Raw genomic sequence first — 57,671 nt, 5'->3', positions numbered from 1 at the left:
GTGCTTAAGTCGCCATCCATAATTTGAGCGTGGTAAAGGTCGAGTTGCAGTTTTACGTTTGGACGAGCCACTTGCTTAATCAGCTCGACCGCTTCGCGTTGATGGGCGACAAAGTAGTTCGGCACGTCGCGATTGTTGAGTGGCTCAATCATCAACTCAACACCTTGCTCGGCAAACTTATCCGCTGCATAACGGATGTTTGAGATGAAAGTTTCAATATGCTGGTCACGAGAGAAGCGTGAATCAACAATGCCAGACATAGCGTGAACCTTTTTACACTTCAGTGCCTTGGCGTACATCAGTGCAGTCTCAACGCTCGCCTTAAACTCATCCTCACGGCCCGGAATCGCGGCGAAGCCACGTTCGCCAGCATCCCAATCACCCGGAGGCATATTGAAAAGCGCTTGTTCAAATCTGAACTGTTCCATCTTGTTGGCCAGCTCTTGCGCCTCGAATGCGTATGGGAAGAGGTACTCTACCGCTTTGAATCCCGCTTGATGCGCTTTCTCAAAACGCTCTAAAAACGGCACTTCTGTGAATAACATGGTTAGGTTTGCTGCGAACTTAGCCATTATTTACCTCTCCCTTTTAGGTCTTGAACCTCGGCATCCGTTAGGTAACGAATGTTGCTGTCTTTAAGAATGAACGCCAATTTTGCGGTTTCTTCCAGCTCTTCAGCATTGTCTACTGCATCTTCAAAGTCTGTGCCTGTAATGACCGGACCATGGTTAGCCAGTAAGAAAGCACGATAGTCACCAGCACGTTGTGCGAGTTCTTCTGCAATTTGTGGATCCCCCGGACGCAGGTAAGGGATCACTGGTAGCTCACCAATACGCATCACAAAGTAAGGTGTGAATGCTTTGATGGCATTGGTGCGGTCTAACTCTTCAAGGCAAGACAACGCCGTTAGGTACGTTGAATGCAAGTGCACGATGGCGTTGCATTGCGAATTATTGCGGTAAATGGCTAAGTGAAATGCCACTTCTTTCGACGGCTTTTTACCCGAGATATGGTTGCCATTGATATCCACTACAGACAGCTCTTCTGCCACTAAGCGCCCAAACGAAGAGCCTGTCGGCGTTGCCAAAAAATGACCGTTAGGTAATTTCACAGACAAGTTACCAGCACCGCCCGTCGCATAGCCGCGCTCAAACATAGAACGAGCCATGGTCACCATTTGATCTCGCAGTTGATGCTCTGTCATTAAGTCTTTATTCATCACAACTCCTGTTATTCAAAAAGCGACTGAGCTTTGGCAAAGAAATGCTCATCACCAAAGTTGCCAGATTTCAGCGCCAGTGAAAGTTCGCCATCAACGGATTTCACCCAAGGCACGCCCGGCGCAATTTGAGGGCCGATATGGAACCCTGTTACCGCGAGGCTTTGCGTAACAACGCCAGATGTTTCACCACCAGCAACGATGAAGTTCTTCACACCGTGTTGCTGTAGTTTGATAGCCAACTTACTGAAGAATTGCTCAACGGCATGGCTAGAGGCTTGTGCGCCAAACTCTTCTTGAATGGCTTTTAGAGCCGTTGCCTCTGCGGTTGCGTAAACCAGCGGAGCAAATTCACTGTCGATATTGGTCATCACCCAATCGAACACGTGATTTGAGTATGCTTCATCGGTGAGGCACGCTTTCACATCAATCGCGAAATGCGGTGCTTGTTGTTTGTAAACGGCGACTTGTTGATTAGTCATCACCGAACATGAGCCAGAGAACACCACCGTCGACGCCTTGGTTGGGTTGCCCGCTTTCTTAGTGTCACTTTGATCGGTCAGATGTTCTGCCCAGTTCTTAGCAATCCCCGCCGCTAGACCAGAACCACCGGTAACCAGCTTAAGAGATTTCGCTGCCTGACCGAGTGTCACAAGATGAGCGGCATTGAATGCATCCACAACGGCATAACGAACACCTTGTTGTTTAAGGGATTCAAATCGCTCAGACACCGCTTGGGAGCCTTGCTCAATCACTTGGAAATTCACCAAACCAGATGAGCCTTGTGACTGCGCATCCATCATGCGAATCAAGCTAGAATCTGTCATTGGCGTCACTGGGTGGTTACGCATACCAGAATCACTGAGCAAATCTTGGAAAACAAACAGGTGGCCGTTGTAAACCGTGCGGCCATTAACCGGCAATGCAGGGCAAACAATGGTGAAATCCTCTTTTAACTCGGCAAGCAACGCATCAGTAACAGGACCAATATTACCTTCAGCGGTACTGTCGAAGGTTGAACAGTATTTGAAATAGAACTGCTGACAGCCATTGTCTTGCAGCCATTTCAACGCAGCCACCGAATCGTTGATTGCTTCATCGACAGGGCAAGAGCGAGATTTAAGACTGATCACAACCGCGTCGGCATTGATATCAACCTGTTGCTTCGGAATGCCGTTAAGCTGCACGGTGCGCATGCCATTTTCTACAAGGAATCCGGCAATATCAGTCGCGCCAGTAAAGTCGTCTGCAATAACACCTAATAACATAATTACTTCTCCACTTTACTTGCGCTTATTGGTCTTTGCTTTCCACACCAGGAAGCTCAATACCGTTAAAGATTTTGATAACGGCACTGTCGTCTTCCTGACCAAAGCCTGCATTGCTTGCGCTTACAAACATGTTTAGAGCGGCACTGGAAAGTGGCAGAGGGAATTTCAGATCTTTCGCGGTATCTGACACAAGGTTTAGGTCTTTAACGAAGATATCGACCATTGATTTCGGTGAGTAGTCACCGTCGACGACATGCTTCATGCGGTTCTCAAACATCCAAGAATTACCCGCGGCATTGGTCACCACGTCGTACATCAAATCCAATGGAATGTTTGCACGAGCGGCAAGCGCCATCGCTTCTGCACCTGCTGCAATGTGAACACCCGCAAGCAGTTGGTGAATGATTTTCACTGTCGCACCAAGGCCTACAGCTTCACCAATGTTGTATACCTTGGCAGCCGTTGCGCTCAATACAGGCTCCAGCGCATCAAATGTGCTTTGTGCACCCGACGCCATAATAGTCATCTCGCCAGCTTCTGCTTTTACTGCGCCGCCAGATACCGGAGCATCAAGCATCACAAGATCGTGCTCAGCCAATTTGGCTTCAATTTGCTTGGCGTCTTCTGCCGAGATAGTTGCCGATACCATGACAGGCGTGTTTGGCTTGAGCGCAGCCGCAAGGCCTGTTTTGAACAATACGGTGTTAACTTGCGCCGCATTCACAACCAAAACCAACACAGAATCAAGTTGATCGGCAAACTCGACTGCATTGGTAGAAACGGCTTTCGCGCCAAATGCACCCAGCTCTTCTAAAGCACTAGGATTCAGGTCGAAACCATATACATCAAGGCCTGCACGCACACATGACTTCGCCGCGCCCATTCCCATAGAGCCTAAACCGATAACACCGACAGATTGAACTTCGCTCATAACAACACCTTCTTGGTAAATTGAATTTTGTTAATTCTTGTTTAGTTGGTGTGATTATATGTGAAGCACAAACCCAAGACTTCGCTTTGAATCACATTTTTTCACACAAATTAACAACGCTGTGATATTTACCCCTTTATGGGCAGAGATAACCAGACCAGTTAACACAAGGGAGGGCAAGGCTTATTAGGTTGAGAACATATATTCACAGATATTCACAAAGAGCAAAAAGGTTGGTAGGATACTGAAAAACAAGAATATAGAAGTGAAATCATGATCCCAGCAGAACGTCAAAGAACCATCTTGTCCCTGTTATCACACCAAGAAGTGTTAAGCATTTCAGATTTAACCGACCACCTTGGCGTATCACATATGACCATTCGCCGTGACATCGTGAAACTGGAATCCTCAGGTAAAGTCGTTTCTGTTTCTGGTGGAGTGCAACTGGCTCAGGCTTTACATTCTGAGCTTTCCCATGACGCTAAAGTCGAGCAACAAGCGGATGAGAAGGTTCAAATCGGCAAACTTGCAGCCACGTTAATTGGCAAAGACGCTACGATTTACTTGGATGCGGGAACTACTTCTCTAGAGATCGCCCATCAAATAGCGGATCGTGACGATCTATTAGTGATCACCAATGACTTTTCTATCGCCGCTTTCCTAATGACGCACAGTCAATGTGAGCTTTACCATACAGGGGGCAAAATTGATCGTGAGAACCAATCCACAGTTGGTGGAAAAGTCGCAGAGTTCTTGAACGGATTGAACATTGATATTGCCTTTATCTCGACGTCTTCTTGGAGCTTAAAAGGCTTATCAACACCAAACGAAAACAAAGTCCTTGTGAAAAAGGCCATCGTCAAAGCGGCACAAACCAACTACCTTGTTTCTGACTCCACCAAATACGGCCAAATTGCCAGCTTTCATGCATTAAATATCGAGCAATTAGACGGCATCATTACCGATTCCAATCTGTCTGACGTAGTAACACAAGAGCTGATGGATAAAGGGTTAAGTGTTATTAAAGAAGCGCATCAGTAAGCCTCAAATACAAGAAATAACAGGGCCTATCAGATTTAGGTAGGCTCTATCGACCTACCCAACACACACCATAAACCATGCTCAATTAGAGCTCATTCACTGTTCATTTCATAAGTCGTTACACAACTCGGGGCTTTAAGGCTTTACATCTGGCGCAAGGAGTAGAACACTTCCCCCAAAGTAAAATTCAGCCGACATAGTAGAGTCAGTAAAGTTATGAGTAACACCACGGCGAAAAAGTCGAATCCATTATTCGAGATCCTGTTTAACGTCATCATTCCTTCATTCATTTTGATGAAGTTCAGTGGTGAAGAGCACCTAGGTACAGCATTGGCACTGGTTGTCGCTTTGATGTTCCCTTTGGTGTACGGCGGCATGGATCTTATCCGCAACAAGAAGTTTAACTTCATCTCTGCACTTGGTTTTATCAGCGTGCTATTAACCGGCGGTATCGGTTTGTTAGAACTAGACACGCGCTGGTTGGCATTGAAAGAAGCCTTAATCCCAGGTTTGATTGGTCTTGCTGTGTTGGGCTCAACCTTCACTCGCTACCCGCTTATGCAGAAGATGCTGTTGAATGACACGATTTTGAACCTACCGCTGATTAACGAGCGTTTGGTACAAAACGGAAAAACTCAAGCGTTCGAGCGCTGCTTGATGTCTTCAAACTACCTGTTCGCCAGCACATTCGCATTCTCATCAGCAATGAACTATTTCTTAGCAACGTGGATTGTAACCAGCCCAGCAGGTACAGCAGCGTTCAATGAAGAGTTAGGTAAACTAACGCTGTACAGCTACCCAATGATTGCGATCCCGAGCATGTTGATGATGTTTGGTATTTTCTACTACATCTGGCGCCAAGTTCGCGCAATGACATCGCTAGAGACTGAGCAGATTTTTCATACCAAATAATGCTCGTTCCGCCTTGATAGGCAAAGTGAGATAAAAAGAACCCCGATTGTTGATCACCAATTATCGGGGTTTTGTTTTTTTGGAGTGATTTAGTTAAGCGTGATTAGAAGCTGTAAGCCACAGACGCTTTAAAGTTACGACCCACTTCGTAGCTGGTGTATTTCACTGAACCCCAAGAGATACCAAAACCTGTGTGCTCTGAGTATAGCTTGTTGAACACGTTGTCGACCGCTAGGTTAACTGACAGGTCTTTCGCAAAGTCTGGTACGTACACTGCCCATAGGTTATGCGTTGCGAAACCAGGGCGTTCAACTTTCTCGCCATCTTCGTCTGTGTAGTCGTTACCCGGAACGAAGCGTGAATCCCAACCGAACACCACTTCACTGGTTACGTCGTACTTAAAGCCCGCCTTGATATTGTGAATACCCGTCTTGTTCATGTGGCTCGTCTTGCCGCTTTCTAGACTGGTTTGCTCACCATCAGAGTATGAGTGGTTTGCGTACAGGTCGAAATCTTCAATGCTGTAAGTAAATACGGTTTCTACACCCCAAACTTCTACATCATTTTGGTTAGCCAAGGTTCTGTTGTTCTTGGTCGGGTGCATTTGGTTATCCAGATCGTACTGGTATGCAGTGAAGCCAAGAATCGCATTATCCGCCACTAGCAAACCAGACATGTCGTAATCGAAACCCGCTTCGTAGTTGTTACCTGTCATGGCTTTGGTGTCTGCCTGAGTTACGTCAGCCGCCGCTTTCATAGTCAGTGTTTCAGGTAGTGAAGCGCCTTTAAATAGACGACCGTAACCAACACGCAGTCTTAGGTTATCTGTAGTTTGGTATTCACCTTGGAACTTAGGTGACAGCTGGTCGTATTTACCTTTAAATACACCACCCAGCTCATGTACGTCATAACGAAGACCGGTCACAAAACGGAAGTCATTAATTTCGAATGCGTCTTGAGCGTAGATTCCGTAAGCCGTTACTGTACCGCCGTCGATGTCGTAGTTCTTCGTCTGACCGAGTTTCGAACCCGACGTGTAATGGCCAAGGCCAGAATCAACCCACTGCTCTGATTTGTAACCCTCGAAACCATAAGTCAACTCATGCTCGCCAACCCAAGAGATGTTGCGGATATCACCACCAATTGTCGTCACGTTGTACTCACGAGAAGGAATTGATAGGTCACCGTCTTTGGTGAATTCCCAAGCGCCATTCACTTGGTTCCAATCACCATACTCTTCAGTTAGCGCATCGCGATCCATGTACTGACGGTTGTAGTATAGATTCGTCTTTAGGTTCACCAAGTCACTGCCATTGTCGTAGCGATGCATAAACGTCACAGTATCTCGGTTAATCGAGTGGTAGTTGTGCTCATCATGTGCGTACAGTGCACCCGCTTTCTCACCCGATAGCTGACGTTTACCACCGTCTTGGTACGTGTCGTAAGACAGTTTGAACTCGTTCGCGTCGTTTGGTACGAACACCACTTTCACCAAGCCAGACTTCAGCTTACCTTGCTTAGAAGTCACATCATCTTTACCCGGAATGTACAACTCACCGTCATCTGAGTAGTTCGCAATACCCATCAGTTGGAGTTCATCGTTCAGTTTCGCGTAAACCGCAACGTTCGTCGTGAAGCGTTCGTAAGCCGTTTGATACCCCGTTTTAACGCGAGCACCGATGCTTTCGTCTTCTGCAAGGAGGTCACTGGGATCTTTCGTTTCGTAGCTGAATGAGCCGTTAATCGCGCCCGCCCCCGACAGTACCGAGTTACCGCCTAAGGTGATTTCAGCTGATTTAAGCATGGCTGGGTCAAACGTCTGGTCGCCAGAGTGGTGGAATAACTGACCTTCTTGGCGTGCACCATCAATGGTGACAACCGAGTATTTGTCTTCCATACCGCGAATGTAAACCTTGCGAGAATAACGTGCGTTACCGTCAACCGTGACACTCGGCATGGTGTTCAGTATGTCTTTAATATCAGACGCTTGTTTTTGTTCTAATGTCTCTGAGTTGATTTCAGTTTGAACAAGTTGATCAAGAGCAGAACCGACAACGACGATGTTTTCGTCAGAAGCGTGAGCAGCAAAAGAGGCAATCGCAAAGGTGATGGCTGCGGAAAGTGACTTCAGTTTCATAATACTACTTATATTTTATAAACAATAACGAGGGAGCGCAGCATAATACATAAGCTTAATGATAATTAATCTCATTTACATTCTTTACGTTAATGAGTGATTTATTTTTAATCAGATCGAGCGCATCACCACCAAATAATCCACATTTAGGAAGAAGGTTGGGATGAGGTATGAAAGGTATTTCGCGCAAGGTCGAGCACTTAACTCACTCGTTTATTCAATCTTGCCGAAGCAGTGTTAGACTCAATACGATGCTTTCAGAATGTGGAAATACGATGTCATCTCGCCCAAAGACCTTCTATGAACAAGAAATTGACCGCGTATACAGCGAGATGCCGTTGAGTCCAAAGCAGTTTCTCCTGATCAGGCAATCGAAAGCATTTATGGAAAAGCATCACTCAGAAAACATCGAATTAAACGACTTAGCCAAAGCCGCCTTTATGTCGCGCTTCCACTATGTACGGATTTTCAAACAGATGTATGGCGTGACGCCACGAAACTATTTGAGAGATATGCGGATTAAGAAAGCCAAAGCGCTACTCAAGGAAGGTAACTCGATCACGGATACTTGTTTTCAGGTTGGCTATGAGAGCTTAACCACATTTTCGAGTGTCTTTAGAAAGAGCACAGGTTACTCACCCAAAGCGTTTCAAAAAATGCAGAAAAGCAATCTAGAATAAGTTTTTGAGCCTCACTTTCAGTATCTTTTCCTCATCCAAACCTAGCAAAGGTAAATACCCGTGATCAGAATTTCCCTAACCAGCGTACCTGTGGACGATCAGGACAAAGCCCTCGATTTCTACACCAATGTTCTTGGCTTCATCAAAAAAACCGAAGTACCTATCGGTGAACATAAATGGTTAACAGTGGTTTCTCCGATTGAACAATCTGGGGTTGAATTGTTGTTAGAACCGATGGCGTTTGGACCAGCAAAAGTGTACCAAAATGCCCTCAAAGAAGCGGGGATTCCTTGGACTTCCTTTGCGGTCGATGATCTGCAGAAAGAATACGTGAGACTCTCTGAACTCGGCGTGGCTTTCTCTATAGAGCCAAGAGAAGCTGGCCCTGTAATGATTGCCGTACTCGATGATACCTGTGGGAATTACATTCAACTTATGCAGGAATTATAACGGCTTAAATTCGCGCCGTTTTTTAACAGAGAAGCCAAGCTCAACATCGTTTGACCTTGGCTTTTGTTGTTTAAATAAACCTTACTGAAAAAGTGTGATTCGGCTAAGCAAATATATGAATGTGATCGTGTATTCGATACTCAACTCGATTAGCATGCAATTTTTAACATCATGTTACATTTATAAAACTTATGTTTGGATTAAAACGAATCAAAGCCGACAATGAGGCGCTAAAGCAAGAGTTAGCAGACCTCAAACAAAAGTACCAAACTGACGTTGCTGCTCTGGAAAATCAGCTCCAAGAGACGCAACAACTTGTTCGCTCCGCTCAGCAAGAACACCACAATAGCGATGAGTTGATGTCGAGCAGTTTGAAAGGTGGAGACATGCTCCAAACCATTCGAACTGAGATGGTGGAGAGTGCGCAATCTATGGCGCACGAGAACCAAGAACTGCAACAACTGGATGAGATGTTTAAGCAAACACACCAAGCTCTCGCTCGTCTGGACAACCGAGCAGTGAAGATCAGCACTCAAGCTTCTCAAAGCATTGAATCAGTTCAAATATTAGATAAAACCGCCACTTCTATTTCCCTTCTTGTATCTACTATTCAAGAAATTTCTGACCAAACTAACTTGCTTGCTCTAAATGCCGCTATTGAGGCCGCACGAGCCGGTGAAGCAGGACGCGGATTTGCGGTGGTAGCCGACGAGGTAAGAAACCTTGCGGGCAAAGCGAGTGAAGCCAGTGAACAGATTGACTCGCTTGTGAATCAAGTACTCACGCAAGTAAATGCAATTAAAAGCTCGATTGATGAAAACCAAACGTGTGCAGAAGAAGTTTCAGCATCTTCAGCACAGATTGGCTCTATCGTGAACGAAGTCGTCGTGAAATCAGAGCACATGCAGCAAGTGATCCATATTGCTTCCACACGCGCTTTCTTGGATACCGTCAAGCTCGACCACGCAATTTGGAAGAACAACATCTATCGCTTACTGCAAAAAGGCTCGTTTGGAGAAACCGTTAATAGCCATTCAGAATGCAGGCTAGGCCAATGGTACTATCGAGGTGACGGTAAAGCGTATAGCCACCTAAGAAGCTATGCGTTACTTGAAGAACCACACAAAGGCGTGCATGACAGCGGACGTGAAGCGATGAGCCAAGCCAAATCAGGCAACATGGCTGGCATGGTGACCGCCATTAACGCCATGGAAGACGCCAGCGAACAAGTAGTCGTTCAGATAGACCGCTTGATGGATGAGATTATCGCGAGTTAATTTCAAGACTTATTCTTCCTCCCTTCTCATCGAGTAAAGGGAGGAAGTTAAGCTTACCTACCCTATCATCCCCTATTCATTCTTTGGTAATTGCGTCTCAAGCCATTCAATAAATGCAGCATTCTTTGGTCTGTGTTGCTGACCGTTTAAACAAATCAAATCGTAGCCTCGCTCTGCACTTACGCGCTCAAAAGGTGCCACTAGTTCACCGTTTTCTAGGCTGCTTTTCACTAACGATTCACGAGCGACTCCCAACCCCATTCCGTTCTTAGCCGCTGTCATTGCCATATCGGCGTGATTAAACAAGTAAGTTCTGTCCATCACGTTAAGTGTGTTGAGTAGCGAGTTAGATTGTTTGTCCAGCCACATCGCCCATTCTTGATTGGGTTCACTCGCCTCTAATGATTCAGAGCAATGAATAAAAGTCACGCCGGCCAACTGCTCAAGCAATGGCGCTGGCTCAGTAAAATGGTCGTTAAAGTATTTGGGGCTACAAACCGGCAACAGCACTTCATCAAATAAACGCTGATGGTAAAAGCCCGGATGTTCGCTATCGCTGTAGTAAATCGCGATATCGACGGGCTCATGCTGAAAGTCCAAACGGCTCGCTTTCACCCTCAGTTTTATATTGAGATGCGGATACAAACGTTGGAAATCTGGCAACCTTGGCAAAAGCCAACTCTGGGCGAACGTCGGCGCTGCTCCAATATATAATTCACCACGCAGTTCATTGAACTTGATGTCTTCGAGCTCAGAGAAAATAACGTCGAACGATTGGTTTAATGCATGCAGTAATCGCTCACCTTCTTTGGTCAGTTCTAATCGTCTCGTCATGCGCACAAACAAACTGAAACCCAGTTGCTCTTCTAACGATTTGATTCGCTGACTCACCGCCCCTTGGGTAATGAAGAGCTCTTCCGCTGCTTTGGTAAAGCTAAGAAACTTACCTGCAATCGCAAAAGTGTACATATTGGAGAGCATCTGCTGCTTTCTGTCCATCACTCGACCTTCTATAAATTAGCTGCACTAATCCATAGCAAGATTTGTTTGGTTTGTGAAGCTCATCAGGATGCTTTTTAATCAACTTGTCTTATCCATAACGAGAACATCACGATGAAAAAGAATCTTAAAATTACCATCATTGGCGCAGGCTCTAGCTATACACCAGAGCTGATCGAAGGTCTGATCAAACGCAATCATGAACTGCCAATCGGCGAACTGTGGTTGGTTGATATTGAAGATGGTGCAGAGAAAGTCAGCATCATTGGCGATTTGACACGTCGCATGCTGGCTAAAAACGACATGTCGCATATTGATGTGCACGTCACCTTGGATCGCAAACCTGCTTTGAAAAACGCAGACTTTGTATGTTCTCAATTTCGAGCTGGCTGCTTGGAAGGTCGAATCCGTGATGAACGTATCTCACTGAAGTACGGCATGATCGGTCAGGAGACCAATGGGTTAGGCGGTTTTGCCAATGCCTGTCGCACCATTCCTATCGCGCTGGAAATCTGTAAAGAGATGGAAGTGTTGTGTCCAGATGCTTGGTTGCTAAACTTTACCAACCCATCAGGCATGGTGACAGAAGCGATTCTCAAACACACCAAAGTGAAAGCGGTCGGTTTATGTAACGTGCCAGTGATCATGCAAAAAGGCATCGCCCAAATGCTCGGTGCTAACGAGCAAGAGTTTGTGCTGCAAGTTGCGGGTTTGAACCACTTTATCTGGGCACGCCAGATCCTGCACGAAGGTCGTGACAAACTGCAAGAAGTGGTCGAAGAGATCCTATCCGGCAACGATCCTTTGGTGCCGCAAAATATTCCTCCATTCGACTGGCCACAAGAGTTGCTGCGTAATATGGGGATGATCCCGTGTGCTTACCTGCGCTATTACTACACCAGCGAAGACATCATGAGCCAAGAGATTGAAGAAGCGAACGGCGAAGGCACACGCGGTGAAGTGGTCAAAGCCATGGAGAAACGACTGTTCGATATCTACCGCAATCCAGAACTAAACGAGAAACCAAAAGAGCTCGAAAAGCGTGGTGGTCAATACTACTCAGAAGCTGCCTGCGAGCTGATGAGCTCTATCTACAACGATAAGCGCACCATTATGCACGTAAACACCCGTAACAACGGTGCCATTGCAGGCTTACCTGACGATTGCGCGGTGGAAGTCAGCTGCATGATCACAAAATCGGGACCTGTGGCTTTAAACGTCGCGCCATTCCCAAGCGATACGCTGCGCTTGATTCAATTGATGAAAGACTTTGAATCACTCACGGTAGAAGCGGCTGTCACAGGCGACCGCAATGCCGCGCATCGAGCATTGATTTTAAACCCGTTAGTAACCACCGGGACGATTCTAGAAAAGGCTCTAGAAGAGACGATTAAAGCTAACCTCGACTACATGCCACAGTTCCGTTAATCCTAACGAGAACGCAAAAAGGGATGGTGAATGCCATCCTTTTTTTGTTTTTCAATTTACCCAGCAACCTCTGCGTGAATATCGTCACTGCATGGTCAGAATGATTTTGCCTTGCAGCGTGACCGACTCATCTTCTATCAGCTCGAAGGCGCGCTGGAACTGTTCTAACGGAAGGTAGCGATCCACATCGAGTTGTATCTGGTGTTCCACAAAGTGTTCTAGCATCTCGGCAAAGACTTGTTTGCGAACGGTCTTACCAACCGACTCTTCCCAATAGCGCAAAAAGAACGTATTGAAGTCGATATTGTTCTGCTTCATACAAGCGAAGAAAGCAGGCTCATAAGGGGTGAGAGAAAGCGTTCCGTAATTAATATACGTTCCCGAACTAAGCAGAACTTGGATTAGTTCGGTGCCAAACTTGCCGCCAATGGCATCGAATGCGACATTGGGTTGAGGCAGGTCTCGGACATCGATTTGAGATTGCAGATCCTGCTTGTTATCTAGCACTGCAATGGAGTCGTATGAATAACACTCTGGCGCGGAGCTTATCGCAATTAAAGTAAATCCGAGCGAGTGCGACAACTGAGCGAAGATCTTACCAATCGCAGAATTACCTGCGTTGATGATCACCACATCCTCTTTACCTAACTTGGCAACGTGAGTGGTGATCACCCAAGCCGTCAGGGTATTGATATACAACTGGCAAGCGTAGCCATTCTCAAGCTCTTCCGGCACTGCAAAGACATTCTCCGCAGGCGCATCGACATAGCTTTGCCAAGTCCCGCTTTGTGCCACCAGCACCTTTTGCCCAATGTGAAATTCGGTTTGACGCGGATCGTTTATCTCAACCACACGTCCAACCGCTTCAAACCCTGGGACTCGCGGCGGTACATGGGTACGACGATACTGCCCTACTCCCTGAATCGACAATCGGTCACTTGGATTAATGTTTGTGGCTTCGATTTGCACGCGAACGTTACTCAAAGCGAGTGGCTCTAGCTCAACATGCTGCAACACCAACGATTCACTTGGCGAGCCAAAGCTCAGTTGATTAACGCGAGTGTTTGTCTTATGCGAGTTGGTCTTGGTTAAGCTCATCTGGATACCGCGAGATTGCTAGAGGGAATATGGCGCGCCATAGCGAAACGGGTATATAACGTTTTCTCGGCGCGCACGTCAAATTGGATAAGAGCTTAAACGGGCTGACTCAGCATAAACACCACCACTAAAGCGAGACTGCTGCCCATGCATCGGTTTACCCATATAACCTTTTGTGGTGACTGTATAAAGCGGTTCAATACGGTGCCAAAGTACGCCCAAGCAAACATCCCCAGCACACCAGTTCCCACCATCACGCTGATAATGATCACCACTTGAGTCAGGTAATCATTGTTTGGCGAGATAAATTGAGAGAACACCGTCAGCGACGCAACCCAACTTTTCGGATTAAGAATTTGCACCCAAACGCCAGATAAAAAGCCGGACTTTTTTGCATTCGAATCATTGTCGAGTTCCATCGTAGCAATCGACCATGCGAGATACAGCAGGTACGCCGCGCCAATCCACTTTAACGCCATGTACAAATCTGGGTAAAGGGTAAACAAACTGACAAGCCCCACACTTGCACCAACCAACATGATGATCACCCCGACTGCATTGCCCAATACAAACGGCACGGTCGCAGAAAACCCATATCGGCTCGAAATACTTAACAGCGCGACGTTACCCGCTCCCGGCGTTAAAGAAATAGAAACGGCAAACAACAAAAATGCCGCCAACAATTGAGCACTCATGCACTCTCTCCCAAAAAGTAATCAACGAATATGTGAAACAGTCTAACGATTTGGGTAGAAAGAAAATTGCTATCTGCGCTACGATAAAAGTCAATTTGAGCAGATTATTTCCAAAACAATTATGAAAAAGAAAGAATCCACCAACTTTGAATTGGATAGTACCGATTTCGCTATTCTTAACCATATTCAGAAAGATGGCCGCATGAGTAATTCCAAGCTCGCGGAGACGGTTAACCTGAGTGAGACGCCCTGCTGGCGACGCTGGAAAAAAATGGAAGAGGAAGGCTACATTGAGGGTTACGCCGCCAAGTTGAATCGCAAAAAACTCGGCTTTCAAGTCTCTGGTTTTACGCTGGTGACACTAGGCAGTCACGAGGTAGAAAACACCACACCTTTTGAAGACTTTGTCGCAGAAACCGATTGGATCTTAATGTGTCACTGCATTGCAGGTAGCGCAGATTACATGGTGCAAGTAGTGGCGAGAGACTTGGACGAATACTTTGACCGCATCAGTGCTATTCGCCGCGTGAAAGGCATCAGCGCCATTCAATCCAACGTCTCAGTTAAGGAAATCAAGAGTACATTCCAATTGCCGTTGGATTAATATGATGGGCAAGATTGGACTCGCTATCCCCTTCTACCATTCACGCGAAACTGTTGTGGGGTGACATCAAAATAGGCTTTAAACGCTTTGATGTAGGAAGAGTCATTTTGATACCCCACTTGATCGGCAATGCTTTGGATCGAGAGCTCTTCATCTAGCAAAGAGAGCGAATAAATCAGCCGAATTTGTTGTCGCCAAAGTTGAAACGAGGTGTTGAACTCTTTGGAGAACAAGCGCGACAACGTTCGTTCGGATGCACCGACTTTCTCTCCCCACTGTTTGAGTGACCAATCCAATACTGGCGTGTCGGTCAACGCTTCAAATATCAGCTTTAAGCGTCTGTCTTCAGGCAGCAGTAACTGAAAGGTCTGCACGTTATCTTTCATGATTTGATCATGCAACACGCCAAGCAATCGTGATACTTCCTCATCACTGACGAACCCTTCGCATTGGCGGCGTATTTCCTGTAACAGCTCGTTTAAGAACGGAGTGAGTGTGATGGTTCGAACTTGATGCTCGTACTCAGTACCGAACTTAGGGTTTAGATAGATACCGACAAATGTCGTATGGCTTAGCGCGATGGATTCATGTTGAATACCCGCAGGTACAAACAGCGCAGAGGTATGGGGCACAAGGTGCTGGTAATGATCGGTTTTGGTTTGTAATAACCCTTTAATAGGGAAGATGACTTGATGCCACGTGTGTTGGTGCAGCGCATCAATGTAACCTTTGGGCATGTCGATGGTTTTAACCAAAGCTGGTGAGTGGGGATTGGCAGCCATCATCTCATTAGAAGTGATGACACCGGAGTGAGAATCGATTTGGCGGGTTGGCATCATTAACTGTCCTTACATCCCTACTCTGACACAAGTTCACTAGGCTATCATGCTCGGCAAAGTGAATGAAGCAGTGAGGTGCGACGTATGCGATATCAAGTTGAAATATCCCAAGAAAACCAACTCTTATTCAAAGTCGATATTGATAACATCAACCAAGACAAGTGCGAAGCATCGCTTGAAACCGTGTTAACCAAGTTTCCTAAAACGGAAGGTTATCAACGTCATGTGTTGGTTTCAGATAGCGAAACGCGCTACTTAAAAAGCACAGAAAAGCGCATTGAAGTACTGGCAGCGATTCCGGTATTTAAGTCATTGGGCGAGCGCTAGCGTGGTCTTGTCTCATGCTGTATGGCAAATCAGTTTTAGGCGATAAGGAAAGAATATGAAGAAGTTAGGCATAGTTAACAGCGTATTAGCAGGTAAAACCGTTGCCTTTGCACATGGTGCGAAAAGTGCGATTAACAAACAGGTTCTACCGCAGCGTCAGCACGCAACAGAACTGGGTTTTACCAATGACGAACAAGGCGATCCACGCTTCCATGGTGGGATTCAAAAAGCCCTTCATATTTACCCAAGCGAGCACTATCCGGTTTGGCAGAAAGAGTTAGGCGATAAAGAGATTTTCCAATCAGCTGGCGCGTTCGGTGAAAACCTAAGCTCAAGTGGTATAACAGAAGCGTCCATTTGCTTAAAAGATAAGATCCGTATCGGCTCAACCTTGTTAGAAGTATCTCAGGGGCGCATGCCTTGCTGGAAACTCAACGTCCGCTTTGAGCAAAACGACATGGCGAGAAGACTGCAAGACACGCTTCGAACAGGCTGGTACTTCCGAGTGTTGCAAGAAGGCGATATCGGCGCAGGTGACGATATAATTCTGTGTGAAAGACCTTACCTAGACTGGTCATTGGCTCGCATCATGGGCGCAGTATTTACTGGTTGCCTAGATAAAACAGAGCTAAGCCAACTGGCGGAACTTCCATTGGTTGAATCTTGGGGCAAGCTTGTTGAACGCCGCTTAGAAACCGGTGAAGTCGAAGATTGGGAAATGCGTTTGGTTGGCCCGACTGCGGGTCAATTCCCGTTTTGACTCCCCGATAGATCGGAGCGTATCCCTTCCAATATTAGCCCCACAACCAAGTCAGTGGGGCTTTTGCTTTTTAGCCGTTCAATACAGCAAATCTGTATTGAAGCTGGAGCTTAGCAATTAACAAAGGTTAATGAATCGCGCACAAATACGCTTTATGTTGTACCCAAAATAATACAAGGGGAAGCATGATGCTCGAATGGAGAATTAAGAAATTCGCAGATCTGTCTGTTCAAGAGCTTTACGATTTTTTGCAGCAAAGAGTCAATATTTTCATCGTGGACATGAACACGCCATACAGCGATTTGGATGGTAAAGATAACCATCCCGACACCTACCATGTGATGGGATATGATAACGAACGTCTGGTGGCTTATAGTCGTATTATGCCTCCGAAACTCGGATATCCCGTTGATGTTTTACCCTTGCTGAACTCTGATGCCAATGACGTGTGTATTGGTCGCGTTATCGTCGCAGAGGATTACAGAGGGAAAAACATCGGCAACCATTTGATGCAAGTGAGTTTCGATGCCACAAGAAAGATCTACCCGACCGACAGCATTTTTATATCCGCACAAGCACATTTGAAAGACTACTACGGCAAGTTCGGCTTCGATGTTGTCACCGATAGCTACTTGGAAGATGGATGCACCATGTTGGGCCTTAGGCACATTCCGAAAGTTATCTGCTCAGCATAAAAACAACATTAACTCATTGTAAATATGAAAAGAATAAAGGCAGACAGAATTTCAATGATTGGTATTTAGCATTTACTCACCTTTGATCGATGGGGCAAAATTAGCGCTCAATAACGGAATATCAAAAAGGAGTAAAAGTGGAAGATTTCTATATCGATCACAAAGGGTTAGCAGCATATTTCGAGATTCAGTGGCTTGATAAACTTCGACAAAACGGCGTGAGCAAACTGCTTGATAGCCAGTCTAAGTCAGTGCCAGATTGGTTTGTCTCTTCAAGCCATTCGAAAGACGTCGCGCAGTTTGTTGTTGAAGCTCTCGGTAGTGAAAACCTTTCTCCTAAAAGCCTATTAGAAGTGGGACCTGCTCTCGGGAGAAACTGTTATGAATTGATAACCAACATACCAAGTATCAATTCGGCTACGCTCGTAGAACCTTCTCATCGTTTGTTATCAAACTTGAAACAGCTACTGATCGATGGGGGAGAGTGTGACTTCCACTATATTAAGAGCTTAAAAGAGCAAAAGCATTTCACATTTGATGCATCTTCAATAGCCAAAGCTTGTGACCATGTGAATTTTTCTCTCATCGAAGCACCTTTTGAAAATGGCGTGGTCGCGGAGCAGCACGATTTAAGTCTTTGCTTGAATGTACTGGATCAATGTGACTCCCCTAAAACGGTCGTGGAAGCATTAATGGACGCAACGGCTCCTAACGGTGTTTTGGTTTTAGCCTGTACCTATCAGTGGAGCAAAAAACATTTAAAAGATGAGACTGAAGCAGTTGACGATATAAACGATTATTTTGGCAATGGTTGGACTCCATTATCCGAAGCTGAGCACGAGTATAAAATCAGATTCAACGAGAGATACTCTCTCCTTTTCTTGTCTCATATCGTCGCCTATAAAAAGATTGGCTAATAGATAAAGAAGCCACGCACCCGATATCGTCAGGTTCGTGGCTTTTTTGTTTCTCCTATCTTGTTGAATTAATAAAACAAGATAGGAGCGCTTTTTTCTAAAGTTCTATCCTTTGAACTTACTAACATAACCAACAATTAATAGCCGCTACACTCTGCCTCATATCCTCCCTTTCAATTCACCCTGTTACTCTCTTGGAGAAATCTAGTGGCAACCATGAAAGACGTCGCGGACATGGCTGGTGTCTCTACGGCAACAGTCTCGCGTGTTATCAATCGCACCAGTTATGTTGAACCAGTAACGCAAGAGCGAGTCGAACGCGCCATTAAAGAGCTCAACTACCGCCGAGATGCGCGAGCAACAGCGCTAGCAAACCGCAGCAATAACACGCTAGGTTTACTCACTGGGAACTTGGCTGACCCTTTTTTCGCCTTGATCGCCAAAAGCGTAGAAGAAGTGGCTCGTGCCAATGGTTGCCAGTTGGTCGTAGTCAGTGGCGGGCACAATGCGCAACGAGAAAAAGAAGGGCTCGACTTTCTCATCAGTCAGGGCTGTGAGGCGATGGTCGTACACTCAAAGATGCTCGATGACACCACGCTGATGCAATACGCTGCACAGCTTCCGGCGATGGTGTTACTCAACCGCACCATTGCACAAATCTCCAATCGTTCTGTCTGGGTAGACAACCGAGTCGGTGCGCGCAAATCGGTCGAATATTTGATTCAGCAAGGTCATCGCAAGATCGCCTGTGTCACCAGTGACTTACCCATTGAAGATCGAACCGACCGCCTTGAAGGTTATCGAGACGCAATGAATGCAGCCAATTTAGCTATCCCAACAGGTTGGGTAATCAACCAAAACTTCAGTGAGTCTGGAGGAGAGGAAGCAGGTCGCCAACTTATTCAATCCTGTCCAGGAGTCACTGCAGTGGTGACGTTTAACGACGTAATGGCGGCTGGCTTAATGGCAAGTTTGCATGAGCAGGGCTTCACGGTGCCAGATGATATTTCCGTGGTTGGATTTGATGATGTGTTGCTTGCACGCTACCTCTATCCACGATTGACCACCATGCATAACCCAATTGACGAAATGTCGACTTATGCAGCGAAATTAGCACTAAACTTAAGTAAAGACGGCTATTCGCCACCAAACCTGCATCAATTTGAAGCAAGCTTAGTCAGCAGGCAAACCGTCAAAGCAATACAAAAGATCGGATAAAATTGTGATGAACCTTACATTCGCACACCTCATGTAAGCGCTTACATGAAAACAACACACCGCTCTCATTTTGCCTATTATGTGACCGTTATTATCCATTTCGAACAAACCCTACATCGATCCTGAGGATAAATAACATGACAAATTCTAAGCCTCTGCCGTCGTTCGGATTAGCACTCGCCCCTATTGCGGTGATGTTTGCACTTCTGGCTGTCGGATACGGAATACTCGGACTTCGCATTGAAGTTCTGTTACTGATTTCAGCTGCCTTTACTGGTCTTATCGCGTGGAAGATCGGTTACAACTGGGATGACATCATTAACGCCATCGTAGAAAAACTGGCCAAAGCGATGCCAGTCATTCTGATTTTGGTCTCGGTTGGTGGTTTGATTGCCAGCTGGATGGTCAGCGGCACAATCCCTTACATGGTTTACTGGGGACTTAAAGTCATCAGCCCTGAATACATTCTTATTGCCGCTTTCTTTGTGACCAGTGTCGTTTCCGTTTGTACCGGCACGTCTTGGGGCTCAGCGGGGACCGTTGGTGTCGCACTAATGGGTGTTGCGGCAGGACTTGATGTATCGCTCGCAGCTGCGGCTGGTGCTGTGGTATCTGGCGCGTACTTTGGTGACAAAATCTCACCGTTATCAGATTCAACCAACTTTGCGCCTGTCGTTTCAGGCACCACCTTGTACGAACACATTCAACACATGCTTTACACCACCCTGCCGGGCTTTGTGATTGCATCTGTGGTGTTCTTCTTTGCAGGTCAAAATGCTGATATCGCGAACATTCACGAGCCAGAGAAAGTTGTTCAAATCATCTCGGGCTTAGATAATCTATACAACTTCAACATCCTACTTCTTATTCCGCCAGTGATGATCCTATGGGGCGCGTTGACTAAGAAACCGGTTCTGCCATTGATGCTTGGCGCATCGGCTATCGCGATTGTTTTAGGCATGGTTTTCCAAGACTTCACACTAAAACAAGGCTTCCAAGCTTACGTAGACGGCTTCAACCTAGCCATGTTTGAGGCAAACGGTCACAGCGTAAATGGCTTAGTGCCAGATATCGCCAAACTGCTTAACCGTGGTGGTCTGTTCTCAATGATGAGCACGATTCTACTTGTATTCTGTGCCTTTGCCTTCGCTGGTATTTTGAGCCTAACTGGCGCACTAAACGTGGTACTAGGCAAATTCCTACATGCGATTCACACCACAGGTCAGCTGATTGCTTCGACCGTTGTGGCAACCATCACTGTGGTTTTCACCACTTCTGACGGCAAGCTAGCGCTGTTGATTCCGGGTGAGTTGTTCCAAAACGCTTACCGAAAAATGGGATTAGACACGAAGAACCTGTCTCGAACCATCGAAGATGCCGGCACCATTATTGAACCATTGGTTCCTTGGACAGCCGCAGGTATCTATATGGCCGGTACGCTAGGCGTGGCAACGTTGGATTACCTACCATGGGCGATTCAATGTTACACCGGCGTGATCTTCGCTCTGATTTATGGCTTCACTGGCTTTGGTATCGCAAAAGCAAAGCCAGAACAAAACGAACAACAGATTGCTAAAGAGCATTCAAATACACCAGCAGTAGAAACAAAATAAGGTAAATCATTGATGAACGCTTTCGACCAAATTCTGAACCGCAAGGAAAGTGGCTCTGTTAAATGGGACTTTATGCAGCAAAAGCTGGGATTGGCTGGCACGGATTTACTCCCGATGTGGGTATCCGATTATGATTTTAAAGCGCCGCAAGTAGTATTAGACGCGCTACAACAACGTGTTGAGCATGGAATTTTTGGTTACGCAGAACGCGATGATGCGTACTACCAAGCTACAATCGATTGGTATCAAAACCAGCATGGCACCCACGTTGAGCGTGAGTGGATCACTACGGTGCATGGCGTACTTCCTGGACTCGCGATGGCATTGCAAATGCTCACCGAAAAAGGTGATGGCATCGTGATGCAGAGTCCGGGATATGGCTCCTTCCGTAAGATCATTGAATTCAACGATCGTGTTGTCGTAGAGAACCCACTGACGGAAACCAAAGGCGACTATCAACTCGACTTTGATCATCTCGAAACCTGCTTTGCTAATGGCGCAAAAGCAATGATCTTCTGTAACCCACATAACCCAACAGGGCGAGTTTGGTCTGAAAGCGAAATGACAAAGGTTGCCGAACTGTGTGAACAGTACCAAGTTTGGCTGCTGAGTGATGAAATATGGGGCGATTTAGTGGTTGGCGATGCGGAGTACTACTCTGCTTTACGTCTTCCAAAAAATCTTACAAAACGTCTGATAGTAGCTACGGCTGCAAGTAAGACGTTTGGCTTGTCTTCACTGCGAATCTCTAACTTTATGATTCCAGATGAATCACTCCGAGCACAGTTTGTTCACAGATTAGATGCTCATGGTATGGACGTGTTCAATAGCCTATCGATGAGTGCAGCGACTATTGCTTATCAAGAGTGCTCTAATTGGTTGATGGACTTAAAAGACTACTTGCGAGCTAATATCGCCAAACTTGAGCAGTTTGTACTAACGGAACTGCCAGAGGTGAAATTTATCGCCCCACAAGCAGGCTACTTGGCTTGGTTAGATTGCCGCGCATTCAACCTGACCGACGCCGAGCTGGAGCAAAAATTTGTCGCCGCAGGGCTTGTCCCGAGCATGGGTATCGCTTTCGGTAAAGAAGGTTCTGGCTTTGTTCGCCTTAATCTAGGCTGCCCATCAGGCACACTGGATGAAGCCTTGGTAAGAATCAAACACGCACTAAACTAGCCATACAAACAACCGATATAACAAAGCCACGCTTTTCATGTTAAAGCGTGGCTTTTTGTTTCCCTTTCCCCAGGCTGCACAGACAACACTTCCCTAAAGCCATCATTACACTTCCATACGTTCTGCTGATAGAAGGTTACACATCCGTTTTGTACACTGTTCAAAATCAAATAATTAGGACAGAATAATGAACAAAACACTCATCGCGTTAATCACTTTAACAGCAGCAGGAACAGCAACAGCTGGCGACACTTACATTCGTAACGGTAACATCTACAACAACGAAGGCGGTTGGATGGTCGAAGCTGGCGTAGTGCAAGCCAATGATCTTTTCAAAGACCAAAAGCACAATACAGCACCAGTGTTAAACGGTGGCTATCACGGTGAAGATTTCAACGCTGATCTTGGTGGCATCAACTACCGCTTTCTTGGTGAAACTAACGAATTGTTAAACATGAGTGCTTATGTGGTGGGCAGTGGCGTACCTCGCGATAGCGATGTAGCGAAAAGCTTAAAAGGTACTAAGCGTCGTGATTTTGCGGTCGATTTAGGTTTAAACGCAGACTTCACACTCGATCCAAACAACGTGATTTCAACTTACCTACAACACGATGTTTCTGGTGCCTATAAAGGCTTCCAAGGTGGTGCGACTTACTTCCACATCATGAACATCGGCAATGCTGATTTCGTACCATTTGCGAGCGTGTCTTACCAAAGCGAAGACTATGTAGATTACTACTTCGGTGTCACAGACAAAGAAGCACGCGCAAACCGCAAAGCTTACAAAGGCGAAGCTACGGTAAACTATGGTTTAGGCTACAAACTGGTTGTGCCAATCACCGATAACTGGCAAATCAGCCAAGTATCACAATACACGCGTCTAGGAAGTGGCATCAGTGATTCTTCTATCGTAGAGAGCGCAAACCAATGGACAGTTGGCGCGACCGTTTCTTACAACTTCTAGTCTCTTTCCGTTAATAGAAAAAGCCATCATCACGATGGCTTTTTGTTTGTTTAGCTTGGTTTATTTAGCTTTGGGCGCTTGGCGTTTCGGTTTTCCTTGAAACTGCTTAATGCTCTTCTTGGCATTGGTTCGGCGATTGGCTTTTTTATCGCGTGGGGCGCGTTTGCTTTCGCCTGTTGATGGCTTATCCGTAACTGGGAAACCTTCAAGATCTTGCGTTGGCAATTCACGTTGAGTCAGGTTACGGATCGCGGTAAGAGCTTCTGCTTCGCCATGGCAGACCAGCGACATTGCGACACCTTGCTCGCCTGCACGGGCTGTACGTCCAACTCGGTGAACGTAAGTCTCTGCGTGCATTGGCAACTCAAAGTTAATCACCACGGGCAGTTGTTCAATATGAATACCGCGCGCCAACAAATCGGTGGCAATCAATACCTGTGTTTGCCCCGACTTAAACTGCACCAACGCTTCTTCTCGCTCTGCTTGGATCTTATTGCCGTGCAACGCATTGGTTGAGATTCCAGCTTTACTGAGTTTTTTCGCTAGACCATCGGCATTCTCTTTGGCGCCAATAAATACCAATACCTGCGTCCACGTATTTTGCTTGATTAGTTCAATCAACGCTTTGGTTTTGCTGCCTTTGTTGACGAGATACAGTGTTTCGGCAATATCTTGATTGGTGCTGTTTTCTTGATGTGCTGCTACTTGTTTTGGCGCGTGCATGAGCTGCTTGGCTTTGCCCTTCAACTCATCAGAAAACGTTGCTGAGAACATCGCGGTTTGACGCTGGTTTGAAATCTGCCCGGCAATATTTTGCACGTCAGACCAAAAGCCCATATCCAACAAGCGATCCGCTTCATCCAACACTAGGTAATGGATATTACTCAGCTCCAACCCGTTGTTCGCCAGATCAACTAAACGACCTGTTGTCGCAACAAGAATTTGAGGGTTTGCCGCAAGTGCTTGTAGTTGCGTCTCTTTATCCACACCACCACACAGACACACTGCGTTGAGACCAATAGCTTGACCAACTTGGTTAATCGCTTCGCTCACTTGTGTCGCTAGTTCGCGTGTTGGTACTAGAATCAGCGCTTTTTGCTCTGGATTTACACTTAACTTTTCCAACAGAGGCAAACCATAAGCAAGGGTTTTGCCGCTGCCCGTGTTTGCTAATGCCAATACGTCTTTACCACTGAGTAGCTCAGGAATTGCCAAAGCCTGAATATCGGTTGGCTTCTTGAAGTCTTTTGGCAGTGCGTGAATCAGCTCAGAGCTCAAAGAGAGAGTAGAAAATGGCATTAGCTTAACCTTGTGCTTTTGGTTGAAGAGGCAGTAAAACAATATAGATGCAGTAAATCGCAGGCGCGGACTTTACCACAATCTAGATGACGAACAATCGAATTTTAGGAGAGTGAACCTTCAACTGGTACTCGCTTTTAATGCCTCAAACCAAAACCGTGATTAGATTGCCGCTTGGTAAGTACCACGAATAGGGTAATCGTTTTCTGGGTTACGGATAAACGCCAATCCTGAGAGCAAGACTTCTAGGTCAGGTCGAGCGAATGGACCGTTGGAAATATCGACTAACTGAACTTGTCCTTTACTATTCACCACAAACAAACCTGGCTCTGCAAAGAGATGGTCTGTCTCTTTTTCTGAGCGAGGCTCCGAGATATACAAACCAAGCGTTTGCATCTGCTCTACTGTCAGACCATAAGCGACCGGGAACGTGACGCTCAGTTGATCCTTATGCTGCTCTAGCTGTACTTGGCTATCTGCGGACACTGCCACAATATCCATCCCGAGTTGTAAGAATCGTACTTTTAGTGTCTCTAGTTGGTTGAGATAGCGAGTACACAAAGGGCAATGTTTGCCGCGGTAAACCACCACTAAGCGCCAATCGACATTCTCAGAAGGTGCACCCAGCTCGATAGTTTCGCCACTTAGCGTTGGCAGAGTGATAGAGGGAAACAAATCACCTGCGGTAAATTTCGTCGTTGTCATTATTCAGTCCTATTTACTTCACGTTGTTTAAGATAAAACGAGCGCGACACAGGTTGGAGTGGAGAGCATTGCTGCCCTCACATGTCGCGCTCCAACTAACAGACCGGAGTTATCGTTGAATGTATTCGTAACTTTCGTCAGATTTATTGCGTTTACCTACGTACTTATCTTCAAAATCTGGAGACCACACTGCGCTCGCATCTTGGTTTTGGTTCCAATCAAAAGCGGTAAAACGGTGTACCATTTTCCAAACACCATCACGACGTTCAAAACGGTACAGGTGACGACCACCTAAAATGCCTTCTTTGTCCACGCCATCTTCTTCATGCACGTGGTACGCCCACACATAGCTCTCTGCAGTTGCTGTATCACCATCTACTTCGATGAGAACGTTGCTGATGCGGTGCTGTGTCATTTTGATTGCTTCAAACCCTTTCATTGCTGGTTCAACAAAAGCGTGGGCATTGTCGTTATAGAAAAACAAATCTGGGAAGATTGGGTCTTGATGGTCTTCAATAGCATCTTCCCAGTAAGTGGACTTCATCAGCTCTGCGTCCATACGATCTAAAGAGCGAGCATGACGGAAAATCACTTCTGTAATATCTTGTTTATCAACTAGAAGTTGTAGTTTTTGTTGCATGTCCATAAGCGCCTCCATTGGCGAATCAATCTTGGTTAATCTTTCTTACCGATTTGTTTTTCGGCTTGGGATGTATCTTAGAACCAACCAATATCGACTAAAACTGAGCTACAATGACTAGCATCTATGCCTATTTAGAATAATTGAGAGCACTAATGGACCAACTAAGTGCAATGCGCGCATTTGTTCGAGTGGTACAAACGGGCAGCTTTTCTGCCACGGGTCGTGAAATGAATACCTCACAAACAACGATCAGCAAAAAAGTGGCAGCGTTAGAAAAGAAAATCGGCGTCAAGCTCCTCGCTCGAAGCAGTCGCGACCATGCTTTAACGCCTGCAGGCGCGAAGTATTATCAAACTTGCGTTGATATTTTAGGTGAACTGGATGAAGCCGAAGCTGAGGCAAGATCGGAGGTGGCTTCTCCCCAAGGGACGATTCGCATCTCAGCACCAGTGGCGTTTGGTCGCATTTTGCTTGCTCCTATCATGGCAGAGTTTTTCCAACGCTATCCTGATATCAAAGTGGATTTGCAGCTCAGTGACCAGCACACCGACTTGATCAGTGATGGGATAGATGTCGCAATTCGAGCTAAACAACTGGAAGACTCAACGCTGATTGCGCGCCATTTGTTTGATAACCCAATGCTCGTTTTAGCGGCGCCGAGTTATTTACAACAGCACGGAGAACCCAAAGCTCCTGAAGACTTAAAACAACACAATTGTTTGGTTTATTCGCGGATGAGAGACATTAATGTATGGAGCTTTACCAAGCAAAATCAGAAACATGCCGTCGCGGTAAATGGTAATTTTCAAAGCGACAATGGGGATGTATTACTAGAGGTCGCGTTAACCGGAATGGGGATTGTCACTCTTCCGATTTGGATGGTTGAACATCACTTAAAAGAAGGGCGACTTACACAATTGATGAGCGACTACATAGGGCAAAATTTACCTTTCAATGCGGTGTACTTACAAAGCCGTTATACGCCTCTTAAGGTTCGCTGCTTGATTGATTATCTGAAAGAAAAGCTTCCCAACGTTGAGTAGCAACAAAAAAGCGCAGAGCCAAAACTCTGCGCTTTTAAAAGTGCTTTTACATTGTAAATCGTTACTTGGTGTAGAAAGCGCGTTTTAGTGCCATTTCTAGACCACGCACTTCCGCAAGGCCTTTCAAGCGACCGATGGCTGAGTAGCCTGGGTTGGTCTTCTTCTTCAAGTCATCCAGCATTTGGTGACCATGGTCAGGACGCATTGGGATCAAACGGTGATCACCTACTTCTGCGCGGCGTTGTTCTTCATCCAGAATCGCCATCACTACGTTGTACATATCCACATCACCATCTAGGTGGGCTGCTTCGTGGAACGTCATCGGGTTGCTTTCTTCACGCTTGGTTGAACGCAAATGAGTGAAGTAAACGCGGTCGCCGTGCTTTTTGATCATCTTCACTAAGTCGTTGTCACCACGCACACCGTAAGAACCCGTACACATGGTTAAACCGTTCATTTTGCTCGGTACTTTTTCAGTCAACCAATCGATGTCTTCGATGGTTGAAACGATACGAGGCAAACCAAGAATTGGACGCGGTGGATCGTCTGGGTGTACTGCCAACTTCAAACCATGCGCTTCACACACTGGCATAAGTTCCGCTAAGAAGTGCGCCATGTGCTCACGCAGCTTATCTTTGCTGATGCCCGAGTAACGGTCTAACTGTGCTTGGAACTCTTCTAACGTGTAACCTTCTTCAGCACCCGGCAAACCAGCAATGATGTTGCTTGTCAGTTGTTGGATTTGCTCCGCCGTCATGTTGTTGAAGTACTCAAGCGCCTGCGCTTGTTCAGCTTCGGTGTAATCCGCTTGTGCGCCAGGGCGCTTCAGAATGTGGAGCTCAAATGCCGCAAATGCGATTTGGTCAAAACGAAGTGCTCGAGAACCATCTGGCATTTCAAATTCAAGGTCAGTACGTGTCCAATCTAGCACTGGCATAAAGTTGTAGCAGACTGTATCTACGCCACATTCTGCAAGGTTACGCAGCGTCTGTTTGTAGTTGTCGATCCACTGTTGGTAATCACCTGTTTGAGTTTTGATTTCTTCATGAACAGGGACACTTTCAACCACCGACCACGTTAAGCCTCTCTCTTCGATGATGGCTTTACGTTTTAAAATCTCTTCTTTCGACCACACTTCCCCATTTGGAATGTGGTGCAAGGCATTTACGATGCCTGTTGCGCCAGCCTGACGAATATCGTCTAGCGACACTGGGTCATTCGGACCGTACCAACGCCAAGTTTGTTCCATGACACTCACCTTTTTTAAGACGCACTCAGCCCGCTCGAATTATTCAAGCTAAGTGCACAACGACTTCTTAATATGCAGCCACGATAATGCAGCTGCGCTGACTAGAGCCGACCGAAGCCGGCAATGTGGTTAACCGTTTTCAGCGCCCTGCAGAACAACAGGGTTGGAACTGAATAAGTAACCATCAAAATTTGGGTCATCGATGTCAGACAGCTCCAACAGGCGCTGTTTAACGTTTTCAAGGTGTTGCCACATGGCATTTTTTGCAGCGATAGGATCTTTACGCTGCAATGCGGCGAGGATTTTGGCGTGATCGTCTAACCACTCTTCACGGTAGTCTTGACCAGCAATGTGAGAATGAAGTTTCTTCCACATTGGGCTGCTCTCGCGTCGCTCCCAAGATTGCTTCAGCATGTCCACCAGCACAGAGTTTTGAGTTGCCTCTGCAATGCACATGTGAAACTTCTCATCACCGTTACAATCTGCGGTGCCACTGGCGAGCTCTTCTCGCTCTAACTCAAGGGCTGCGCGCATTTTCACGATGTCGCCTGGCGTTACTTGCATCGCTGCAAATTCCGCGATGTTACTTTCAAGCAACTGACGAGCTTGGAGCATTTCAAACGGACCGGCATCATCGCTGATCACGTTTTCACGGGAGTTCGGTTGAGATGGAATATTGATGACATACACCCCAGAACCTTTCTTCACTTCGACAAGGTTTTCCAGCTCAAGCATGATGATCGCTTCACGCACTACTGTGCGGCTCACGTCGAGACGTTCTGCGATATCGCGCTCAGGCGGCAACCTATCACCAACCTTGTATAGGCCGTTGATTAACTCTTGTCTTAGGACTAGACCGGTTTCTTGATACGGTCTTTTCGGTTCAAAAGGCATCATGATGATATTATCACTATATTCCATCTAACTTCTCACGCCATCATAACGACCAATAACAATTGGTCAACCTCTATGTACCAGAATGTGGTAACACCTTGTTTTCGATTTTTTCGTACTAATTAAATTGTGAATTATTGAACGGCTTTAATTTTCTCAACCAATTCATTTAATTCAGGATTTGTCTTTTCTAGGTCCGCGTACATTGGTTGAACCGCTTCAACAAATGCCGCTTTATTTGGCTCTACAAAAGTCACGCCCATCTTCTCTGCTTTCGCGCGCTCTTTCGCTTCTGACTCAGCCCACAGCTTCTTCATGTATTCCGAAGAGTCTGCCGCTGCTTTCATCAGTGCTTGTTGCTGCTCTGGCGTTAGCTTGTCATAAGTCTTAGTTGAGATAACCAAAACGTCCGGCACCATAGTGTGCTCGTCTAAGCTAAAGTACTTTGATACTTCACTGTGGCGGCTCAAGCTGAACGATGGGATGTTGTTTTCCGCAGCATCCACCACGCCTTGTTGCAATGCCGTGTATAGCTCGCCGTATGCCAACGGCGTTGGGTTGCCACCCAATGCTTTCACCATCGCAATCGCTGATGGGCTTGGCTGTACGCGCACTTTTAGACCTTTTAGATCTTCCGGCGTGTTGATTGGCTTGTTGGTGTAGAAACTACGCGCACCCGCATCGTAATAAGTCACACCAATAAAGCCGCTGTCCGCTGAAGAATTCAGGATTTCACGACCCACTTCACCATCTGTCACTTTGTAGTAGTGGTCTTTATCGCGGAACAAGTAAGGCAGGTTGAATGCCGCGTAAGCCGGGGAGAAAGCTTCCAATTCTGCCGCGTTGCTCTTCACCATATCTAGAGCGCCGTTTTGCATTAGCTCCATCGATTCACGCTGTGTACCTAGCTGTGCATCAGGGTAAATACGGATACGAACTTCACCATCTGTCATTTCACGAACTTCTTTTGCCATAAAGTCCATTGCTTTATGTACCGCATGGTCACGAGGGTGGTTGTGACTCAGCTTCAAAGTGGTCGCAGCATAAGCAGAAGCAGTGGCGCCGAAGGTCATTGCAGCACCTACTGCAGCGCTTAAAAGAGTCTTACGCGTCATCATTGTTCTATTCTCCTTGGATTGGTTGTCCAATATGTAGGGTAGTTTTAATTTTTTATCGGTATTTCTTGTTTCGAAGCCATTATTGGCGATCAAAAAACCTATCGTCAAAACAAAAATGCAAATTGATTGACCAAAATCACAATAGCAACCGTTAAATTGGTCAACCAATCCAATTGTGAAGCTGCTCACGGACAACCAAATCGGCTAACTTATAATCCACTCAGAAAGATTAGCGTATGTTGCTGCCCTACACAGAAACAGTTCCTTACATTGGTAAACCAATTGTTATGAGATGCGCGTATTTACTTAAAGGAAATAAAAATGAATAAATTGGTCAAATACATAAACAGGGGGCTGGCTGCCTTTACGGTCTCTCTCTCGACCTTCCTCGTCATTTGCGTAGTCTGGCAAGTGTTATCACGCTATGTGATTGGCAGACCAAGTACCGTTACTGACGAACTTGCTCGCTATCTCTTTATGTGGGTAGCATTAATTGGCGCCGCCTACACCACCGGCCTTAAACGTCATCTTGCTATCGACTTGCTAACAATGAAGCTGCAAGGCAAGCGCAAACTCATCAATGAAATCGTCATCCAAATTGCCATCGCACTGTTCTCTTACGTGGTGTTGGTTCACGGCGGTACGCAACTCGCACTGAAAACACTGGCAACTGGCCAGTTAACGCCAGCACTAGGCTTGGAAATGGGCTACATCTACTTCTGCCTACCAATCAGTGGCGCACTGATGATCTTTTACTCTGCGGTATTTGCTTTCGACCGTGTAAAACAATTGACGTCTGGTGAAGCCCTACTCACCGACACCCAGCTTGATCAATAGAGGGTTCCACAATGGAATGGCAATTAATTCTCACCCTGTTCGGTAGCTTCGCGGTCTTATTGACGATTGGCGTACCGGTTTCTTTTGCTATCGGTTTGTCATCGCTAGCCACTATTTTAATGAGCTTACCGCTAGAGCCTGCGATCGCCGTTGTCGCGCAGCGTATGGCGGCAGGCCTTGATAACTTTGCTCTATTGGCAATCCCGTTCTTTATCTTGGCGGGTAACATCATGAACCAAGGTGGTATCGCACTGCGTCTTATCAACTTCGCAAAAGTACTCGGTGGCCGCCTTCCTGGTTCACTAGCACACGTGAACGTAATGGCGAACATGATGTTTGGTTCGATTTCTGGCTCTGCAGTAGCGTCTGCGGCAGCGGTTGGCGGCACCATGTCCCCTCTGCAAAAGAAAGATGGCTACGATGAGAACTTCTCTGCGGCAGTGAACATCACTTCTTGCCCTTCTGGTTTGTTGATTCCACCAAGTAACACTTTAATCGTGTTCTCATTGGTATCAGGTGGTACATCTATCGCGGCATTGTTCCTAGCAGGCTACATTCCTGGCATCTTGATGGGTCTAAGCATCATGGTAGTGGCGGGCATCATTGCAAAACGTCGTGGCTACCCAGTGGCAGCACGCCCTTCTCTTGCAATGGTTTGGAATACCTTCTTGAAAGCCGCCCCATCTCTTGCACTGATTGTGATCATTATGGGTGGCATCATTGGCGGTATCTTTACGGCAACAGAAGCATCAGCTATTGCGGTGGTTTATACCTTTGTACTTGCGGTGCTGATTTACCGCGAAGTGAAATGGCGTGACATTCCAAAGATCATCCTAGAGTCTGCGGTGACCACTTCTATCGTATTGCTATTGGTTGGCGCATCGATGGGCATGTCTTGGGCGATGGCGAACGCCGACATTCCTTACATGATTGCAGATGCCCTACTTGCTATCTCTGACAACCCAATGATGATTCTACTGATCATCAACGTCATTCTGCTGATTGTCGGTATCTTCATGGACATGACACCAGCGGTACTGATCTTTACGCCTATCTTCCTGCCAATCGCACTGGATATGGGTATTGACCCTGTACACTTCGGCATCATGATGACCTTCAACTTGGCTATCGGTATCTGTACCCCACCAGTAGGTAGCGCGTTGTTCATCGGTTGTTCTGTGGCGAACGTTGCCATCGACAAAGTAATTAAGCCTCTACTTCCATTCTACGTAGCCTTGGTTGCAGCCCTGATGGCCGTAACCTTTATTCCTGACTTGAGCCTCTTCCTACCTAGGCTTGTTCTTGGTTACTAAATAGGTGCTTGTTTACTAAATAACCTCTTGGCTACCCATTATTAAGATAAACCATCCCGCAGGATCACCTGCGGGAAAAGGGATACAACAATGAAGACTATTTCGAATTCCACTCTGAATGACCACGTTCTGCTTCCGGACTACGACCGCTCAACGCTTAAAAGCCGTATTGTTCACCTTGGTTTCGGTGCTTTCCACCGCGCACACCAAGCTCTATTCACCAACGAGATGCTGAGTAAAACGGGCTCTGACTGGGGCATTTGCGAAACCAACCTATTTGGTGGTGAAGACTTAATTCAATCGCTGCGCGCACAAGACCACCTCTATACAGTGGCAGAAAAAGGCGCAGAATCGACAGAGGTAAAAGTGATTGGCTCAGTGACCGAATCACTCCACCCAAGCCTCGATAGCATTCAAACGGTGTTAGAAAAAATGGCAGAGCCACAAGTGGCGATCGTTTCAATGACGATTACCGAGAAAGGCTACTGCGCCGACCCAGCGACAGGCACACTTGATAAAAACAACCCGCTAGTCATTGCTGACCTTGCCAACCCAACGGAGCCAAAATCAGCATTGGGTTACATCGTGCAAGCACTGAAGATGCGTCGTGAACGCGGCCTAACGCCATTTACCGTGATGTCTTGCGATAACGTGCAAGAGAACGGTCACGTAGCAAAAGCAGCGATACTTGAGTTCGCTCAACTGCTCGACCCTGAATTGTGTGACTGGATTGAAACCAACGTTACCTTCCCTTGCACCATGGTTGACCGCATTGTGCCAGCAGCAACCGAAGAGACGCTGACCGAAATCGCTGAGCTACTTGGCTGTGAAGACCCATGTGGCATCGCTTGTGAACCTTTCCGCCAATGGGTTATCGAGGATAACTTCGTGGCTGGTCGTCCTGATTGGAACGTGGCTGGCGCAGAATTTGTTGCTGACGTTGTGCCTTACGAAGAAATGAAACTGCGTATGCTAAATGGTAGCCACTCGTTCCTAGCCTACCTAGGCTACCTTGGCGGTTACGCGCACATCTCTGACACCATGACAGATGAAGGCTACCGCAAAGCGGCATTCGACATGATGATGCAAGCGCAAGCTCCTTCGCTGACCATGCCAGAAGGCACCGATTTAGAAGGCTACGCCAAGCTGCTTATTGAACGCTTCACTAACCCAAGCTTGAAACACAAAACATGGCAAATCGCGATGGATGGCAGCCAGAAGATCCCACAACGCATGGGCGGCAGCTTACGATTCCATCTTGCTCAAGGTTCTAACTTTTCTTGGTTGGCAACAGCAATTGCAGGTTGGATGCGCTACGTATCTGGCGTGGACGAGCAAGGCAACGACATTGATGTTCGCGATCCAATGGCAGAGACACTACGTCAGATCTGCGATCAACACAGCTTGGACGTTTCTGTTGTGCCTGCATTGCTCGCTGTTGAAGCTATCTTCCCAGCAGAGCTTGGTCAAAACCCACAAGTGATTGATGCGGTGAGCAGCGCTTACCAATCTCTAATCGATAACGGTGCTCGTGCCACTGTCGCTGCGTTGTAATAGGAGTTAACGATGAAGAATTTCTTGTGTGAAGACTTTTTACTCTCAAACGAAACTGCACGTCGCTTGTACCATGAGCATGCGTTCCACCAGCCAATTTATGATTACCACTGCCACCTAAACCCAGCGGAAGTAGCGCAAAATCGTCAGTTCGGTAACTTGGGTCAAATCTGGCTTGAAGGCGATCACTACAAATGGCGTGGCATGCGCTCGGCAGGCATTGAAGAGCGTTTGATTACGGGTGATGCGAGCGATTACGACAAATACATGGCGTGGGCAAAGACGGTTCCTCAAACCTTGGGCAACCCGCTTTACCACTGGACGCACCTAGAACTGCGTCGCCCATTCGGCATTACCAATACGTTGTTTAGCCCAGACACCGCTGACCAAATTTGGCACCAATGTAATGAGCTACTGGCGACGCCTGAATTTACGGCTCGCGGCATCATGCAGCAAATGAACGTCGTAATGGCGGGCACAACCGATGACCCTATTGATTCACTAGAACACCACAAAGCGATCGCAGAAGACGACACCTTTAACGTTAAAGTGCTGCCGAGTTGGCGTCCGGATAAAGCGTTCAAGATTGAATTGGACGTGTTTGCGGATTACATGCACAAACTGGGCGAAGTAGCAGACATTGAAATTCGCCGCTTTGATGATTTATTGAGTGCGCTTGATAAACGTTTGGCACACTTCGATGCACATGGTTGTCGCGCGGCAGACCACGGCATTGAGATCGTCCGTTACGCACCGATCCCAAGCGAAGCTGATTTAGATGCGTTGCTGGCTCGTCGTTTGAATGGCGAAGTATTGTCAGAGCTTGAATGTGCGCAGTTCTCTACCGCGGTTCAAGTTTGGCTCGGAAAACGCTACGCACAATTGGGCTGGGTCATGCAGCTTCATATTGGCGCTCAACGCAACAACAGCACACGCATGTTCAAACTGTTGGGTGCTGATGCTGGCTTTGACTCGATTGGCGATCGCCCATTTGCTTTTGAACTGGCACACCTGTTAGATGAAATGGACCAAACCAACGAGCTGCCTCGCACCATTCTTTACTGTTTGAACCCTCGTGATAACGAAATGATGGCGACCATGATTGGTAACTTCCAGGGTGGCGGCATCGCGGGCAAAGTGCAGTTTGGCTCAGGTTGGTGGTTCAACGACCAGATAGACGGCATGCAACGCCAAATGGAACAGCTTTCTCAGCTTGGTTTGCTCAGCCAATTCGTCGGCATGTTAACGGACTCGCGCAGCTTCTTGTCTTACACTCGTCACGAATACTTCCGCCGCATCTTGTGTGACATGGTCGGTCGTTGGGCAGAGAACGGCGAAGTTCCAAATGACCTATCGTTGCTTGGTCCTATGGTTGAAGACATCTGTTTTGGTAACGCGAAGCGCTACTTTGAAGAGAGGGCGTAACCAATGAAGCACATCGCCATTATTGGTGAATGTATGATTGAGCTGAATGGCAAACCGTTCGGCTCAATGCATCAAACATTTGGTGGGGATACGCTCAACGCTGCGGTTTATTTGAGCCGCGGCTGCGAAGCCAATAGCAAACCTGATGAAGTTAAAGTCTCTTACGTTACGGCGCTTGGCAATGACCCGATCAGTACAGGTATGCTGACTCGCTGGGAAGACGAAGGCATCTCAACAGATTTAGTGCTGCGCGATGAGATTCGCACGCCGGGTTTGTACTTGATTCAGCTTGATGACCAAGGCGAGCGTACGTTCCTATATTGGCGCAATCAATCAGCAGCACGTTACCTACTTCAACATCCAAACTTTGGACTGGTTAAGCAAGCATTAACTCAAGTAGATGCGGTGTTTCTCAGCGGCATCTCTTTAGCCATCTTGCCAGAAGAAGACAGAATTTCACTGCTCAACTTATTGGTCGAACTTAAAGCCCAAGGCGTTGAAATCGCGTTTGATAGTAACTTCCGCCCAGCACTATGGCCTCAAGACGATAATCAAACCGTCAAGAACGTGTACCAAGCCATGTATCAACTGACGGACGTTGCCTTGGTGACTTTTGATGATGAGCAATTGATCTGGGGTGACGAAACGCCAGAGCAAACCATTGAACGCCTTACCTCTCTTGGCGTGGTCAAATGCATCGTCAAGCTCGGCGCAGATGGCTGCTTGGTTCAAGACTCAACAAATCAGGGTTCGAGCGCGGCTCTGGCTCCACAAGCCGTGCCAACCCAACCTGTCGCTCAAGTGGTGGACACCACATCGGCGGGCGACTCATTCAATGGTGGCTTTTTATCGGCATACCTTACTGGCGCAGATCTCGCGACTTCATGTCAAAGAGGCAACGCACTGGCAGGTGCTGTGATTCAACATCGCGGTGCCATCATTCCCAAAGCATTCACACAACCGGCGCTTGGCGTCGTTTAAGGAACACTCATGTCTAGCATTAAAGAACAATTGAAAGCTCTGAAAGTCATCCCAGTTATCGCCATTGATAAAGCAGAAGACATTATCCCATTGGGTAAAGTACTGGCAGAAAACGGACTACCAGCGGCTGAAATCACCTTCCGTTCAGCAGCGGCTGCAGAAGCGATTCGCCTACTGCGTGAAACCCAGCCAGACATGCTGATTGGCGCAGGTACGGTGCTAAACCGCGAGCAAGCAATTGCTGCAAAAGAAGCTGGCGCAACCTTTATTGTATCGCCTGGCTTCAACCCAAATACCGTTAAAGCGTGCCAAGAAATCGGGATTGATATCGTACCGGGTGTAAACAACCCAAGCACAGTTGAAGCTGCGCTGGAAATGGGATTAACCACCTTAAAGTTCTTCCCTGCCGAAGCCTCTGGCGGCATCAACATGGTGAAATCACTGCTTGCACCATACACCGACATCGAACTGATGCCTACTGGTGGCATTAACCCTGCGAACATCAACGATTACTTAGCTATCCCGCGCGTATTGGCATGTGGTGGTACGTGGATGGTAGACAAGAAACTGATCGAAGCGGGCAACTGGGAAGAGCTTGCACGCCTGACTCGCGAAGCAGTAGCGCTTGTAAATGAGTAATGATTGGTAAATAGCCTTGGGTAACCCCTTAGCAATTTAGATAAAGTGCCCAGCCCTCCCTTTGTGGAGGGCTGATTCGTTCAAAGCATGGCTAAATTGATTGGGTTATCGCGGTAAGTAGATTCCTGATCTCGCCTAGGCTCGTCGGAATGACGATATGATAAATATCTCCCTATTCGTCATCCTGAAAAGCGAGTCACGAGCGTGATTAAGGATCTACTCACAGACTGAATCAAACTCTAAAAGATTGGCAACTTTGAAGGATGACCATTGCTTACTCACTTAATGGAAATAACTCAAAGAACAACACTCTAGGGAAATAAATGGAAAACTGGTTAGCACAAGGCATTGGTGGCATCGCGTTTATGGTTGGCGTGATGGCATTCTGGCAAAAAGACGACATGCGCTTTCGCTATCAGATGATGGCGTTTTGTTTCATCATGGGTATTCACTTTACCCTGATGGGCGCAACCGTCGCTGCCATTGGCGTGATCATTAATGGCATTCGCAGCTTCGCCTCAATCAAAACTCAATCACGTAAAGTAATGTGGTTCTTCATTGCTCTTATGTGGCTGATGACCCTTCCAAACATCACTCACTTTTTTGAGTTACTCACTGTAATCGGATCATCCGTCGCCACTTGGGCACTCTTTTCCAAACAAGGCATCACTCTACGCAGCTTAATTTTGTTTAATTCCTTCTGCTGGGTCAGCCACAATATTTGGCTTGGTTCTATCGGTGGTTCATTAGTCGAGAGTACTTTTATCATCACCAACTTACTGACCATATATCGCTTGTATCAATCGAATAAAAATAATAACCAGACACAAACTTTAAATCAGGATTAATGTATTTAGCCCTTTTTCTCACCTGGTAATAATTTTGGAGTAAACAATAACAGCCATAGCGTTACATAGAATTTGGAAGCGACATAACATAAACATAAAGTACTGATTTTAAAGAGATTAAATAAAAGCAAACAGGCTACAAAATCAAGCTCACATTTAATTTGGTCAACCTATTTTTAATTATATATTGAGTTTAATCACCTAATTAAAAAATATGGTAATCCAAATCTTTAGTTCAATTAATTTTGGTTAACCAAAACATCGCTAATTACTAATATTGGTCTTGAACAAACAACTATACCAACATTAGGACAGCGACATGAAACGTCTTACCCAACTCACTCCTATCGCAGTGGCGCTTATTCTCGCAGGGTGCAATTCATCCGACGATGACAACAGCTATGTTCAACCAGAAGTCTTCTCTCGAGTGCACGACGTGCTCAGCGTTGATGGTTATCAATTCAATGGCAACGGGACGTTAGAACCGTTCGAGGATTGGCGTCTAACACCGGTAGAGCGTGCTTTCAATTAACTTCCGTCAACCGTTTGTACTGGATGACGCAAGTAACATGAAAAAATCGGGCGCAATCTTGGCCACCTTCGGTGTATCAGACAGCAACTTAATGGAAGTCCTTTCTGGCAACTTCGCTCCTCAAGGCAAGCTTCCATTTGCACTGGCAAACAGCGCGCAAGCGATTTTGAACCAGCACTCTGACTACCCAGGTTATGACGACGCAGACACCTTGTACGAATTCGGTCACGGCCTAAGTTACGAATAACCTTTTATCCACCGAACTAGGCAGTGTCTCGGCGCTGCCTTTGTTGGATCTACTTGAGGAATAAACCATGGAACACATACTGCAGTTAGACTGGGTTGACCAAAGCATTCCCCATAAAGTTTGGGTTGAACAATACTACGACGGCTGCCGCATTTGCCTAAAGGTCGTCAAGGATGTTGAGCCAGAAATGCTCTCATTGATTGTGCCCAACATTGATGTGAAAACGTTCGTCAGGCATGGCAAGGTAAAGCTATCAACGTTACACCCGCTTATGATGATGGCGTCCTTTTCACTCAAACCCGTTCGCTGTTCAACCTTCCTCATGGTTGCGTGATTTGGGCCGTCACTCATATCAAGATGCAAAATGGTTTGAAGATGTCTGCTGACAAGCTCTGTTTTGTACCGAAACATTCAAAGCAAGATTCTCGCTTTCAACAAGAACATCACGCTGAGGCATGTTAAACCAATAAGGTCAGCCCAGCAGCTGACCTTGTGTTTATCTGTGCTTTGCTTCAGTACGGATGAAAATCAACCTTTTGACAAATTGGCGGGATGTAAAGCTGAAGATAGGACTCAGATAGGCGAAGGGCTTCTTTAGCCAGTTCTGGGGTGATGTAGCCATATTTGCGGTACGAGAGAGAGTAGATTTTGTCGGCAACTTGCAGGGATATAGCAAAAATATTAATCGGTTGAGGTAGCTGAGGAATGTCGAAGAACTGGCGATAAATCATCTCAACTTGATACCCTAATTCAAGATCATGCTCTGTATCTGCGTGACCTAACTCTGCAAACGTATGTCGACCCAATATCAATTTTTTGGCAATAGGATTGTTATTATAATAATTCACATAAGCCGTTTCTATCATTCGATTAATATCGCTCCAATGGACAATCTTTTCTTCATCAATACACTGCTCGAGTAATAAATCAAAATCAGAGAAAACATTTTCCAATAAGTTATGAAATAAGTTTTCTATATTTGGATAATGATGATAAACCGTTGACGTTGCCATTCCGCATTCTTTAGCAACGTCGTACATCGAAATATCCGTCGCTTCTCGCCTCTCCATCAAACGGACAACTGCTTCGTTAATTTTCAACAATTTTGTTTCTGTACTAACTTTTCGCATCGTGATGTTGTCCTTCCAAATTTTAATTAAAACCTAATATATAAGGTCACACTATCAATGTCCGCCAAAAACGACCGTAACTTTGACATGCGACCTTATTGATTTGTGAATTAACTTATTTGCATATTATGGTTGTATATGTGTACCAGACTTCCCTTCAATGATTTCTAACGCAAAAGATAAATCACCTATATGACCACTTTGTCCTGTTTTTTCAACAAACTGGCAGCATGCGTCGACTTTCGGTCCCATCGATCCTGCAGGGAAAGAATATTGCTTCATTTGCTCAATGGTCACATTCTTTAGCTTTTGCTCTTGTGGTGTTCCCCAGTTGAGACAAACGTGGGTGCCATCTGTCAGAATCAGCAAATGCTCCGCCCCAATTTGTTCTGCAATTAGTGCCGCAGTCATGTCCTTATCAATAACCGCTTCAAAACCGACATACGCCCCGTCTTTTTCGATTACTGGAGCACCGCCGCCGCCACCACAAATGATCAAGTGTTCTTTTTCGAGTAAGTCTTTGATTGCTTTGATTTCTAAGATCTCTTGTGGCTTAGGAGAAGGGACGACACGACGCCAATGCGCACCATCAGGTTTCACAACCCAGTGATTTTCCTCGGCAAGTTGTTTTGCTTGATCCTCAGTGTAAACAGGGCCAATGAACTTAGAAGGGTCCACAACGGCAGGGTCGTTTTCATCGACGACAATTCGCGTAAGTATCGTCGTCGTGTAACGATCTTCAATTGCAGCATTGAGACCTTGCTGAATCAAATACCCAATCATGCCTTGTGTTTCTGCGCCAAGCACATCAAATGGATAGGGAGGGCAATCTTTATAAGCGTTGTTTTGTAGGGAAAGTAAGCCGACTTGAGGACCATTACCATGCACAATGACTAAACGGTAGTTTTTACTCAATTCAGCCAGTGAACTCGCCGTCTGCGCAATGCTTTTTTGTTGATTCTCGCAGCTCATGATCTCACCACGCTGCAATAAAGCATTCCCTCCAACAGCAACAACAATAATCGGTTTTGACATATCGAAATCTCCAAATATAAATAAATGATGTCAGATTAGACTGGCCTAACTGTATTTAATTGGAATTTTATGGTTGGAGATAAAAATCACAGTTCAATTCCTATTCAATAATTGGCATAGAAAATGAAGTTGACGTCACGTAATTTTCATTATTAATCGTTTAAAAACCGATATGTGATCTCGAATGTGTTTTTAGATTTTTAATGAGTAAGAAAATTCTGAAATTAATAAATTGATCAAGAACAACTATTTTGCGATTAGTGTTTTTTTCCTCATAAAATGTCTAGGTTCTTTTAATTTTCCCCGCAATTCGTTTCCTCAATACCGATATTAAGTTCACATCAAAGTTCGTTACATAAATTTCACTTCTAATAATTGCCATATTCAGTAGTTAAGGAGCGAAACAATGAGTAACGAAACTCAAGGAAAAATGGGGGTCATGAGTATTGCGCTATTTACGTTATGTGCAGTACTGGTGGTCGACACACTCACCGCATCCGCAAGTATAGGGGTCAGCTCGATCGGTTGGTGGGTTGTAATGCTGATCTTTTTTGTTATCCCCTATGGGTTCATCACTTCTGAGTTAAGCACAACTTACCCAGGCGACGGTGGTATCTATGACTGGGTAAAAGAAGCCTTCAATTTCAAATGGGCCGTACGCACAACTTGGTTTTATTGGATTAACGTCGGTCTATGGATGCCAGCGGTATACATCATGTTTGCAGGCATGTTTGCCGAGCTATTCATGCCAGATCTATCGTTGTGGGGCCAAATAGCGATTTGCATTGCGCTGACTTGGTTCACCGTGTGGATTTGCAACGTATCGGCAGACATTGGCGTTTGGGTCACGAATGTAGGCGCCATCCTAAAAATCTTAGTGATCGGCACGTTGGGTGTAGGGGGCTTTGTTTACGCAATGAAACATGGCGTCGCAAACGAATTTTCTTTGTCTGCCATGGTGCCAACTCTCGACTCAGCGGTTGCGTTTCTTCCTGCTATTGTCTTCAACCTAATGGGTTTCGAATTGGTTGCAACCATGACGAAAGAGATGAAGGACGTGCGTGATATGCCAAAAGCCGTATTCCTTTCTATTGGTATCACTGCGTTCCTCTACATCTTCGGCACGATTGGCATTCTGATGGCGTTACCTGTTGAAAGCATCGGTCTGGTCGCTGGGTTAATCGACACATTTAAAACCTTATTTGGTGATGGTCCATTGGGCAATGCCATGGTGTATTTCTTTGGTGTCTGTGCACTATTAACGCTCATCGGCAACATGGTGAGTTGGACAATGGGTGCAAGTCGCGCTGCTGCCGAAGCCGCTCAAGAAGGTGAACTACCAGCCGCTGTAGCAAAAATGTCGGACAAAGGCTCTCCAGTAGGTGCGAACAATATCACTGGCACGGTTTCTACCGTTGTGATCTTGTCATACGCCCTATTCGCTCAAGGTAATGACGACTTGTTTTGGTCCATCTTCGCCTTTTCAAGCTGCATTTTCTTATTGCCTTATCTGTTCATGTTCCCTGCATACCTAAAATTGCGCCTAGTGGATGGCGACCGTGAGCGCCCATTCAAAGTTCCGGGTGGCATGGGTACGCAATACGTCATCTCAATTGTGTGTTTCTTGGTAATCCTTCAAGCCGTGGTGCTCTTCATCTTCCCAGAAGCACTTGACCTCACCGTCGCAGACTGGAATTACACGGCGCCAGTGCTCATCGGAGTTATCGCGACAATCTTGATTGGTGAATGGATTTTACTGGGCGCATTAAAACGCAAGAACCAACAAACGGAACAACAAGCTGAAGCGTAATTCAGGAGATTGATATGAAAAAGCTATTACAAACCACACCAAAACAAGACGGCTTCAGAATGCCTGCCGAGCAAGAGCCTCATAGCGAAATCTGGATGGCTTGGCCAGAACGCACTGACAACTGGCGAAACGGTGCAAAACCAGCACAAAAAGTGTTCGCTGAAGTGGCAAAGCAAATCAACCAAACCACCCCCGTCACCATGCTGGTAAGTGCGGATCAGTACGACAATGCCGTATCTCGTTTACCTGACGATATCCGCGTGCTTGAAGTATCCACCGATGACTCTTGGATGCGCGACATCGGCGCGAGCTATGTCGTGAATGATGAGGGTGAACGTCGCGGTGTCGACTGGGAATTCAATGCTTGGGGCGGCTTTGTCGATGGCCTTTACTGGCCTTGGAAACGCGATGACCAAGTCGCACAGAAAATGTGTGAAATTACCGCTGATTCTCGTTATAGAGCGCCAATTGTACTTGAAGGAGGCTCCATACACATCGATGGCGACGGCACTTTATACACCACAGAAGAGTGTCTGCTGGACGAGAGTCGTAACCCAGATCTAAGCAAAGAAGAGTTGAGTAAAGTTCTTCGTGAGCATCTCAATATAGAGAAAATTGTTTGGTTGCCTCGTGGCTTATATAACGACGAAACCAATGGTCACGTCGATAACATTCTCCACATCGTTAAGCCCGGAGAAGTGGTACTGACTTGGTGCGACGACCCAAATGATCCGCAATACGAAATCAGTCGAGAAGCCTACGACTGCCTGACAAATCAAAGAGACGCGAAAGACCGCAAAATCAAAGTCCATAAGCTGCCAATGCCAGGTCCTTTGTACATGGCCAAAGAAGAAGCGGCTGGGATCGATATTGCAGAAGGGATGGAACGTGAAGCTGGCGAGCGCTTAGCTGCCTCATACGCGAACTATCTCATCACGAACAACCAGATTGTTCTACCTCTACTCGATAAGCGATACGACGCAGAAGTGATTGCGCTCTTAGAGGAGCTCTACCCAGGCTATGAAGTAAACGGTGTCCCTGCACGTGAGATTTTGCTCGGTGGCGGAAATATCCACTGCATTACTCAACAAGTACCTCAAGTTTAAATCCATACGAATCCAACGACTCAAAATAAAAGGGGCGAGCTTAGGTAAGCCCCAAATGAAAATAGGAATATGATTATGAAATTACCTTCTTCAAGTGCAACTGACCTACACAAAGCAAACATTGAGCATATGGTGTCTATGAAAGATTTCTCAGTCCGAGAAATGGACAACATGATGGAATTAATGAGCTACCTAAAACAAGCGCGTAAAGACAATGCTGTGCCACAACTGTTCAAAGGAAAGTCAGTAGGGATGATTTTTGAAGCCGGCTCGACTCGCACACGAGTGTCGTTTGAAGTTGCTGCGACGCTACTTGGTGGCCACGCTTTGTTCCTATCGCCAAAAGACATCCACCTTGGTGGCAAAGAATCGATTGATGACACCTCACGTGTTTTGTCACGCATGTGTGATGTGATCATGGCTCGCACCAACAGCCCTGAAACGCTAGATGGTCTGTTAAACATGTCTACCGTACCGGTTATCAACGGCCTAGATACCCGTTTCCATCCAACACAAATGCTGGCTGACTTATTTACTATTCGTGAGCACATCACTGATGGTCGCCAGCTTAATGAACTGACTTTGGCATTCATGGGTGACGCTACCGATGTATGTCGTTCATTGATGCTAACTTGTGCGAAATATGGCATGGGCTTTAAGCAAATTGGTCCGGTTAAATACCACATGGAACCAGAATGGGTTGAGCTTGCAGAATCGTTCTGCAAAGAGTCTGGCGGTCATATCGAGATCACCGATGATGTAGAGCGAATCAGTGATTGTGATGTGGTCTACGGCGACAGCTTCTACTGGGTTACTCAAATGGATGAGAAAGAAGAGCGCTTAGCTGCCTTCATGCCTGATTACGTGATCACGGAAGAACTTATGGCAAAAGCGAAGCCAGGTGCAATGCTTCTGCACTGCTTACCTGCAAACGACAAAGAAGAAGTCACTCGCGGTGCGCTAGAAAGTGAATACTCTGTGGCATTCGACGAAGCAGAGAACCGCCTAACAGCGCAAATGGCCATATTGGTTTACTTCACCCATAAAGATGCCATCACGCCAAGCGAAGAAACCATCAAACGTCACGAAGACAAAATCCTAACCTTCCTCAGCACCCTATAACGATCTCATTCACTAACTAACGTTTTTAATTGGCACACATAGCCAGACTTGCCTCTGTTTTTTAGGGGGAAGTCTGGCTATCTATTGCCTGTATCAACGTACCCACTGCGTTACTACAGCAGCCAGAATTGGAGAACACTCGAAATGCACGGCGAAATCATCAAAGTATCTAGAAATACAAAAAATGCACCAATCCACGACGGTTCAACTCAATCGGTGGCTTTCTCCCATTACAACAATATCTCAGCGCAACTGCCGATTGACCCAAAAAGCCAAAAGTTAGTGGAAGGGGGCATCAAAGAGCAAACTAAGCAGTGCTTAAGCAATATTAACTCAATTGTAGATAGCATCGAGCACAGCTTAAATGATGTCGTTAAAATCACGATTTACCTCAAATCTATGACCGATCTGGATGCTGTCGATGAAATTTATAAACAACACTTCATCAGCCACCTTCCAACTCGAACCGTAATTGCCGTTGCTGCACTGCCTTTGGAAGGCGCTTTAGTTCAAATCGACGCGCTCATTTCGAACGGTGAAGGTACACACCCTCAAGAACCTTGCGAGCTGATCAAGCTGGTAAGAAACACAGCAAAAGCCCCAGCCAGTTTGCTGTCGAGCCAAAGTGTTGCGTTCTCACATTACAACCACATTTCAGCTCAACTGCCAATCGAACCAGAAACAGGCAATATTGCTGAAGGCGGAATCAAAGCGCAAACTCGACAATGTCTGAAAAACATCAAGAGCATACTGAATAGTATTGATGTCCCTTTTGATGACATTGTTAAACTCAATATCCATCTGAGAAGTCTCGACGACGCCTTTGCTGTCAATCAAGTCTACAGCACATTTTTTCCAGACTCGGCTATCGCAAGAAGCGTTGCCTACGTGCCCGCTCGTACTGTCATCAAAGCTGAGGGGTTACCAATGGACGCCTTGGTGCAAATAGACGCAACTGTTTCTCATGGGGACGGAACGCCACCACAAGCCATTGAAGATAGACATGGGATTGTGATTCGCGCCCACAACACAGAAGCGGCACCAGTCAGCAAGTTCTCCACTCAAACTGTCGCTTTCTCGCATTACAATAACATTTCTGCACAACTGCCAATCCACCCGTCGAGTGGCGAAGTTATTGCCAATGACGTAGGCGAGCAAACCATGCAATGCCTCGACAACATCAAAGCCATCATCAAAAGCGTACGCCATGTAATGGACGACATCGTGAAGCTGAATATTCAGCTCAAAGATATCAGTGACTTGCAAGTCGTGGAGGATGTTTTAGCAAGCTACTTTGATAAAGAACTTCCATCGCGCACTGTCATCGGTGTATCAGAAATCTTTATGGACGCTTCAATCCAAATAGACGCGATCGTTTCCAATGGTGAAGGCACATTTCCAAAAGAAGAGCTTAGCTACTGAGCCTCATAAAATTATCGAGAAAAAGGTCAGCCCAACCGCTGACCTTGTTTTTATCTGTGCTTTTCTTGCCCGACATATTGCCAAAACCCAACACTTCAAAGCTCACCTATAAACAACCAAAATACCCCAACAATTTTGCGCGAAATGAAGACAAATATCTTTGTGATGTGCCTTCTAAAAGAAGCTGCAAAATTATGGCGTGATACAGCAAAGCATCAAGTATAAAACGACACTTTGAATCGCCCCTTTTCTTTTGAAATCAGACTTCTAATGAAAATGCGAGAATGCTCCTCACTTCGCCCTCTGTCAGAGCTTTGTCAAGACAGAGAACACACTCTTATCCTCACATAAAACCTTCACATCACGGTCATAATCTAGGGTCTAAAATTACCCTTGAACTCGTGTCTACGGACGAAATTTTCAATCGTTAGTTGTGGGAGGTTGCTATGGAAAAGTACTGTCCAATATGTCAAACAGAGTTGATCGATAGAAGTCACTATCTTATCTGTCCTAGAAACAATATTGGCGAATGCGCGTATGATGGCTACGAGGATCACCACAACCATTGCTGTCATGAAGTGGGCGAAAACACCCATGAGAAAGAATTGGTCGCTTTAGATTAAACCAACCTAACAGTGACGAAGCATAAAAATGCCACTCAATGTTGAGTGGCATTTTTCTTTGTATTGTCTGAGATTTACGGGCAGGTTACATCTACGCTACCAACCAAAGTACTATCGGCTTGGACTTCAATGTTAAAACTATTGCCATTGGTTGATTTGAGACATGTCACTGAAACCGAGTAGGTTCCATCATTGTTATCCACAATATCACTAAATGAGCCAAATCCCCCAGCTGTAAATATGAATGCGTCCGAAGAAGAGTCAACAGTCACTACGTGCCCTCCATGCCCTAAATCGAAACCACTCGAATCTTTAAGCGTGATCGTGATATTACCTGAACCATTTAACTCCGTAGGTGTTACAACACTTTCTGCAGCATCGACTTGGGTAACCGTTAAAGGTAACGAATTACTCAATGAGAGATCCCCAACAGCAGCACTCACGACATAACTGCCTGCAGTATCTGCAGTAACTAACACCGTATACGTACCATCACCATTATCTACGGGGGTGCCATAGCTTAAACCCGTACCTTGTGGACTCAGCACCAACTCTCCGTAGCTTTGTGTGTAAGCACTACCATCGGCTTTCTTTAAAGCAACCGTGATAACTGCGCTATGAGCGCCTCCCACACCAAAAGTGGAAATATCACTCGTGATGGTAGACTGAGAAGCGCTTGGCGCTACCGCCTCAAATGTGAGGTTTGATGTACCAATGGTTCCAGAGTCATAGGTCGCGGTAACAGTGACCTCTCCAGCAACGCTAGCGCTAACACTGCTTGTATACACCCCATCGCCTGTATTCACTAATTCCGTCTTATCAGCAGAGCCCGCTGTAATCGTGAGCTCAGGACCGTTCGATGATGGTACAAACGCATTACCAGCGTAGTCTTTCAGCGTGACTGTCAACTGAGCAGTGCTGTTGCCATCTGCTGCAATAGTGGTGATATCTGCTTGCAATGTCGACTGCGATAAATCAATGACGGCATTAAAAGTGAGCTCAACATCGTTAGCCAACTGAGTGCTACCTATTCTCGCACCAAAGGTATAAGTACCTGCGTTCACCGTTGTAAAGACAGCCGTATACGAACCATCACCGTTGTCTGTTTTTGATTTTTCCGTTACCCCACTAGGCACAGAGAATGAAATCTCCCCCGCGGACGATGTATAGTCAGTACCATTAGTGTCCTTTAGCTGAACCGTTACGGTAATCTGGTCACTACCATTTGCGTTCGCGGATTCTTTATCACGACTGAATACAGCAGCAGACAGATTTAAGACCTGAGCATAAGACAAAGAAATAGAGCGGGATAACTGGGTGCCACCAATCGACACTCCTACTGATTTGTTACCTGCACTCGAGCTAGAGAAACTCACAGTGTAAGTACCATCACCATTATCTTGAGAAGTAACGGAACTAACGCCTGTTGGCCTAGAGAGCTGAAGAGTGCCACCTGAACTTGTGTAGTTGTTGCCTTCAGAATCTTTCAGTTGAACCGTCACCGTAATAACTTCGCTACCATCAGCGTTCGCCGAGCTTTTATCAGGAGTAAACTCGGTGTTGCTGAGGTCAAGAACTGGAGTAAATTCAAAAGTAATGGATTCAACAAATTTACTGCCGTCTAGCGAAGCTCCCACTGTGTAGGAACCTGACGTCGAGCTCTTGTACTTCACAGTATAAGAGCCATCGCCATTATCGCGGCTGTCGAACTTAGTTAATCCATTTGGTGTATCAAAAACGACTGCACCGCCAGAACTGGTGTAATCATCCCCCTCTTTGTCTTTTAGCTGCAAGGTCACGGTAATGACGTCAACACCATCTGCGTTTGCTGAACTCTTATCAAGTGAGAAGTCAGCGCTGTTGGTATCTAACACTGGAGTAAACTCGATATCTATGCTGCTAGATAGTGCGCTACCTGCAATCGATGCTGTGATATTGAAGGTTTTTGACGTTTCACTGGTGAACACGCCAGTGTAAGTGCCATCGTCATTATCTTGATAAGACTTCAAAGTTAACCCAGAAAGCTCGCCAAACTTGATGTCACCACCAGACGATGTGTAGTCATTTCCATCCGCATCTTTGAGTTGTACAGTCACCTTAATTTGCTCACTACCATCCGCACTGGCGGACGCTTTATCTCGACTAAAGACGGCATTTGAGAAATCAACCACAGGAATAAACTCTACTGTCGCAGAGCCTCCTAAGGCATTGTCATCAATCTTACCGGAGATAACGACTTCTTGCGCTGTTGTAGACGTCACCTTGGCGCTATACGTACCATCGCCATTAGAAGTAACACCAGAAATCATGACCTCTTCAGCAGGTTCAGCACTCAAGGTAAGATCACCTGAATTCGATTCACGAGCCGTACCAAACTCATCACGCTCCTGAACGGTAATAATGATTTCTGCGACACCGTCTGCCAGCGCTTCTGTGTTCTCAGCAAAAACGAACGTTTGAAGGTAATCAATCGGTAATTCGGCAAGACAATATTCATTGGAGCTTGGTAACTGAATATCAAAAGTGATCGCCTTATCGGCACTCGTCGTGGCGGTTGTACGTTCACCCCAGTAATAACGGTTCTCAAAGTAAGAATAGGCTGAGCCCATGTATTCAATCGATTCGACCGCATCACTTTGTGTTGCGTTACCATCAGAGTCAGTTCTCCCCCATAAATAGTGAGAATAGTCTTGGTTGTACATCCAAAAATACGCTTCAGGTGCGGCTTTAAAGCGCGTGACGGCCATATCGTCGTCGGTACATACCAAGCGGGTTTTAATGGCTTGGTCAATTTTGTCACACAATTGAAGTGACATAAGTGAAATAGTGGTCGTGTCTGCTTTGGCGGTAAATTCTACTTGTGCCCAAGTCTGCCCACCGTAGTAATAGAGTCGATATAACCCGTCTTCAACCAAGTTGGAAAACGTAATGCTATCCCCGTTTACTTCACCCGAAGTTTCATAAGAATAACCGGAATATAAGTAGTAATAGCCTGAGTCGACTGTTTGAGTTTTCGTTTCGTCGATTGGGCAAACTAATGACAGCCCTGTTTCGATATCAATACGAGGAGGGTTAACAATATTCAAGGTTGCCTTGAACGATTTAGTGGAGTCACTCGATACACCAAAACAGAAGTTATCGAGATCGAGCCCCTCTGAACCATCGGCTACTTCAATGACCTCACCGTCCACTTCAATCGATGCTAGTAAGCTATTCCCTTGGCTATCGAGCAGATCGAAATGACCAGCGAAGGCAGGCACTCGATTGATGTTTAACTTTTCAGGGTCATCGCCCCACCCGGAAGGCTTATAAGCCCAACCACCACCAGCTTTGGCAAAGGAGAGGCGCAACTTTTGATTGTTGGGGTCGCCATTCGCATCCACAACGTCGACATCAAGTTGACAACGATCTTGTCCATACCAATCCAGATTGTAATAAGAAAGGTGGGTGATTGGTTTCGAAACGGTAAAGGTGTCTTCGTTTTCTTGTTCTATAACAGCATCACCTTCATAGCGCCATTTACCCGTAGAGTCGGTATAGCTCCAAATGGGGATCGTGCCATCATCCAAAGATAGTGGTTCACCTGTTTGCGGATTTATCGTGGATTTTGGAACTTCAAATGCCAAGGTAACCCCTTCGCCATCAAACGATGACACTTTGTTGCCGCTCTCATCACCAATCTCAATCGCAACAAAACCAGCAGAAATAAAGGTCACGCTGTCAGGAGAAGTAATATCGCTTGGGAGCTCTCCATCAAATCCATCAGGCGATAAACCACCAGGGAAAAGATATAACGGGTTATTCTCATCATCAGCTAATCCTTTTGGATCCGCAGAAAAAAGCATCATCGAAATAGAAACCTCTCCTACGGATGTAAAAGGCTGTCCATCTTCACCAATGAACCCAGTACCAGCAGGAATCGATAACTTGGCAGTTGCGCCATCAAGGATTTTGCCTCCATCCGTGCTGTCATCTTTGCTAACCGTCGCGACATGCACCTGAGAACTGGTGACGTGACCATCTAAGTCAACACGTTCTTCCGCAAAAGTAGTTGCCTCTTCAGCCTTTTCTGACTTAGGAACAATTTCAATCCAATAGTTATCGGACATCGTCGTTTGGGTCAGATCAAGCACTTGGGAGTTAGAGAAAAAACCATCCCCTCTCACAATCACCGTCATCCTAGCCACACCGCCATTCACATCGCTGGCGTTATCGACATCGAATGTGAATGGCACAATGCCAGATTCAGGCACTACCACGACATTACTTTGAAATGCTTCCCCCTGATGGAAACCAGCCACTTCTCTTCCCAGAACATCTTGCACCTGAACGGCAAACGTCTCATTCTGGTTGGCAACATCGAAGACAAACAACAGTTCTAGATTGGACATTTCTGTCTCATCGACTCGATTAGAGACATTAAGTGACAAGCTTTGTTGGTGAGAGATTTGAGACGTTAATGAGGTGGTCGTTTCAGTGGTAGAGTCATTACAGCCCGAGATGGCAAGCAAAGACATCATTCCTATCTGGCAATACAACCCCGCCCTTCTGAACGTATTGATCGTAACCATAACCTAGCCTTTATTTTTATATGAAACACAATACATATAAATAGCAGCTAAATAATACACCTGCATGATGTATGGAAAAAATCATACTCAGAGCACATTAGGATGAAACAGATGTTTTTCTATTCATTTAGTCATCTTCTGCAATACAAATAAAAAAGCACCACATCTTTCAACATGGTGCTTTTTGGGGGAAATTCATAAATGGTTTACAGCACAGCTTTGCGGCTTAGTAGGAACACTTCGCCTAACATGCAACGTACTGAACCACCGCCAATCGATTCGATGGTAGAAACGTCGAATGGCAGCAATTTACCGTGAGTCGCGAGTTGATTTCTTTGTGCTGGTGAAAACGCATCGTAAGCCGATTGAGACATAGCAATCACCTTATCGCCGCGTACCGTTTCCAGCTGAAGAATGTTGCCGCAGAACTGGTTCATCTGCTCAAGCGAAATCGAGATCACCTGCTTGTCTTTCGCCAATGATTTAAGCACAAAGCGACGCTCAAACTCAGGGATCACTTCATCACAAATCACGCAGAACTGCTCACCTACCGCCATCATCACGTTAGTGTGGTAAATCGGCGCGCCAGAAGGCAAACGGGTTTGGAAAGAAATCACGCGATCGTAACCAATGCGCTTGGCGTAATCTTCTAACACCAGACGATCACAACGTTGTGAAAGCGCGGCATAAACGGTTTTGTTGAAATGGTCGAACACCATCACGCCCGTGCTTTCTAGGTAGGCTTCTTCATCTAAATATTCAGTCAGCGAGTCTTGTTGATGCACTTCGCGACCCGCTTGTGCTAATGCTGCGACCAGCACATCTGGGCGAACTTCATGCTGTCGGTTTTCACACGCCATCGGGAAGGTATACAAAGTGCCTTCTGGAGTGGTGCTAAACCAGTTATTCGGGAACACCGCATCTGGCGTGGCAATGTCTGATTGAGGGTAATCAAACTCGACGACTTGCACGCCTTCTTTGCGCAATATTTCAACCATCGCGGAAAATTCAGCCATGGTGTTACGTGAGACTTCTTCTTGCGTCAGGGAAACTTGATGCTGGAATTCGTTATCTTGCGCAGTCTCTTCGTTAAAACGAAACTCTTTCGGCGGCACCATCACAACGCAATTTGCAGTATGACGCAGAGCACTTTGCGTGCTTTCTTCTTTTCCATGTGCATTCTGAGGCACTGATTCGTGTAATAGCATCCAAACATTCCTTTTGACTAGAATGATGAAATTGTAAAATTATTGTTAACTTCAGTTTTGCTGTTTTTAATAATAATTCCATTAGTCAAAAGTAATATTTACTGCGAAAAATAACTAGAGCCCGATTTTTTATTGTCACTTTGAAGGTTTACTGTTTTATGAAGTGTGAATCACATTCTCAAGAATAATGCACCGACTATTAAGCAATAACCAACTAGTTACATTTAAAAGACAATCGGTTAGACTATTTTTTCGCCTCTCTCACATTCGTAACTTTGTCTGCTTTTCTGGCTAGCAGACCACAATATGTCTTACCCCATACTCAGTATTAACTGCTTAGTCCAAGGCAGGAAGAATTGATGAATTCAATGACTGAGATGGGAACCATTAACTTTAGGAAGAGTTATGTTTAAACGATTTGAAGGCTTTACCGAGCCGTTCCCCAAATCACAGCCTGACCAGCCCCCTACTGGGATTTTCGCGTTTTTACGCCACTACACTCGCGGCTTTGAAAAACCGCTGATCATCATGTCGATCATGTCGACCATTGTGGCGATCGTGGAAGTGTCTTTATTTGGTGCCATGGGTCAGTTGGTCGATTGGCTTTCCACCAGCAACCCTGAAACGTTTTTGCAAGACAACAAAGCTGAGCTGATGTTTTACGGCGCGTTGTTACTGATTGTCATGCCCATTTTGGTGGTTGCGTATTCTTTGTTGATTCACCAAACCTTGCTTGGTAACTACCCTATGTCGGTGCGTTGGTTGGCACACCGCTATTTACTCAATCAAAGCCTGAACTTCTATCAGGATGATTTTGCGGGACGTGTTGCCACCAAAGTAATGCAAACCTCACTGGCCGTGCGTGAGACCGTCATGAAAACGATGGACGTCTTTGTTTATGTGTCGGTCTACTTCACCAGCATGATCGTGATGTTAGCCGCAGCAGATTGGCGTTTAATGATTCCAATGATCATTTGGTTATTGGCTTATATTGCCATTCAAGTGCATTTTGTTCCGAAACTGAAAGACGTTGCGTCTGAACAAGCGGACGCTCGATCTACCATGACAGGTCGTATTGTCGATAGTTACACGAATATTCAGACGGTAAAGCTGTTCTCGCACAGTAAGCGTGAAACCGACTACGCCGAAGAGGGTATGAAAGGCTTCTTAAATACCGTGTACCGTCAAATGCGTTTGGTGACTGGTTTTGATATCGCGGTTGAGATTTCAAATTACCTGCTGGTTTTCTCGGTAGCGGCTCTGTCAATTTACTTGTGGCTAGACAGCGCGATCAGTGTCGGTGCCATCGCGATTGCGGTCAGTTTAGCACTGCGCGTGAACGGCATGTCAATGTGGATAATGTGGGAGGTCGGTGCTCTATTTGAAAACATGGGCACGGTTGTCGATGGGATGAAGACACTGTCTAAACCTATCGATATTAAAGACAAAGCTGATGCAAAAGATCTGCAAGTTTCTCAAGGTGGTATCCACTTTGACAACGTCAGCTTCCACTACGGTGAAAACAAGGGCGTGATAAGCAACCTCGACCTCAATATCAAACCAGGAGAGAAAGTCGGCCTGGTCGGGCGTTCAGGGGCTGGCAAATCCACCTTAGTGAACCTGTTGCTGCGTTTTCATGATGTTGAAGAAGGTAGTATCAAGATTGACGGACAAGAGATATCAAGTGTCACACAAGACTCGCTACGTTCAAATATCGGCATGGTGACACAAGATACGTCACTGCTGCACCGTTCGATTCGTGACAACATCTTGTATGGCAACCCAGATGCAAGCGAAGAAGACCTGATCAAAGCCACCAAGCAAGCGCACGCGCATGAGTTTATCGAAACCCTAACTGACCCGTTTGGCAACGTTGGATACGACGCACAAGTAGGTGAACGTGGTGTGAAACTGTCTGGTGGTCAACGCCAACGTATCGCCATTTCGCGAGTACTGCTAAAAGACGCACCTTTGCTGGTACTTGATGAAGCGACTTCAGCACTGGATTCAGAAGTTGAAGCGGCAATTCAAGAAAGCTTGAACGAGCTCATGCAGGGTAAAACGGTTATTGCTATTGCACACCGTTTGTCGACCATTGCGCAAATGGATCGCCTGATAGTGCTCGATAAAGGTAACGTGGTTGAACAAGGGACTCATAAAGAGCTGATTGCCAACAACGGCATTTATGCTCAGCTTTGGGCACACCAGACCGGTGGTTTTCTTGGAGAAGAATCCAATAGCTAAATCTCTTTCAAAAAAGAGACCAACAGAAACGGCGCTTCAAGCGCCGTTTTTTTACCTTCTGTCTACTAAGGTAATTTTGATAACCCCAAACAAAAGGTGATCTGGATCACTTAAAATCTCACATATGAAACAATAATATGGGTGCATATCACATTTTTTCTGTTAATATAGCGCCCCGTTGCGTATTCGAAAGCAGTGGACACAACGCAGAGTATTGAGCTGGCTTCATTTGTTATTTCACTTTTTGAGAAACAGCTATACTCAATCGATGGCTTAGTTATTAATCTAATAATAAGGTAATTAGCTTATGTGCAAATGTGGTTCAATGCAGATCGTACAAGTAAAACAAAGTTGGGCAGATAAACTATTCGGCTACTCAGAGCGCTGGAAATGCCAACTTTGCTGTAAGATCTTCCGCTTCTAAAAGACCAAAAAAGACGCTTAGATTTTCTAAGAAAAAGTAGTGGCCCGACAATGATTGTCGGGTTTTGTTTTTTTGGCCTTTATCAACATTGTGCTTCTTTATCACCACGCCTTACCCAATCGATTATTCTCACAACCTAGCATCTCGGTGTGACTTAGGTATAGAATCATGTCCACTTATTCCTTCTTCAATTCATACATAATCGCTCACTATGAACAAAAGTTTGCTGACTAATATCCTTGCTATCGCTCTGATGGGTGCAGGATACCAAATTCAAAACGATTACCTTTGGTATGCAGGTTTGTTTGCGTTTTCTGGCGCAATTACCAACTGGCTAGCCATCCACATGCTGTTTGAGAAAGTTCCAGGGCTTTATGGTTCTGGCGTTATTCCTGCACGGTTCGAGGAGTTTAAACTGGCCATCAAAAACTTGATGATGGAGCAGTTTTTTACTGAAGCAAACATCGACCGTTTCCTTAATAAAGAAATGGCAGGAGGCGTAAACATCAACCTTCAACCTGTCATCGAAAAAGTGGACTTAAACCCAGCGTTTGATTCACTTGTCGAAGTCATCGAAGGCTCACAGTTTGGAGGTATGCTTGCAATGTTTGGGGGCACAGAAGCCCTGCAACCAATGAGACAACCGTTTGTTGAAAAGATGCAGGAATCAATTGTAGAACTGAGCCAAAGCGACACCATCAAAGCAGCGTTAAAAGATCAATTAGAATCGCCAGCGATGATGGATGAAATCAAACAAAACATTGAAAGCATTATTGATCAGCGGCTAAGTGAATTGACGCCCGCTCTTGTTAAAGAAATAGTGCAGAAGATGATAAAAGAGCACTTGGGTTGGCTAGTCGTCTGGGGCGGTGTTTTTGGTGGTTTAATTGGTATTTTAACCACCTACGTTAGCGCATAAGCATTTATCTACCTGATATAACAAAGGAGCCAGTAGGCTCCTTTTTTGTACCTAGCATTTAGCCTTAGTTAGCTTAACAGCTCTGGATTAACGCCAAACCCCGTTTTATGCTCTTCGATCACCACTTCGCTACGAGTCTGAATCACACCAGGCAACGTCCCAAGCTTACTCGACATGAACTCTTGATAAGCTTTCATATTCCTTACTCTTACCTTAATCATGGTGTCAAAATCACCAGACAATGAATAGCACTCTTCAATCTCTGGCATCAGCTCTACGGCTTTAGCAAATTTTTCAAAAATCGAAAAGCTGGTTTGATCGAGACGAATATGGATAAAAACTTGTACATCTAAACCTAACTTTTCCGCATTAAGTTCGGCGTGATAGCCATTAATATAGCCTTCTTTTTCGAGTCTTTTGACTCTCTCAGAGCATGGAGACGTGGTTAAATTGACTTGTTTTGCCAATTCAACGATCGGAATTCGGCCTCGAGAATGCAGAATCCTTAAAATCTGTAAATCAATTCTGTCTAGTTGATAACTCATTAACCACATCCTTTTAACAACTTAGGAGCCTTCAGATTAATAGTTACTATTCAGTTTGCAAATAGTGAAAGAGAGAACGTGTGAAACCTGCATACATTTAACGATTGCCATGTACAAAAAAGTGTCAAACGTTCAAAAAATGAAAACATTCATATGCCAAATTTATAGATACGCAGACCAATATAGGTAACTTTATTAATAAGATAATTTTGTTAACGAAAAAATGGAATGATGAACTTTGGAGAGAAAAATACGAGCTTTAAAGAAAAGAAATGAGCCAAATAGTAAGGTAATAATAGGCAAAAATAATGAGGAGAAAGCAATGTTAACCCTACAACTCGCGTACAAACCATTTGGTGTTGGCGAATGGACGTACACGACCGTTTCACACGAAGTCGCAAAGTCTCTGGCGTCTGAATATGCCTCTTACGGCTGGCCAGTTATGATCGACAGATTACCATTTGCTACCGAGAAAGAACTCGCAGCCTAAACGCCGGTTACATTATCGCTGATGTCTGTCGCGCTGGATGCTGAACTAATTCACCAATAGCGCGATGGTTACAGCAACGACAATAATATTGAGGCTCCATTTCGTAATAGTGTTCACCTGTTACAAATTTGGCCATCAGCTGCGTAAAGCTCACCACTTTTCCGCTCAGTGTTGCAATTTGCTCTGGTTCACAACGCTTCATGATCACTTTATGCTGCGTTGATCTTCTACAAGCTGAGCAATAAATATCTGGCATTACATCTCTCCCTGCTTTTTCCTGTGCTACTGACAATTGACATATTTTGTTCAAAATAATTCCACAATAAAAAATGTATGGTCCGCCCCGTTATTGCAACTACAATTTAGTAATAACGGAGTTGGTTTGCGCTAATGTATTCGGAGTCCACGTTGGGAACATTAACTTCCCCGCTCCACGATGAT

General features: G+C 45.8%; 52 protein-coding genes and 2 pseudogenes (1 of these 54 running past the window's edge). 33 read left to right on the top strand and 21 right to left on the bottom strand.

Annotation, left to right across the window (positions count from 1 at the left end; genetic code table 11):
- The 4 genes in view from otnI to ltnD are tightly spaced (at most 25 nt apart) and all read right to left on the bottom strand, a layout consistent with a single transcriptional unit that may run on beyond the window.
- Positions 1-572 carry the 5' portion of a 2-oxo-tetronate isomerase gene (gene otnI / locus OQJ86_RS16295; RefSeq protein WP_265988396.1) on the bottom strand. The gene continues 205 nt to the left of window position 1, outside the view, so 572 of the gene's 777 nt are visible here — the first part of the coding sequence; the start codon lies at positions 570-572; its stop codon lies beyond the left edge, outside the window.
- Complete coding sequence (locus OQJ86_RS16290; protein WP_265988395.1) at positions 572-1,219, bottom strand: aldolase; 648 nt, start codon at positions 1,217-1,219, stop codon at positions 572-574. The genes otnI and OQJ86_RS16290 overlap by 1 nt, the downstream gene beginning before the upstream one ends.
- 11 nt (positions 1,220-1,230) lie before the next feature.
- The gene (gene otnK / locus OQJ86_RS16285; protein ID WP_265988394.1) at positions 1,231-2,487 is read right to left on the bottom strand and encodes a 3-oxo-tetronate kinase; all 1,257 of its coding nucleotides are present in this window, start codon (positions 2,485-2,487) and stop codon (positions 1,231-1,233) included.
- Between the two features lie 25 nt (positions 2,488-2,512).
- Positions 2,513-3,421: an L-threonate dehydrogenase gene (gene ltnD / locus OQJ86_RS16280; RefSeq protein WP_265988393.1), complete on the bottom strand. Its 909-nt coding sequence runs from the start codon at positions 3,419-3,421 to the stop codon at positions 2,513-2,515.
- A gap of 273 nt (positions 3,422-3,694) precedes the next feature.
- On the opposite strand from ltnD, the gene OQJ86_RS16275 reads away from it, so the two are divergent.
- Both OQJ86_RS16275 and OQJ86_RS16270 read left to right on the top strand, forming a co-directional pair.
- The gene (locus tag OQJ86_RS16275; RefSeq protein WP_038879823.1) at positions 3,695-4,462 is read left to right on the top strand and encodes a DeoR/GlpR family DNA-binding transcription regulator; all 768 of its coding nucleotides are present in this window, start codon (positions 3,695-3,697) and stop codon (positions 4,460-4,462) included.
- 216 nt (positions 4,463-4,678) lie between these two features.
- Positions 4,679-5,374: a VC0807 family protein gene (locus OQJ86_RS16270; protein ID WP_038871427.1), complete on the top strand. Its 696-nt coding sequence runs from the start codon at positions 4,679-4,681 to the stop codon at positions 5,372-5,374.
- A gap of 103 nt (positions 5,375-5,477) precedes the next feature.
- Here the strand turns inward: OQJ86_RS16270 and OQJ86_RS16265 are convergent, their stop codons facing one another.
- Positions 5,478-7,511 carry a TonB-dependent receptor plug domain-containing protein gene (locus OQJ86_RS16265; RefSeq protein WP_265988392.1) on the bottom strand — a complete coding sequence of 678 codons (2,034 nt, stop codon included), beginning with the start codon at positions 7,509-7,511 and terminating at the stop codon, positions 5,478-5,480.
- A gap of 275 nt (positions 7,512-7,786) precedes the next feature.
- Between OQJ86_RS16265 and OQJ86_RS16260 the strand changes: the two genes are divergently transcribed.
- The 3 genes from OQJ86_RS16260 (at position 7,787) to OQJ86_RS16250 (ending at position 9,918) form a co-directional block, all read left to right on the top strand.
- On the top strand, positions 7,787-8,191 hold the full coding sequence (locus OQJ86_RS16260; RefSeq protein ID WP_102388968.1) for a helix-turn-helix transcriptional regulator: 405 nt from the start codon (positions 7,787-7,789) through the stop codon (positions 8,189-8,191).
- Between the two features lie 60 nt (positions 8,192-8,251).
- Positions 8,252-8,641: a VOC family protein gene (locus tag OQJ86_RS16255; protein ID WP_038871435.1), complete on the top strand. Its 390-nt coding sequence runs from the start codon at positions 8,252-8,254 to the stop codon at positions 8,639-8,641.
- A gap of 191 nt (positions 8,642-8,832) precedes the next feature.
- Entirely contained in the window at positions 8,833-9,918 is a 1,086-nt protein-coding gene (locus OQJ86_RS16250; protein WP_042600239.1) for a methyl-accepting chemotaxis protein, read from the top strand.
- 72 nt (positions 9,919-9,990) lie between these two features.
- Here the strand turns inward: OQJ86_RS16250 and OQJ86_RS16245 are convergent, their stop codons facing one another.
- Positions 9,991-10,917 carry a LysR substrate-binding domain-containing protein gene (locus OQJ86_RS16245; protein WP_038871440.1) on the bottom strand — a complete coding sequence of 309 codons (927 nt, stop codon included), beginning with the start codon at positions 10,915-10,917 and terminating at the stop codon, positions 9,991-9,993.
- Between the two features lie 114 nt (positions 10,918-11,031).
- Between OQJ86_RS16245 and OQJ86_RS16240 the strand changes: the two genes are divergently transcribed.
- Entirely contained in the window at positions 11,032-12,345 is a 1,314-nt protein-coding gene (locus tag OQJ86_RS16240; RefSeq protein ID WP_265988391.1) for a 6-phospho-beta-glucosidase, read from the top strand.
- Between the two features lie 84 nt (positions 12,346-12,429).
- On the opposite strand, the gene OQJ86_RS16235 is transcribed toward OQJ86_RS16240, so the two are convergent.
- Entirely contained in the window at positions 12,430-13,443 is a 1,014-nt protein-coding gene (locus OQJ86_RS16235; RefSeq protein ID WP_265988390.1) for a zinc-dependent alcohol dehydrogenase family protein, read from the bottom strand.
- A 95-nt stretch (positions 13,444-13,538) separates the two neighbouring features.
- Positions 13,539-14,138 carry a LysE family translocator gene (locus OQJ86_RS16230; protein ID WP_038879834.1) on the bottom strand — a complete coding sequence of 200 codons (600 nt, stop codon included), beginning with the start codon at positions 14,136-14,138 and terminating at the stop codon, positions 13,539-13,541.
- A gap of 121 nt (positions 14,139-14,259) precedes the next feature.
- Here OQJ86_RS16230 and OQJ86_RS16225 point away from each other — a divergent pair, with 121 nt between their 5' ends.
- The gene (locus OQJ86_RS16225) at positions 14,260-14,742 is read left to right on the top strand and encodes an Lrp/AsnC family transcriptional regulator (protein WP_265988389.1); all 483 of its coding nucleotides are present in this window, start codon (positions 14,260-14,262) and stop codon (positions 14,740-14,742) included.
- A 23-nt stretch (positions 14,743-14,765) separates the two neighbouring features.
- Here OQJ86_RS16225 and OQJ86_RS16220 read toward each other — a convergent pair whose 3' ends face one another.
- On the bottom strand, positions 14,766-15,581 hold the full coding sequence (locus tag OQJ86_RS16220) for an AraC family transcriptional regulator (RefSeq protein ID WP_265988388.1): 816 nt from the start codon (positions 15,579-15,581) through the stop codon (positions 14,766-14,768).
- 84 nt (positions 15,582-15,665) lie between these two features.
- On the opposite strand from OQJ86_RS16220, the gene OQJ86_RS16215 reads away from it, so the two are divergent.
- The 8 genes from OQJ86_RS16215 (at position 15,666) to ompV (ending at position 23,254) form a co-directional block, all read left to right on the top strand.
- Positions 15,666-15,908, top strand: coding sequence for a hypothetical protein (locus OQJ86_RS16215; protein ID WP_265988387.1), 243 nt, complete (start codon positions 15,666-15,668; stop codon positions 15,906-15,908).
- 55 nt (positions 15,909-15,963) lie between these two features.
- A complete protein-coding gene (locus OQJ86_RS16210; protein ID WP_265988386.1) occupies positions 15,964-16,668 on the top strand; it encodes an MOSC domain-containing protein in 705 nt (234 codons plus the stop codon).
- Between the two features lie 188 nt (positions 16,669-16,856).
- Positions 16,857-17,363: a GNAT family N-acetyltransferase gene (locus OQJ86_RS16205; RefSeq protein WP_104027290.1), complete on the top strand. Its 507-nt coding sequence runs from the start codon at positions 16,857-16,859 to the stop codon at positions 17,361-17,363.
- Positions 17,364-17,500: 137 nt separating this feature from the next.
- The gene (locus OQJ86_RS16200) at positions 17,501-18,280 is read left to right on the top strand and encodes a hypothetical protein (RefSeq protein WP_104027291.1); all 780 of its coding nucleotides are present in this window, start codon (positions 17,501-17,503) and stop codon (positions 18,278-18,280) included.
- A 207-nt stretch (positions 18,281-18,487) separates the two neighbouring features.
- Positions 18,488-19,498 (top strand): LacI family DNA-binding transcriptional regulator, encoded by a 1,011-nt coding sequence (locus tag OQJ86_RS16195; protein WP_038871463.1) that lies wholly within the window; start codon positions 18,488-18,490, stop codon positions 19,496-19,498.
- A 137-nt stretch (positions 19,499-19,635) separates the two neighbouring features.
- On the top strand, positions 19,636-21,111 hold the full coding sequence (gene nhaC / locus OQJ86_RS16190) for a Na+/H+ antiporter NhaC (protein WP_265988385.1): 1,476 nt from the start codon (positions 19,636-19,638) through the stop codon (positions 21,109-21,111).
- A gap of 12 nt (positions 21,112-21,123) precedes the next feature.
- Positions 21,124-22,290 carry a MalY/PatB family protein gene (locus OQJ86_RS16185; protein ID WP_265988384.1) on the top strand — a complete coding sequence of 389 codons (1,167 nt, stop codon included), beginning with the start codon at positions 21,124-21,126 and terminating at the stop codon, positions 22,288-22,290.
- A gap of 187 nt (positions 22,291-22,477) precedes the next feature.
- Complete coding sequence (ompV, locus tag OQJ86_RS16180; RefSeq protein ID WP_265988383.1) at positions 22,478-23,254, top strand: outer membrane protein OmpV; 777 nt, start codon at positions 22,478-22,480, stop codon at positions 23,252-23,254.
- Positions 23,255-23,314: 60 nt separating this feature from the next.
- Here ompV and OQJ86_RS16175 read toward each other — a convergent pair whose 3' ends face one another.
- The 3 genes from OQJ86_RS16175 to OQJ86_RS16165 all read right to left on the bottom strand — a co-directional run bounded on the left by OQJ86_RS16175 (position 23,315) and on the right by OQJ86_RS16165 (position 25,904).
- On the bottom strand, positions 23,315-24,553 hold the full coding sequence (locus OQJ86_RS16175) for a DEAD/DEAH box helicase (RefSeq protein ID WP_265988382.1): 1,239 nt from the start codon (positions 24,551-24,553) through the stop codon (positions 23,315-23,317).
- Between the two features lie 162 nt (positions 24,554-24,715).
- Complete coding sequence (locus OQJ86_RS16170) at positions 24,716-25,258, bottom strand: peroxiredoxin-like family protein (protein WP_265988381.1); 543 nt, start codon at positions 25,256-25,258, stop codon at positions 24,716-24,718.
- Between the two features lie 109 nt (positions 25,259-25,367).
- Positions 25,368-25,904, bottom strand: a complete 537-nt coding sequence (locus OQJ86_RS16165) for a nuclear transport factor 2 family protein (RefSeq protein ID WP_265988380.1) — start codon at positions 25,902-25,904, stop codon at positions 25,368-25,370.
- Between the two features lie 149 nt (positions 25,905-26,053).
- Between OQJ86_RS16165 and OQJ86_RS16160 the strand changes: the two genes are divergently transcribed.
- Entirely contained in the window at positions 26,054-26,944 is an 891-nt protein-coding gene (locus tag OQJ86_RS16160; protein ID WP_265988379.1) for a LysR family transcriptional regulator, read from the top strand.
- 61 nt (positions 26,945-27,005) lie between these two features.
- Here the strand turns inward: OQJ86_RS16160 and uxuA are convergent, their stop codons facing one another.
- The 3 genes from uxuA to OQJ86_RS16145 all read right to left on the bottom strand — a co-directional run bounded on the left by uxuA (position 27,006) and on the right by OQJ86_RS16145 (position 30,205).
- Positions 27,006-28,193 (bottom strand): mannonate dehydratase, encoded by a 1,188-nt coding sequence (gene uxuA / locus OQJ86_RS16155; RefSeq protein ID WP_042605112.1) that lies wholly within the window; start codon positions 28,191-28,193, stop codon positions 27,006-27,008.
- A gap of 129 nt (positions 28,194-28,322) precedes the next feature.
- The gene (locus OQJ86_RS16150; RefSeq protein WP_009706637.1) at positions 28,323-29,114 is read right to left on the bottom strand and encodes an FCD domain-containing protein; all 792 of its coding nucleotides are present in this window, start codon (positions 29,112-29,114) and stop codon (positions 28,323-28,325) included.
- Between the two features lie 107 nt (positions 29,115-29,221).
- Positions 29,222-30,205 (bottom strand): TRAP transporter substrate-binding protein, encoded by a 984-nt coding sequence (locus OQJ86_RS16145; RefSeq protein ID WP_265988378.1) that lies wholly within the window; start codon positions 30,203-30,205, stop codon positions 29,222-29,224.
- Between the two features lie 321 nt (positions 30,206-30,526).
- On the opposite strand from OQJ86_RS16145, the gene OQJ86_RS16140 reads away from it, so the two are divergent.
- The 10 genes and pseudogenes from OQJ86_RS16140 to OQJ86_RS16095 all read left to right on the top strand — a co-directional run bounded on the left by OQJ86_RS16140 (position 30,527) and on the right by OQJ86_RS16095 (position 39,043).
- On the top strand, positions 30,527-31,042 hold the full coding sequence (locus OQJ86_RS16140; protein WP_038871502.1) for a TRAP transporter small permease: 516 nt from the start codon (positions 30,527-30,529) through the stop codon (positions 31,040-31,042).
- Between the two features lie 11 nt (positions 31,043-31,053).
- Positions 31,054-32,355, top strand: a complete 1,302-nt coding sequence (locus tag OQJ86_RS16135; RefSeq protein WP_038871505.1) for a TRAP transporter large permease — start codon at positions 31,054-31,056, stop codon at positions 32,353-32,355.
- Between the two features lie 90 nt (positions 32,356-32,445).
- Positions 32,446-33,909: a fructuronate reductase gene (locus tag OQJ86_RS16130; protein ID WP_265988377.1), complete on the top strand. Its 1,464-nt coding sequence runs from the start codon at positions 32,446-32,448 to the stop codon at positions 33,907-33,909.
- 12 nt (positions 33,910-33,921) lie between these two features.
- A complete protein-coding gene (gene uxaC / locus OQJ86_RS16125) occupies positions 33,922-35,334 on the top strand; it encodes a glucuronate isomerase (RefSeq protein ID WP_265988376.1) in 1,413 nt (470 codons plus the stop codon).
- A 3-nt stretch (positions 35,335-35,337) separates the two neighbouring features.
- Positions 35,338-36,315 carry a sugar kinase gene (locus OQJ86_RS16120; RefSeq protein WP_061035135.1) on the top strand — a complete coding sequence of 326 codons (978 nt, stop codon included), beginning with the start codon at positions 35,338-35,340 and terminating at the stop codon, positions 36,313-36,315.
- Positions 36,316-36,324: 9 nt separating this feature from the next.
- Positions 36,325-36,954, top strand: a complete 630-nt coding sequence (locus OQJ86_RS16115; protein WP_265988375.1) for a bifunctional 4-hydroxy-2-oxoglutarate aldolase/2-dehydro-3-deoxy-phosphogluconate aldolase — start codon at positions 36,325-36,327, stop codon at positions 36,952-36,954.
- A 323-nt stretch (positions 36,955-37,277) separates the two neighbouring features.
- A complete protein-coding gene (locus OQJ86_RS16110) occupies positions 37,278-37,802 on the top strand; it encodes a YgjV family protein (RefSeq protein ID WP_265988374.1) in 525 nt (174 codons plus the stop codon).
- Between the two features lie 319 nt (positions 37,803-38,121).
- Positions 38,122-38,334 (top strand): hypothetical protein, encoded by a 213-nt coding sequence (locus tag OQJ86_RS16105; protein WP_265988373.1) that lies wholly within the window; start codon positions 38,122-38,124, stop codon positions 38,332-38,334.
- Positions 38,318-38,581: pseudogene (locus tag OQJ86_RS16100) on the top strand (glycoside hydrolase family 3 C-terminal domain-containing protein); the annotation flags it as partial. The gene OQJ86_RS16105 and the pseudogene OQJ86_RS16100, both read left to right, overlap by 17 nt.
- Positions 38,582-38,648: 67 nt before the next feature.
- A pseudogene (locus OQJ86_RS16095) lies at positions 38,649-39,043 on the top strand (hypothetical protein).
- Between the two features lie 50 nt (positions 39,044-39,093).
- Here OQJ86_RS16095 and OQJ86_RS16090 read toward each other — a convergent pair.
- Together OQJ86_RS16090 and arcC are read right to left on the bottom strand one after the other, a co-directional pair.
- Positions 39,094-39,711, bottom strand: coding sequence for a TetR/AcrR family transcriptional regulator (locus OQJ86_RS16090; RefSeq protein WP_038871524.1), 618 nt, complete (start codon positions 39,709-39,711; stop codon positions 39,094-39,096).
- Positions 39,712-39,837: 126 nt separating this feature from the next.
- The gene (arcC, locus tag OQJ86_RS16085) at positions 39,838-40,746 is read right to left on the bottom strand and encodes a carbamate kinase (RefSeq protein WP_038871527.1); all 909 of its coding nucleotides are present in this window, start codon (positions 40,744-40,746) and stop codon (positions 39,838-39,840) included.
- A 406-nt stretch (positions 40,747-41,152) separates the two neighbouring features.
- On the opposite strand from arcC, the gene OQJ86_RS16080 reads away from it, so the two are divergent.
- The 4 genes from OQJ86_RS16080 (at position 41,153) to OQJ86_RS16065 (ending at position 46,206) form a co-directional block, all read left to right on the top strand.
- Positions 41,153-42,556 carry an APC family permease gene (locus tag OQJ86_RS16080; protein WP_038871529.1) on the top strand — a complete coding sequence of 468 codons (1,404 nt, stop codon included), beginning with the start codon at positions 41,153-41,155 and terminating at the stop codon, positions 42,554-42,556.
- A 14-nt stretch (positions 42,557-42,570) separates the two neighbouring features.
- Positions 42,571-43,662, top strand: coding sequence for an agmatine deiminase (gene aguA, locus OQJ86_RS16075; protein ID WP_038879893.1), 1,092 nt, complete (start codon positions 42,571-42,573; stop codon positions 43,660-43,662).
- Between the two features lie 75 nt (positions 43,663-43,737).
- Entirely contained in the window at positions 43,738-44,784 is a 1,047-nt protein-coding gene (gene argF / locus OQJ86_RS16070) for an ornithine carbamoyltransferase (protein WP_009706650.1), read from the top strand.
- A gap of 144 nt (positions 44,785-44,928) precedes the next feature.
- On the top strand, positions 44,929-46,206 hold the full coding sequence (locus OQJ86_RS16065) for a RidA family protein (protein WP_265988400.1): 1,278 nt from the start codon (positions 44,929-44,931) through the stop codon (positions 46,204-46,206).
- Between the two features lie 697 nt (positions 46,207-46,903).
- Here OQJ86_RS16065 and OQJ86_RS16060 read toward each other — a convergent pair.
- Together OQJ86_RS16060 and OQJ86_RS16055 are read right to left on the bottom strand one after the other, a co-directional pair.
- Positions 46,904-51,400, bottom strand: coding sequence for an Ig-like domain-containing protein (locus OQJ86_RS16060; protein WP_265988371.1), 4,497 nt, complete (start codon positions 51,398-51,400; stop codon positions 46,904-46,906).
- 206 nt (positions 51,401-51,606) lie between these two features.
- Positions 51,607-52,608 (bottom strand): arginine deiminase-related protein, encoded by a 1,002-nt coding sequence (locus OQJ86_RS16055; RefSeq protein WP_265988370.1) that lies wholly within the window; start codon positions 52,606-52,608, stop codon positions 51,607-51,609.
- A gap of 405 nt (positions 52,609-53,013) precedes the next feature.
- Here OQJ86_RS16055 and OQJ86_RS16050 point away from each other — a divergent pair, with 405 nt between their 5' ends.
- Together OQJ86_RS16050 and OQJ86_RS16045 are read left to right on the top strand one after the other, a co-directional pair.
- Positions 53,014-54,852 (top strand): ABC transporter ATP-binding protein, encoded by a 1,839-nt coding sequence (locus OQJ86_RS16050; protein WP_042605099.1) that lies wholly within the window; start codon positions 53,014-53,016, stop codon positions 54,850-54,852.
- 635 nt (positions 54,853-55,487) lie between these two features.
- A complete protein-coding gene (locus OQJ86_RS16045; RefSeq protein WP_038871536.1) occupies positions 55,488-56,195 on the top strand; it encodes a DUF445 family protein in 708 nt (235 codons plus the stop codon).
- A gap of 68 nt (positions 56,196-56,263) precedes the next feature.
- Here OQJ86_RS16045 and OQJ86_RS16040 read toward each other — a convergent pair whose 3' ends face one another.
- Complete coding sequence (locus OQJ86_RS16040) at positions 56,264-56,740, bottom strand: Lrp/AsnC family transcriptional regulator (RefSeq protein ID WP_038871538.1); 477 nt, start codon at positions 56,738-56,740, stop codon at positions 56,264-56,266.
- A 322-nt stretch (positions 56,741-57,062) separates the two neighbouring features.
- Here OQJ86_RS16040 and OQJ86_RS16035 point away from each other — a divergent pair, with 322 nt between their 5' ends.
- Positions 57,063-57,230: a hypothetical protein gene (locus OQJ86_RS16035; RefSeq protein WP_265988369.1), complete on the top strand. Its 168-nt coding sequence runs from the start codon at positions 57,063-57,065 to the stop codon at positions 57,228-57,230.
- Positions 57,231-57,237: 7 nt separating this feature from the next.
- Here OQJ86_RS16035 and OQJ86_RS16030 read toward each other — a convergent pair whose 3' ends face one another.
- Complete coding sequence (locus OQJ86_RS16030) at positions 57,238-57,486, bottom strand: hypothetical protein (protein WP_038871541.1); 249 nt, start codon at positions 57,484-57,486, stop codon at positions 57,238-57,240.
- Positions 57,487-57,671 lie beyond the last annotated feature (185 nt).

It is taken from the genome of Vibrio sp. Sgm 5 (assembly GCF_026241575.1).
Taxonomy (GTDB): Bacteria; Pseudomonadota; Gammaproteobacteria; order Enterobacterales; family Vibrionaceae; genus Vibrio; species Vibrio jasicida.
Note: the sequence above shows the minus strand (reverse complement) of the source record. Positions and strands in the feature narration are given on the sequence as shown.

Excerpts from the sequence above, each read along its gene's own strand:
- OQJ86_RS16230 (WP_038879834.1), bottom strand. The coding sequence starts at position 14,138 with ATGAGTGCTCAATTGTTGGCGGCATTTTTGTTGTTTGCCGTTTCTATT.
- argF (WP_009706650.1), top strand. The coding sequence starts at position 43,738 with ATGAAATTACCTTCTTCAAGTGCAACTGACCTACACAAAGCAAACATT.
- otnK (WP_265988394.1), bottom strand. The coding sequence starts at position 2,487 with ATGTTATTAGGTGTTATTGCAGACGACTTTACTGGCGCGACTGATATT.
- OQJ86_RS16250 (WP_042600239.1), top strand. The coding sequence starts at position 8,833 with ATGTTTGGATTAAAACGAATCAAAGCCGACAATGAGGCGCTAAAGCAA.
- arcC (WP_038871527.1), bottom strand. The coding sequence starts at position 40,746 with ATGTCAAAACCGATTATTGTTGTTGCTGTTGGAGGGAATGCTTTATTG.
- OQJ86_RS16205 (WP_104027290.1), top strand. The coding sequence starts at position 16,857 with ATGCTCGAATGGAGAATTAAGAAATTCGCAGATCTGTCTGTTCAAGAG.
- OQJ86_RS16090 (WP_038871524.1), bottom strand. The coding sequence starts at position 39,711 with ATGCGAAAAGTTAGTACAGAAACAAAATTGTTGAAAATTAACGAAGCA.
- OQJ86_RS16065 (WP_265988400.1), top strand. The coding sequence starts at position 44,929 with ATGCACGGCGAAATCATCAAAGTATCTAGAAATACAAAAAATGCACCA.
- OQJ86_RS16185 (WP_265988384.1), top strand. The coding sequence starts at position 21,124 with ATGAACGCTTTCGACCAAATTCTGAACCGCAAGGAAAGTGGCTCTGTT.
- OQJ86_RS16225 (WP_265988389.1), top strand. The coding sequence starts at position 14,260 with ATGAAAAAGAAAGAATCCACCAACTTTGAATTGGATAGTACCGATTTC.
- OQJ86_RS16080 (WP_038871529.1), top strand. The coding sequence starts at position 41,153 with ATGAGTAACGAAACTCAAGGAAAAATGGGGGTCATGAGTATTGCGCTA.
- OQJ86_RS16260 (WP_102388968.1), top strand. The coding sequence starts at position 7,787 with ATGTCATCTCGCCCAAAGACCTTCTATGAACAAGAAATTGACCGCGTA.
- OQJ86_RS16060 (WP_265988371.1), bottom strand. The coding sequence starts at position 51,400 with ATGGTTACGATCAATACGTTCAGAAGGGCGGGGTTGTATTGCCAGATA.
- OQJ86_RS16115 (WP_265988375.1), top strand. The coding sequence starts at position 36,325 with ATGTCTAGCATTAAAGAACAATTGAAAGCTCTGAAAGTCATCCCAGTT.
- nhaC (WP_265988385.1), top strand. The coding sequence starts at position 19,636 with ATGACAAATTCTAAGCCTCTGCCGTCGTTCGGATTAGCACTCGCCCCT.
- OQJ86_RS16170 (WP_265988381.1), bottom strand. The coding sequence starts at position 25,258 with ATGACAACGACGAAATTTACCGCAGGTGATTTGTTTCCCTCTATCACT.
- OQJ86_RS16105 (WP_265988373.1), top strand. The coding sequence starts at position 38,122 with ATGAAACGTCTTACCCAACTCACTCCTATCGCAGTGGCGCTTATTCTC.
- OQJ86_RS16045 (WP_038871536.1), top strand. The coding sequence starts at position 55,488 with ATGAACAAAAGTTTGCTGACTAATATCCTTGCTATCGCTCTGATGGGT.
- OQJ86_RS16035 (WP_265988369.1), top strand. The coding sequence starts at position 57,063 with ATGTTAACCCTACAACTCGCGTACAAACCATTTGGTGTTGGCGAATGG.
- OQJ86_RS16215 (WP_265988387.1), top strand. The coding sequence starts at position 15,666 with ATGCGATATCAAGTTGAAATATCCCAAGAAAACCAACTCTTATTCAAA.
- OQJ86_RS16150 (WP_009706637.1), bottom strand. The coding sequence starts at position 29,114 with ATGGAATATAGTGATAATATCATCATGATGCCTTTTGAACCGAAAAGA.
- uxaC (WP_265988376.1), top strand. The coding sequence starts at position 33,922 with ATGAAGAATTTCTTGTGTGAAGACTTTTTACTCTCAAACGAAACTGCA.
- OQJ86_RS16210 (WP_265988386.1), top strand. The coding sequence starts at position 15,964 with ATGAAGAAGTTAGGCATAGTTAACAGCGTATTAGCAGGTAAAACCGTT.
- OQJ86_RS16055 (WP_265988370.1), bottom strand. The coding sequence starts at position 52,608 with ATGCTATTACACGAATCAGTGCCTCAGAATGCACATGGAAAAGAAGAA.
- OQJ86_RS16050 (WP_042605099.1), top strand. The coding sequence starts at position 53,014 with ATGTTTAAACGATTTGAAGGCTTTACCGAGCCGTTCCCCAAATCACAG.
- OQJ86_RS16140 (WP_038871502.1), top strand. The coding sequence starts at position 30,527 with ATGAATAAATTGGTCAAATACATAAACAGGGGGCTGGCTGCCTTTACG.
- ompV (WP_265988383.1), top strand. The coding sequence starts at position 22,478 with ATGAACAAAACACTCATCGCGTTAATCACTTTAACAGCAGCAGGAACA.
- OQJ86_RS16120 (WP_061035135.1), top strand. The coding sequence starts at position 35,338 with ATGAAGCACATCGCCATTATTGGTGAATGTATGATTGAGCTGAATGGC.
- OQJ86_RS16265 (WP_265988392.1), bottom strand. The coding sequence starts at position 7,511 with ATGAAACTGAAGTCACTTTCCGCAGCCATCACCTTTGCGATTGCCTCT.
- aguA (WP_038879893.1), top strand. The coding sequence starts at position 42,571 with ATGAAAAAGCTATTACAAACCACACCAAAACAAGACGGCTTCAGAATG.
- OQJ86_RS16145 (WP_265988378.1), bottom strand. The coding sequence starts at position 30,205 with ATGATGACGCGTAAGACTCTTTTAAGCGCTGCAGTAGGTGCTGCAATG.
- OQJ86_RS16110 (WP_265988374.1), top strand. The coding sequence starts at position 37,278 with ATGGAAAACTGGTTAGCACAAGGCATTGGTGGCATCGCGTTTATGGTT.
- OQJ86_RS16040 (WP_038871538.1), bottom strand. The coding sequence starts at position 56,740 with ATGAGTTATCAACTAGACAGAATTGATTTACAGATTTTAAGGATTCTG.
- OQJ86_RS16270 (WP_038871427.1), top strand. The coding sequence starts at position 4,679 with ATGAGTAACACCACGGCGAAAAAGTCGAATCCATTATTCGAGATCCTG.
- OQJ86_RS16275 (WP_038879823.1), top strand. The coding sequence starts at position 3,695 with ATGATCCCAGCAGAACGTCAAAGAACCATCTTGTCCCTGTTATCACAC.
- OQJ86_RS16175 (WP_265988382.1), bottom strand. The coding sequence starts at position 24,553 with ATGCCATTTTCTACTCTCTCTTTGAGCTCTGAGCTGATTCACGCACTG.
- OQJ86_RS16290 (WP_265988395.1), bottom strand. The coding sequence starts at position 1,219 with ATGAATAAAGACTTAATGACAGAGCATCAACTGCGAGATCAAATGGTG.
- ltnD (WP_265988393.1), bottom strand. The coding sequence starts at position 3,421 with ATGAGCGAAGTTCAATCTGTCGGTGTTATCGGTTTAGGCTCTATGGGA.
- OQJ86_RS16240 (WP_265988391.1), top strand. The coding sequence starts at position 11,032 with ATGAAAAAGAATCTTAAAATTACCATCATTGGCGCAGGCTCTAGCTAT.
- OQJ86_RS16160 (WP_265988379.1), top strand. The coding sequence starts at position 26,054 with ATGGACCAACTAAGTGCAATGCGCGCATTTGTTCGAGTGGTACAAACG.
- OQJ86_RS16235 (WP_265988390.1), bottom strand. The coding sequence starts at position 13,443 with ATGAGCTTAACCAAGACCAACTCGCATAAGACAAACACTCGCGTTAAT.
- uxuA (WP_042605112.1), bottom strand. The coding sequence starts at position 28,193 with ATGGAACAAACTTGGCGTTGGTACGGTCCGAATGACCCAGTGTCGCTA.
- OQJ86_RS16030 (WP_038871541.1), bottom strand. The coding sequence starts at position 57,486 with ATGCCAGATATTTATTGCTCAGCTTGTAGAAGATCAACGCAGCATAAA.
- OQJ86_RS16130 (WP_265988377.1), top strand. The coding sequence starts at position 32,446 with ATGAAGACTATTTCGAATTCCACTCTGAATGACCACGTTCTGCTTCCG.
- OQJ86_RS16245 (WP_038871440.1), bottom strand. The coding sequence starts at position 10,917 with ATGGACAGAAAGCAGCAGATGCTCTCCAATATGTACACTTTTGCGATT.
- OQJ86_RS16165 (WP_265988380.1), bottom strand. The coding sequence starts at position 25,904 with ATGGACATGCAACAAAAACTACAACTTCTAGTTGATAAACAAGATATT.
- OQJ86_RS16135 (WP_038871505.1), top strand. The coding sequence starts at position 31,054 with ATGGAATGGCAATTAATTCTCACCCTGTTCGGTAGCTTCGCGGTCTTA.
- OQJ86_RS16220 (WP_265988388.1), bottom strand. The coding sequence starts at position 15,581 with ATGATGCCAACCCGCCAAATCGATTCTCACTCCGGTGTCATCACTTCT.